58 protein-coding genes (2 of these 58 cut by a window edge) are annotated in these 57,671 nt (G+C 48.9%); 9 read left to right on the forward strand and 49 right to left on the reverse strand.

Annotated elements, in window-relative coordinates:
• The 5 genes from hisB to H1R82_RS00860 form a co-directional block, all read right to left on the reverse strand.
• Nucleotides 1–43, reverse strand: the 5' end (the start) of a protein-coding gene (gene hisB, locus H1R82_RS00840) for an imidazoleglycerol-phosphate dehydratase HisB (RefSeq protein ID WP_181731620.1). Its footprint begins 536 nt before the window's first position; only the first 43 of its 579 coding nucleotides appear in the window; the start codon lies at nucleotides 41–43; its stop codon lies beyond the left edge, outside the window.
• Nucleotides 36–1,346 (reverse strand): histidinol dehydrogenase, encoded by a 1,311-nt coding sequence (gene hisD / locus H1R82_RS00845; protein ID WP_181731619.1) that lies wholly within the window; start codon nucleotides 1,344–1,346, stop codon nucleotides 36–38. The genes hisB and hisD overlap by 8 nt, the downstream gene beginning before the upstream one ends.
• On the reverse strand, nucleotides 1,346–1,987 hold the full coding sequence (gene hisG / locus H1R82_RS00850; protein WP_181731407.1) for an ATP phosphoribosyltransferase: 642 nt from the start codon (nucleotides 1,985–1,987) through the stop codon (nucleotides 1,346–1,348). The genes hisD and hisG overlap by 1 nt, the downstream gene beginning before the upstream one ends.
• Nucleotides 1,972–3,144 carry an ATP phosphoribosyltransferase regulatory subunit gene (gene hisZ, locus H1R82_RS00855; protein WP_181731406.1) on the reverse strand — a complete coding sequence of 391 codons (1,173 nt, stop codon included), beginning with the start codon at nucleotides 3,142–3,144 and terminating at the stop codon, nucleotides 1,972–1,974. The genes hisG and hisZ overlap by 16 nt, the downstream gene beginning before the upstream one ends.
• An 84-nt stretch (nucleotides 3,145–3,228) precedes the next feature.
• Entirely contained in the window at nucleotides 3,229–3,807 is a 579-nt protein-coding gene (locus H1R82_RS00860) for a non-canonical purine NTP pyrophosphatase (RefSeq protein WP_181731405.1), read from the reverse strand.
• 181 nt (nucleotides 3,808–3,988) lie between these two features.
• Here H1R82_RS00860 and H1R82_RS00865 point away from each other — a divergent pair, with 181 nt between their 5' ends.
• The 3 genes from H1R82_RS00865 (at nucleotide 3,989) to H1R82_RS00875 (ending at nucleotide 6,024) form a co-directional block, all read left to right on the forward strand.
• A complete protein-coding gene (locus H1R82_RS00865; RefSeq protein WP_181731404.1) occupies nucleotides 3,989–4,135 on the forward strand; it encodes a hypothetical protein in 147 nt (48 codons plus the stop codon).
• Between the two features lie 276 nt (nucleotides 4,136–4,411).
• The gene (locus H1R82_RS00870; protein ID WP_181731403.1) at nucleotides 4,412–4,765 is read left to right on the forward strand and encodes an EthD family reductase; all 354 of its coding nucleotides are present in this window, start codon (nucleotides 4,412–4,414) and stop codon (nucleotides 4,763–4,765) included.
• A gap of 146 nt (nucleotides 4,766–4,911) precedes the next feature.
• Nucleotides 4,912–6,024: a quinone-dependent dihydroorotate dehydrogenase gene (locus tag H1R82_RS00875; RefSeq protein WP_181731402.1), complete on the forward strand. Its 1,113-nt coding sequence runs from the start codon at nucleotides 4,912–4,914 to the stop codon at nucleotides 6,022–6,024.
• An 18-nt stretch (nucleotides 6,025–6,042) separates the two neighbouring features.
• Here the strand turns inward: H1R82_RS00875 and H1R82_RS00880 are convergent, their stop codons facing one another.
• A complete protein-coding gene (locus H1R82_RS00880; RefSeq protein ID WP_181731401.1) occupies nucleotides 6,043–6,252 on the reverse strand; it encodes an RNA chaperone Hfq in 210 nt (69 codons plus the stop codon).
• A gap of 185 nt (nucleotides 6,253–6,437) precedes the next feature.
• Here H1R82_RS00880 and H1R82_RS00885 point away from each other — a divergent pair, with 185 nt between their 5' ends.
• On the forward strand, nucleotides 6,438–7,940 hold the full coding sequence (locus H1R82_RS00885; RefSeq protein WP_181731400.1) for a golvesin C-terminal-like domain-containing protein: 1,503 nt from the start codon (nucleotides 6,438–6,440) through the stop codon (nucleotides 7,938–7,940).
• A gap of 70 nt (nucleotides 7,941–8,010) precedes the next feature.
• A complete protein-coding gene (locus tag H1R82_RS00890; RefSeq protein ID WP_181731399.1) occupies nucleotides 8,011–8,319 on the forward strand; it encodes a YolD-like family protein in 309 nt (102 codons plus the stop codon).
• Nucleotides 8,320–8,354: 35 nt separating this feature from the next.
• Here the strand turns inward: H1R82_RS00890 and H1R82_RS00895 are convergent, their stop codons facing one another.
• The 4 genes from H1R82_RS00895 to lgt all read right to left on the reverse strand — a co-directional run bounded on the left by H1R82_RS00895 (nucleotide 8,355) and on the right by lgt (nucleotide 14,148).
• Nucleotides 8,355–11,921, reverse strand: coding sequence for an efflux RND transporter permease subunit (locus H1R82_RS00895; protein WP_181731398.1), 3,567 nt, complete (start codon nucleotides 11,919–11,921; stop codon nucleotides 8,355–8,357).
• Between the two features lie 167 nt (nucleotides 11,922–12,088).
• Nucleotides 12,089–12,574 (reverse strand): acyltransferase, encoded by a 486-nt coding sequence (locus tag H1R82_RS00900; RefSeq protein WP_181731397.1) that lies wholly within the window; start codon nucleotides 12,572–12,574, stop codon nucleotides 12,089–12,091.
• A gap of 9 nt (nucleotides 12,575–12,583) precedes the next feature.
• Nucleotides 12,584–13,228 (reverse strand): pyrophosphatase PpaX, encoded by a 645-nt coding sequence (gene ppaX, locus H1R82_RS00905; protein WP_181731396.1) that lies wholly within the window; start codon nucleotides 13,226–13,228, stop codon nucleotides 12,584–12,586.
• Nucleotides 13,229–13,251: 23 nt separating this feature from the next.
• Nucleotides 13,252–14,148, reverse strand: coding sequence for a prolipoprotein diacylglyceryl transferase (gene lgt, locus H1R82_RS00910; RefSeq protein ID WP_220214980.1), 897 nt, complete (start codon nucleotides 14,146–14,148; stop codon nucleotides 13,252–13,254).
• 286 nt (nucleotides 14,149–14,434) lie between these two features.
• On the opposite strand from lgt, the gene H1R82_RS00915 reads away from it, so the two are divergent.
• The gene (locus tag H1R82_RS00915; protein ID WP_131470896.1) at nucleotides 14,435–14,638 is read left to right on the forward strand and encodes a hypothetical protein; all 204 of its coding nucleotides are present in this window, start codon (nucleotides 14,435–14,437) and stop codon (nucleotides 14,636–14,638) included.
• 39 nt (nucleotides 14,639–14,677) lie between these two features.
• On the opposite strand, the gene H1R82_RS00920 is transcribed toward H1R82_RS00915, so the two are convergent.
• Nucleotides 14,678–16,006 carry a purine/pyrimidine permease gene (locus H1R82_RS00920; protein WP_181731394.1) on the reverse strand — a complete coding sequence of 443 codons (1,329 nt, stop codon included), beginning with the start codon at nucleotides 16,004–16,006 and terminating at the stop codon, nucleotides 14,678–14,680.
• A gap of 36 nt (nucleotides 16,007–16,042) precedes the next feature.
• Nucleotides 16,043–16,978 (reverse strand): HPr(Ser) kinase/phosphatase, encoded by a 936-nt coding sequence (gene hprK / locus H1R82_RS00925; protein WP_181731393.1) that lies wholly within the window; start codon nucleotides 16,976–16,978, stop codon nucleotides 16,043–16,045.
• A 248-nt stretch (nucleotides 16,979–17,226) separates the two neighbouring features.
• Here hprK and srtD point away from each other — a divergent pair, with 248 nt between their 5' ends.
• Complete coding sequence (gene srtD, locus H1R82_RS00930; RefSeq protein WP_181731392.1) at nucleotides 17,227–17,874, forward strand: class D sortase, LPxTATN-specific; 648 nt, start codon at nucleotides 17,227–17,229, stop codon at nucleotides 17,872–17,874.
• Nucleotides 17,840–18,361 carry a DUF84 family protein gene (locus H1R82_RS00935; RefSeq protein WP_181731391.1) on the forward strand — a complete coding sequence of 174 codons (522 nt, stop codon included), beginning with the start codon at nucleotides 17,840–17,842 and terminating at the stop codon, nucleotides 18,359–18,361. Before srtD ends, H1R82_RS00935 begins: the two co-directional genes overlap by 35 nt.
• Nucleotides 18,362–18,400: 39 nt before the next feature.
• Here H1R82_RS00935 and H1R82_RS00940 read toward each other — a convergent pair whose 3' ends face one another.
• On the reverse strand, nucleotides 18,401–18,736 hold the full coding sequence (locus tag H1R82_RS00940; protein WP_181731390.1) for a phage holin family protein: 336 nt from the start codon (nucleotides 18,734–18,736) through the stop codon (nucleotides 18,401–18,403).
• Nucleotides 18,737–18,946: 210 nt separating this feature from the next.
• Nucleotides 18,947–19,357: a DUF302 domain-containing protein gene (locus H1R82_RS00945; RefSeq protein ID WP_181731389.1), complete on the reverse strand. Its 411-nt coding sequence runs from the start codon at nucleotides 19,355–19,357 to the stop codon at nucleotides 18,947–18,949.
• Between the two features lie 290 nt (nucleotides 19,358–19,647).
• Here H1R82_RS00945 and H1R82_RS00950 point away from each other — a divergent pair, with 290 nt between their 5' ends.
• Nucleotides 19,648–19,878: a DUF2553 family protein gene (locus H1R82_RS00950; RefSeq protein WP_181731388.1), complete on the forward strand. Its 231-nt coding sequence runs from the start codon at nucleotides 19,648–19,650 to the stop codon at nucleotides 19,876–19,878.
• 19 nt (nucleotides 19,879–19,897) lie between these two features.
• On the opposite strand, the gene H1R82_RS00955 is transcribed toward H1R82_RS00950, so the two are convergent.
• The 35 genes from H1R82_RS00955 to H1R82_RS01125 all read right to left on the reverse strand — a co-directional run.
• Nucleotides 19,898–20,107 carry an alpha/beta-type small acid-soluble spore protein gene (locus tag H1R82_RS00955; protein WP_181731387.1) on the reverse strand — a complete coding sequence of 70 codons (210 nt, stop codon included), beginning with the start codon at nucleotides 20,105–20,107 and terminating at the stop codon, nucleotides 19,898–19,900.
• Nucleotides 20,108–20,191: 84 nt separating this feature from the next.
• Nucleotides 20,192–23,071: an excinuclease ABC subunit UvrA gene (gene uvrA / locus H1R82_RS00960; protein WP_181731386.1), complete on the reverse strand. Its 2,880-nt coding sequence runs from the start codon at nucleotides 23,069–23,071 to the stop codon at nucleotides 20,192–20,194.
• Nucleotides 23,072–23,074: 3 nt separating this feature from the next.
• Nucleotides 23,075–25,054 (reverse strand): excinuclease ABC subunit UvrB, encoded by a 1,980-nt coding sequence (gene uvrB / locus H1R82_RS00965; protein WP_181731385.1) that lies wholly within the window; start codon nucleotides 25,052–25,054, stop codon nucleotides 23,075–23,077.
• Between the two features lie 151 nt (nucleotides 25,055–25,205).
• The gene (locus tag H1R82_RS00970; protein WP_181731384.1) at nucleotides 25,206–26,324 is read right to left on the reverse strand and encodes a PDZ domain-containing protein; all 1,119 of its coding nucleotides are present in this window, start codon (nucleotides 26,322–26,324) and stop codon (nucleotides 25,206–25,208) included.
• A 78-nt stretch (nucleotides 26,325–26,402) separates the two neighbouring features.
• Nucleotides 26,403–27,854, reverse strand: coding sequence for a S41 family peptidase (locus tag H1R82_RS00975; protein WP_181731383.1), 1,452 nt, complete (start codon nucleotides 27,852–27,854; stop codon nucleotides 26,403–26,405).
• 125 nt (nucleotides 27,855–27,979) lie between these two features.
• Entirely contained in the window at nucleotides 27,980–29,062 is a 1,083-nt protein-coding gene (locus tag H1R82_RS00980) for a murein hydrolase activator EnvC family protein (protein ID WP_181731382.1), read from the reverse strand.
• A 230-nt stretch (nucleotides 29,063–29,292) separates the two neighbouring features.
• A complete protein-coding gene (locus tag H1R82_RS14795) occupies nucleotides 29,293–30,315 on the reverse strand; it encodes a murein hydrolase activator EnvC family protein (RefSeq protein WP_181731381.1) in 1,023 nt (340 codons plus the stop codon).
• Between the two features lie 31 nt (nucleotides 30,316–30,346).
• Complete coding sequence (locus H1R82_RS14800) at nucleotides 30,347–31,510, reverse strand: murein hydrolase activator EnvC family protein (protein WP_181731380.1); 1,164 nt, start codon at nucleotides 31,508–31,510, stop codon at nucleotides 30,347–30,349.
• A 31-nt stretch (nucleotides 31,511–31,541) separates the two neighbouring features.
• Entirely contained in the window at nucleotides 31,542–32,444 is a 903-nt protein-coding gene (gene ftsX, locus H1R82_RS00995; protein WP_181731379.1) for a permease-like cell division protein FtsX, read from the reverse strand.
• Complete coding sequence (ftsE, locus tag H1R82_RS01000; RefSeq protein WP_037997772.1) at nucleotides 32,434–33,120, reverse strand: cell division ATP-binding protein FtsE; 687 nt, start codon at nucleotides 33,118–33,120, stop codon at nucleotides 32,434–32,436. Before ftsE ends, ftsX begins: the two co-directional genes overlap by 11 nt.
• 293 nt (nucleotides 33,121–33,413) lie before the next feature.
• Nucleotides 33,414–34,814 (reverse strand): argininosuccinate lyase, encoded by a 1,401-nt coding sequence (gene argH, locus H1R82_RS01005; protein WP_181731378.1) that lies wholly within the window; start codon nucleotides 34,812–34,814, stop codon nucleotides 33,414–33,416.
• On the reverse strand, nucleotides 34,756–36,018 hold the full coding sequence (locus tag H1R82_RS01010) for an argininosuccinate synthase (protein ID WP_181731377.1): 1,263 nt from the start codon (nucleotides 36,016–36,018) through the stop codon (nucleotides 34,756–34,758). Before H1R82_RS01010 ends, argH begins: the two co-directional genes overlap by 59 nt.
• Nucleotides 36,019–36,174: 156 nt before the next feature.
• The gene (locus H1R82_RS01015) at nucleotides 36,175–37,422 is read right to left on the reverse strand and encodes a glutathionylspermidine synthase family protein (protein ID WP_181731376.1); all 1,248 of its coding nucleotides are present in this window, start codon (nucleotides 37,420–37,422) and stop codon (nucleotides 36,175–36,177) included.
• Nucleotides 37,423–37,425: 3 nt separating this feature from the next.
• Complete coding sequence (locus H1R82_RS01020) at nucleotides 37,426–37,707, reverse strand: hypothetical protein (RefSeq protein WP_181731375.1); 282 nt, start codon at nucleotides 37,705–37,707, stop codon at nucleotides 37,426–37,428.
• Nucleotides 37,704–38,174: a hypothetical protein gene (locus tag H1R82_RS01025; protein WP_181731374.1), complete on the reverse strand. Its 471-nt coding sequence runs from the start codon at nucleotides 38,172–38,174 to the stop codon at nucleotides 37,704–37,706. Before H1R82_RS01025 ends, H1R82_RS01020 begins: the two co-directional genes overlap by 4 nt.
• 124 nt (nucleotides 38,175–38,298) lie before the next feature.
• On the reverse strand, nucleotides 38,299–38,988 hold the full coding sequence (locus H1R82_RS01030; RefSeq protein WP_181731373.1) for a TerC family protein: 690 nt from the start codon (nucleotides 38,986–38,988) through the stop codon (nucleotides 38,299–38,301).
• 262 nt (nucleotides 38,989–39,250) lie between these two features.
• Complete coding sequence (locus tag H1R82_RS01035) at nucleotides 39,251–39,808, reverse strand: hypothetical protein (RefSeq protein ID WP_181731372.1); 558 nt, start codon at nucleotides 39,806–39,808, stop codon at nucleotides 39,251–39,253.
• Nucleotides 39,809–39,861: 53 nt separating this feature from the next.
• Nucleotides 39,862–40,476 (reverse strand): hypothetical protein, encoded by a 615-nt coding sequence (locus H1R82_RS01040; protein WP_181731371.1) that lies wholly within the window; start codon nucleotides 40,474–40,476, stop codon nucleotides 39,862–39,864.
• Nucleotides 40,473–41,471: a type IV pilus biogenesis protein PilM gene (gene pilM / locus H1R82_RS01045; RefSeq protein WP_181731370.1), complete on the reverse strand. Its 999-nt coding sequence runs from the start codon at nucleotides 41,469–41,471 to the stop codon at nucleotides 40,473–40,475. The genes H1R82_RS01040 and pilM overlap by 4 nt, the downstream gene beginning before the upstream one ends.
• Nucleotides 41,472–41,680: 209 nt before the next feature.
• Entirely contained in the window at nucleotides 41,681–42,634 is a 954-nt protein-coding gene (gene argF, locus H1R82_RS01050; protein ID WP_181731618.1) for an ornithine carbamoyltransferase, read from the reverse strand.
• A gap of 24 nt (nucleotides 42,635–42,658) precedes the next feature.
• On the reverse strand, nucleotides 42,659–43,828 hold the full coding sequence (gene argD, locus H1R82_RS01055) for an acetylornithine transaminase (protein ID WP_181731369.1): 1,170 nt from the start codon (nucleotides 43,826–43,828) through the stop codon (nucleotides 42,659–42,661).
• On the reverse strand, nucleotides 43,806–44,609 hold the full coding sequence (gene argB, locus H1R82_RS01060) for an acetylglutamate kinase (protein ID WP_181731368.1): 804 nt from the start codon (nucleotides 44,607–44,609) through the stop codon (nucleotides 43,806–43,808). Before argB ends, argD begins: the two co-directional genes overlap by 23 nt.
• Before the next feature lie 25 nt (nucleotides 44,610–44,634).
• Nucleotides 44,635–45,858, reverse strand: coding sequence for a bifunctional glutamate N-acetyltransferase/amino-acid acetyltransferase ArgJ (gene argJ, locus H1R82_RS01065; RefSeq protein ID WP_181731367.1), 1,224 nt, complete (start codon nucleotides 45,856–45,858; stop codon nucleotides 44,635–44,637).
• A 15-nt stretch (nucleotides 45,859–45,873) separates the two neighbouring features.
• The gene (gene argC, locus H1R82_RS01070; protein WP_181731366.1) at nucleotides 45,874–46,905 is read right to left on the reverse strand and encodes an N-acetyl-gamma-glutamyl-phosphate reductase; all 1,032 of its coding nucleotides are present in this window, start codon (nucleotides 46,903–46,905) and stop codon (nucleotides 45,874–45,876) included.
• 120 nt (nucleotides 46,906–47,025) lie between these two features.
• The gene (locus H1R82_RS01075) at nucleotides 47,026–47,349 is read right to left on the reverse strand and encodes a c-type cytochrome (RefSeq protein WP_181731365.1); all 324 of its coding nucleotides are present in this window, start codon (nucleotides 47,347–47,349) and stop codon (nucleotides 47,026–47,028) included.
• A gap of 10 nt (nucleotides 47,350–47,359) precedes the next feature.
• The gene (locus H1R82_RS01080; RefSeq protein ID WP_181731364.1) at nucleotides 47,360–48,202 is read right to left on the reverse strand and encodes a hypothetical protein; all 843 of its coding nucleotides are present in this window, start codon (nucleotides 48,200–48,202) and stop codon (nucleotides 47,360–47,362) included.
• Between the two features lie 81 nt (nucleotides 48,203–48,283).
• On the reverse strand, nucleotides 48,284–49,072 hold the full coding sequence (locus H1R82_RS01085) for an enoyl-CoA hydratase/isomerase family protein (RefSeq protein WP_181731363.1): 789 nt from the start codon (nucleotides 49,070–49,072) through the stop codon (nucleotides 48,284–48,286).
• 33 nt (nucleotides 49,073–49,105) lie between these two features.
• Nucleotides 49,106–50,219 (reverse strand): peptide chain release factor 2 gene (gene prfB, locus H1R82_RS01090; protein WP_181731362.1). Its coding sequence is split into 2 segments (ribosomal slippage): nucleotides 49,106–50,146 and nucleotides 50,148–50,219, totalling 1,113 coding nucleotides; the frame shifts between segments, so codons are not numbered across the junction.
• Nucleotides 50,220–50,295: 76 nt separating this feature from the next.
• A complete protein-coding gene (gene secA, locus H1R82_RS01095) occupies nucleotides 50,296–52,830 on the reverse strand; it encodes a preprotein translocase subunit SecA (protein ID WP_181731361.1) in 2,535 nt (844 codons plus the stop codon).
• 102 nt (nucleotides 52,831–52,932) lie between these two features.
• Nucleotides 52,933–54,150, reverse strand: a complete 1,218-nt coding sequence (locus tag H1R82_RS14805; RefSeq protein WP_181731360.1) for a glycosyltransferase family 4 protein — start codon at nucleotides 54,148–54,150, stop codon at nucleotides 52,933–52,935.
• Nucleotides 54,151–54,385: 235 nt separating this feature from the next.
• Nucleotides 54,386–55,453: a non-hydrolyzing UDP-N-acetylglucosamine 2-epimerase gene (gene wecB, locus H1R82_RS01105; RefSeq protein WP_181731359.1), complete on the reverse strand. Its 1,068-nt coding sequence runs from the start codon at nucleotides 55,451–55,453 to the stop codon at nucleotides 54,386–54,388.
• Nucleotides 55,454–55,613: 160 nt separating this feature from the next.
• Nucleotides 55,614–56,177, reverse strand: a complete 564-nt coding sequence (gene hpf, locus H1R82_RS01110) for a ribosome hibernation-promoting factor, HPF/YfiA family (protein ID WP_181731358.1) — start codon at nucleotides 56,175–56,177, stop codon at nucleotides 55,614–55,616.
• A gap of 194 nt (nucleotides 56,178–56,371) precedes the next feature.
• Nucleotides 56,372–56,572 carry a cold shock domain-containing protein gene (locus tag H1R82_RS01115; protein WP_037997728.1) on the reverse strand — a complete coding sequence of 67 codons (201 nt, stop codon included), beginning with the start codon at nucleotides 56,570–56,572 and terminating at the stop codon, nucleotides 56,372–56,374.
• A 104-nt stretch (nucleotides 56,573–56,676) separates the two neighbouring features.
• Nucleotides 56,677–57,399, reverse strand: coding sequence for an amino acid ABC transporter ATP-binding protein (locus tag H1R82_RS01120; RefSeq protein WP_181731357.1), 723 nt, complete (start codon nucleotides 57,397–57,399; stop codon nucleotides 56,677–56,679).
• A 113-nt stretch (nucleotides 57,400–57,512) separates the two neighbouring features.
• A protein-coding gene (locus H1R82_RS01125; protein WP_181731356.1) for an amino acid ABC transporter permease crosses the window boundary here: on the reverse strand, nucleotides 57,513–57,671 show its 3' portion. It continues 522 nt past the right edge of the window; only the last 159 of its 681 coding nucleotides appear in the window; its start codon lies off the right edge, out of view — the gene reads right to left on this strand; its stop codon occupies nucleotides 57,513–57,515.

The raw sequence follows: 57,671 nt of genomic DNA on the forward strand, positions 1-57,671 counted from the left end.
AAGAAATCTCGGTTTCCCTGGTTTGACGGGAGATGTTACTCATCCGTTTCCCTGTTTTCACCAATTCCCTCACCTTCCCTTTTCTTTGTCAGTCTCACCCGGACCGATTCGGCATGCGCCGTCAGGCCCTCTGCTTCCGCGAGGTACATCACTTTGTCCCCGTCACGGTAAAGCGCCTCCGGACTGTAGGAAATGACACTGGTCTTTTTCACAAATTGATCCACGCTCAGCGGAGAAAAAAAGCGGGCCGTTCCGCTGGTCGGCAAAACATGATTGGGCCCTGCCCAATAATCCCCCACCGGTTCCGGACTGTGTTCGCCCAAGAAGACGGCACCTGCGTGTTTAATCTTGGCCAGCCAATGCCATGGATCGCGAACCATCAGTTCCAGATGCTCGGGCGCCAGCTGATTTGCGGTTGACACCGCTTCTTCCATATCTTTCACCAGACAAACGGCGCCAAAACTTTTGATCGATGCTTCCGCAATTTCGCGGCGCGGCAACCGGCGGCATTGCCTTTCCACTTCTTCCGCGACGCGTTCAGCCAAATCGCGGGAAGGAGTGATACACACAGCAGAAGCCATCCGGTCATGTTCCGCCTGGGAAAGCAGATCAGCTGCCACATAAACCGGATCCGCCGATTCATCCGCAAGAACCACAATCTCGCTCGGGCCGGCGATGCTGTCAATATCCACTTGGCCGAACACTGCCCGTTTCGCCAACGCCACATAAACATTGCCGGGCCCCACAATTTTGTCCACACGGGGAATGCTTTCCGTTCCATAAGCCAAAGCGGCAACCGCCTGAGCCCCTCCGACCCGGAAGATCCGGTCCGCTCCGGCAATTTTTGCCGCCACCAGCGTCGTTTCATACACCTTCCCGTTTTCCAGCGGGGGCGTCACCATGATCACCTCGTCGACACCGGCGGTTTTGGCCGGAATCACATTCATTAACACGGATGAGGGATAAGCGGCTTTCCCTCCCGGCACATAAACTCCGACCTTTTCCAAAGGGACGACTTTTTGTCCCAGAACGGTTCCGTCTTCCTCCGTAAAAAACCACGACTGTTGCCGCTGGTGTTCATGAAACTTCCGAATGCGACGGGCCGCTTCGGTCAATCCCCGGACCAACGCCGGATCCGCCTGCTCCATGGCTTCTTCCATTTCTTCCGGCCCCACTTCCCATTTTTGAACGTCGGCACCGTCGAACTGAAGCGTGAAGGTACGCAGGGCTTCATCGCCTTTTTTCCGGACCAGGTCAATGATCTCTTGCACCGCTGACAATGGTTCTTCCGTTTCGGCTCCGGCCCGTTTAAGACGTTTTAAATCCTCCCGCGAGACAATTTTGATCACAGGTTCCCCTCCTTTTCAATCACGCGTTCCAAATCCCCCAGGATCTTTTGGATCCGTTTATTTTTTAAACGGTAACTTCCTTTATTGGCAATCAACCGCGAAGTAATGTCGGCAATACAACACCACTCCACCAACCCGTTTTCCTTCAGTGTCCGGCCTGTGGAGACAATATCGACAATCCGTTCCGCCAATCCGATGATCGGAGCCAGTTCGACCGATCCGTGCAGGCTGATAATTTCCACCTGCTGTCCCTGTTCTTTGAAATATTGTTCTGCAATCCGCGGATATTTGGTTGCCACCTTCGGATGAGGGGAAAGAGTGGAATCCGGCTTCCCGGCCACGGACATCCGGCAGGGGCTGATTTTCAAATCCAGTAATTCATAAACATCGCGGGACTGCTCCATCAGTACATCTTTCCCGACCACACCGAGGTCCGCCACTCCATATTCCACATAGGTCGGGACATCCATCGGCTTGGCCAAAAAAAAGGTCAACTCGTTTTCCGGCACCGACACCACCAGTTTTCGCGAATCCAGATCATCCGCTTTCGGAACCGGCAAGCCGGCTTGTTGAAACAGGTCAAAAGCTTCTTCCATCACCCGCCCTTTGGCCATGGCGATCGTTAACACGTGGACCACTCTCCTTCACCGGCGATCGTCAACACTTCATCCACATCCGGTGTCCGGTCTGCCCGGCTTTCCACCGGCTGCATGATCACCGCACAACCTTCCTCCCGCAAGGAACGTACTTTCCGGTAAGCCTCCTGCTGCAAATGAGGTTCATAAAAGACCGCGATCCGTTTCGGCGATACCGGTTTTAACGGACTGGCCTCCAGCAGGCGGTCGGTATTTAAAGCAAAACCGGTTGCCGGAAGATCGGTGTGGAACGATTGATACAACTGGTCATACCGTCCTCCGCTGACGAGGGGAAATCCCATCCCTTCCGCATAGCCTTCAAAATAAACGCCGGTATAATAACCGAGACTTCCCACCAAGCTCAAATCCACTTTCACTTGCGACATGCAGCCAAAGATCTGCAACTGGTCCCAAACCCGTTTCAGATAACAAAATTTATCCCGCACTTCTTCCGTTTTGGCCGACGCGGACAGTTTTTGCCAATCTTTCCCTTCCAGGCCGGGTTTGGTCAGCTCCATGATTTCTTTCCGTTCTTCAAGGGAAAGATCCAACTCCTCCAGAATGCGGCGAAATGCAACCAAATCCCTGACTTCCAATGTTTCTTTCAACTTTTCAATCGCTTCATCCCGATGAATCCGTTCCCTTAAAAATCCTTCCAAAAGTCCGACATGGCTGAGTACGATGGTCGGAGCGCCGATGCCGCAAGCTTGGAGCGATTCCACGGCCAACGCGATCACTTCCCCGTCGGCTTCCGGCCCGGCCTGTCCGACCAGTTCCACCCCCGACTGAAATTTTTCGCTGTTTCGACCTGCTTCCTTTTCTTGGGCGCGGAAAACCGTCCCGTGATAAAACAGGCGCAACGGCAAAGGCTCCCTTTTTAAAACTGAAGTCACCAGCCGCGCGATCGGAGCGGTCTGGTCGGGACGCAAAACCAACAAATTCCCGTCCCGGTCCATGCATTTAAACATCCGCGAAACGGGAATCTGGCTGGATTGTCCCACTGTATCAAAAAATTCCAAGGCCGGTGTGCAGACTTCCTGATAGCCCCATTTGACAAATTGCTCCCGGACCCGGTCTTCCAACAAACGTTTCTTTTCCGCAATAAGCGGCGGAAAGTCCCGAAAACCCATTGGTTTTTCAAATGTCTGCGGTTTGGTCATCGTACTCCCCTTCGCTTTACTTTATCTTATTAAATCGATAATGAATTAAAGGATCGTTTCAAGTAGTATAACATGAAGCACTTCTTATTGACTAGTGTTTTGTTTTTTCTCTTTCAACCATTCGGCCAAACCAACCAATGCTTTGCGGCGGTAAGAATAAGTCTGCCATTCTTCTTCGGACAGCTCACTCAGCACCCGCGACTCCCCTTCCGGAATAAAAATCGGGTCATAGGGAAAGTCGGTGACGGGACTTTCCGGTTGGTCGATTTGCTCAATGATGTGCCCTCTGGTTTCTCCGCTGAAGATCTTCATTTCCCCGTTGAAGCAGATGCCGACCGCTCCCCGGAACCAGGCTTCCCTCCTTTCCCCGTGCAACAGTTTGCGGATTCCTTTGTAGCCAATCCGCTCATAAATCCGTTTGGACAAAATCCCGGGGAAATCTTTGTAAGCAGCAAAATAGATCCCGGCATCATCCACCATGAATTGGTCCAGCCCTTGTTTGCGGACTTGTTTCAATTTGGCCCGGGCCGTTTCTTCCACCGTTCCCTTATCCGGTTCCACAAAGGAAACCGTCTTCTGCTCCACGTCAATTCCGTAAGGCGCCAGGATTCCTTTCGCTTCTGCCACTTTTGCTTTGTTTTGAGTCACGAAAAAAAGTTTCATGTTTTCCCCTCCGATGGTTCGATCTGACTTTGATTTTTTCTCATTTTAACGCGAATTCTCTTGCACCAGTAATATAAATAATACACTGCCATCCACATTATTTTTTTCAAAAAAGACATAAACGATCGGTTCAATGCGAATAAATACAATAGAGACTTGAACAAGGAAGAGGCGAAAGCGAATGGGCTACTTGGGACTCTCTTTCCTGGCAACCGGAATCGTTCTGGAACTGATCGGAATCTTTCTGGTCTATCGGGGAAAAAACCGATCATTGGAACCCATTATGATGGGCCTCGTTTTCCTGTTGGTTGGAATGATTTCCATATAAAACCGTCATTTAAAAAACAAAGCTTTTTTGCGATTTTTTGAAAGCGCTTACAAATAACGTCGGATTTTAACGATCTCTTCTTTTTGCTGTAACAAATTTGTGATAAAAACCATGAAATCATCTTGAAAAGATTCGATTAATTCTACACAATGATTAATAAAGGTATTAAAATTGAATTATTGGGTTTAAGTAATGAACTTATCTGTTAATTATCATTTACTTATTTCCGATCAAATATATTTCCAGAAAGATATAAGGAAAGAGGGGTTTTTATTTATGTATAAGATCATTGGTTACTACAAAAGAAAAGATGGAATTGAAGAGTTTGCAGAGGAATTAAAAAATACATTGATCCCGAGAATCTTAAAAATCCACGGTGTAATTAAAGTGGAAGTGACAGACTTGATGGTTTCCAACAGCAGCCCGACCGATGTGACACCGGATAACGATTTTGCTTTAATGTGCGAAATTTACTTCGCAAGCCCCGATGCCCTGCAAAAAATCCTGGCCAGCGAAGAAGGACAAGCTGTTGCCCAAAGCTGGATCAACGATGCAGCCGATTATCTGGTAGCCTATGTAGGGAAAGAAGAAGTTTACAGAGCGAACCTTTTCACCAATTTAAATTATTGATTACATATGACGGACGATCCCCTCTGTTTTGAAAACTCTTGATACACATTCTGCTGACTGGCCGGTATAAGCCAGTCAGCTTTTTTTTGTCCACCCCTTGTGGTATGCTACCTTCAGATATTTGCGGTAAAGGAGAAGTCACACCCATGAACTACCAGTTATTTCGCAAAGTATTGTTTCGGATGGATCCGGAAACCGCCCACAACTGGACCGTCCGGGGATTGAAATGGATGCAGTCTGCTTCCCTGGTTCAAAAGACCGTCTCCAAACCATTTTCCGTCCAAGATCCGCGCCTTGCCTCCGAATTATGGGGAATTTCTTTTCCAAACCCGGTGGGGATGGCGGCCGGATTTGATAAAAATGCCCATGTTTATCCGGCCCTTGCCGCCTTGGGATTCGGGTTCGTGGAAGTGGGCACCCTGACTCCCCGTCCGCAAAGCGGGAATCCCCGACCCCGGCTGTTTCGCCTTCCGGAAGATGAAGCCGTGATCAACCGGATGGGGTTTAACAACCACGGGGTTGCCGCGGCGAAGGAATCCTTTGAGCGGTTGGGGCATCCCGCCATTCCGGTCGGCATCAATTTGGGCAAAAACAAAGACACCCCCAATGAAAAAGCAGTGGAGGATTACACCCTGGGGCTCAAAGAACTGTATCCGTACGGGGACTATTTTGTGATCAATGTCAGCTCCCCCAACACCAAAGGGCTTCGCGACCTCCAGCACATCGAGGCATTGCAGTCGTTATTGACGGCAATGATGAACCAACGAACGGAATCGGAAGAAATCCATCAAAAAAGAAAGCCCGTGCTGTTGAAGATCGCTCCGGACCTTGAAATCGAAGCATTAAAAGAAATTGTCTCCACGGCGGTTTCCTTGCGGATTGACGGCATCATCGCTACCAACACCACATTGTCCCGCCAAGGATTGACCGCCCCGGCCCAAAATGAAAACGGGGGTTTGAGCGGAAAGCCTCTGCGGGAAAAATCCAACGAAATGATCCGCCACATTTATTCCGTGACACAAGGCAGCATTCCCATCATCGGTTCGGGAGGCATTTTTACGGGACAACATGTGATCGAAAAACTGAAAGCGGGGGCCAATCTGGTTCAAATCTATACCGGCATGATTTATGAGGGACCCGGGATCGTCAAGAAAATCAACCAGGAACTGCTTGCTCAGATGGAAAAAGAACAAATCAGCCATTTTACCGAATGGATCGGCCAAGACTTGCACGAAACAAAAAGACGGGTTCCCTTGTAAAAGCCCGTCTTTTTCCTGTCAAACCATTTCAGGTGGCTTTGGCATTTCAATGGTGCTGACCATCTTCTTGGAGATGACAAACATTTCGCCTTCCACCTCGATGGAAATGGTGTATTTGTCAAAATCGTTAACCTTCCCTTGATATTGGTATCCGTTGACCAAATATATTTTGACGGTATCCCCCTTTTCCTTTAATTGGCTCAATATTTGGTCTTGTTCTCGGTTCATCCCCTGTCACTCCCCTTTCTCTCTTTCCTTGTTTCTTTTTCTTACATTTAAATCCTTCCTCCGGCCGCTGCTTTTTTATATAGAATATTATTCATTTTTAAAATGAAAAGATTGTTATGAAAAATAAAATAGCTATATAATTAAAGATAGAGAATCACTCCAGACATAAAAAGGGGGAATCCGGTGTGAGGAGAATTTTGGGGATCTCGCTTCTTCTTTTCAGCATGGTCTTTTTCAGTTTCAGTCCGCCGGTCAGCTTTGCAGCCGACGACCACTTTCAGCCGGGAACTTTATATGAAACGTTCCGGCAGGCGGCCAAGGAATTTCAAGTTCCCGATGAAATTTTGCTGGCTGTCAGTTATGCCGAAACCCGCTGGCAAGACCATCACGGACAACCCAGCCAGCTCAACGGCTACGGGTTGATGCACCTGGCCGACAACCCGTCCAACCAATCATTGAAAGAAGCCAGCCGCTTATTGAATCTCCCCGAATCCACACTGAAAACGGATATCAAACAAAACATCCGGGGTGGCGCGGCCGTTTTGGCCGAACTGGCCAAGGAAAACAATCAGGGACAAATCCCGCAAAATTTGGCTGACTGGTATACCACCGTGGCCGATTACAGCGGGTCGTCCTCCGAAGTGGCTGCCAAATGGTATGCCGATGAAGTTTTCAAAATCATCAATGAAGGCGCACAACGGGTGATTGACGGGGAAGATGTTTTCATTCTGCCGACCCCGGTGACACCTCATACAGGAAAGTATGAACAAGTGGAAAAGCAATTGGAAAAACAGGCAACGCCCGATTACCCCGGTGCCAAATGGGTGGCTGCATCCAGTTCCAACTATACGGCGGCCAATCGCGAAAGCGACGGCAATTCCATCGACTATGTCATCATTCATACGACTCAGGGTTCTTACAGCGGCACGATCAGCTGGTTCCAAAATCCGGCAGCCAGCGTCAGCGCCCACTATGTGATCCGCTCCAGTGACGGAGAGATTACCCAAATGGTCCAAAACAAGGACATTGCATGGCATGCGGGAAACTGGAACTACAACGTTCACAGCATCGGGATCGAACATGAAGGATATGTCAGCGATCCGGCTTGGTACACAGATGCCATGTACCGCGCTTCAGCCAACCTGACCCGCTGGTTATGTGACCGGTACGGCATTCCCAAAGACCGCAGCCATATCATCGGACACAGTGAAGTGCCGGGCGCAACCCATACCGATCCGGGTTCCAACTGGGATTGGAATTACTATATGTCTTTGATCAACCAGTCTCAGGAACTCGTTTATGACAACACCGGCGCAAAAATGGCCAGCGACGCATGGGGGACCAGCACTTGGAATTCCCAAAAATACGGAAGCAACTATCATTTTGCCGAACCGGTGCTTGCCAGCGACCCTTTCTGGTACCAAATCAATATCCCTTCCTCCGGAAACTATGATATTTACGGCTGGTGGCCGGCCAACAGCGGCTATAACTCCAACACGCCTGTGATCATCAAAACATCTTCCGGCAACCAGACGGTTTATGTCAACCAGCAGCAAAACGGAGGCAAATGGAACTATCTGGGCCGTTTTCACATGTCACAAGGCACCGATTATAAAATTGCCGTATCCAGATGGTCATCCGGTTCCGGTTATGTGGTGGCCGATGCCTTCAAGTTGATTAAACAATAAATTTTTCTCTGTTCCTCCTTGAATACGAACTTGTGTTCGTGTATGATCATAAACAAGGAGGCGGAGAAAGATGCTGGCAGCTTCTTTTCACAAATGGTATGAAACCCAGCGGCATAACATGGTCACCCACAGGCCGGCCGCAACCTACCATCCCCCCGCAATGGACGAAGACGAGCGTCAATACATGACCTTTTTGCTGGAAGAAGCTTATGAATTGCAAAAACCCGTCATCGTGATCTATGCGGGGAAATATTCACCCCTTCAGTTTTACGGACGCATTGAAAAAATCCATCCGTATGAAGAATGGTTCATCATGGCCAATGGCGAATGGAAGAAAAAAATCACCTTTGATCAATTGATCGAGGTGGACCCGTTATAAAAAATCCCCCGGGACATCATGCCCGGGGGATTTGGTTATGCTTCCGCCTGCTGACTTCTTTTGGACTGCCTTCTTTCTTGCAATTGGGAGAGGAAAAGATAAACGATCGGAACAATAAACAACGTCAAAAACGTGGACGAGGCAAGCCCTCCGATCACCACAATCGCCAACCCTTGCGACATGGCGGCACCTTCTCCATACCCGAGAGCCAGCGGCAACAAGGCGAAAATCGTGGCAAAAGCCGTCATCAAAATCGGACGCAGACGGGTTTCCCCCGCTTCCAACAACGCATCCACGGTATTGTGCCCGCGTTTTTTCATCTGTTGCACACGATCCACAAAGACGATCGCATTGGTGACCACGATCCCGATCAACATCAATGCCCCGATCAAAGCCGGCGCACTGATCGGCTGACCGGCAATCCACAGACCGAGCAAACCGCCGATGACGGCATACGGAAGAGAGAACAAAATGGTAAAGGGTGCCGTGGCTTCCCCAAATGCAATCAACATGACCACATAAACGGAAAAGACCGCGACAATCATGGCTTTCCCCAGATCGGCAAAGCTTTCATTCATTTGTTCGATATCCCCGCCCAGTTTGACCGAAACGCCTTTCGGGATCGGGGTGCCGTCAATTTGCGCTTGAATGTCTTTGGAAACGGCTCCGGTGTCCTTCACAGTGACATCCCCGGAAATAGTGGCAGCCAACTGCCCGTTCTCTCTTTTGACGGTCACCGGTCCTTCTTCCACTTTGACGGTGGCAATGTCTTTGAGTGGAACCAGTTCACCGGCGGAAGATAAAATCCGGATTTCTTTCACCTTATCCACCGAGTTGACTTCATCTTGTTCCAATCCCAATTTCACTTCTTGCGATTCGTTTCCTTTCTCTATTTCAAAGATTGTATCCGCCTGCAACAAGCCGCGGACACTGGCGGCGACTTGTTGGGCCACCAAGCCTTTTTTGGCGGCTTTGGCATCATCCACTTCAATGGTGACGATTTTCTTCTGTTCACTCAAATTGTTTTCCACATTGGCAAGGCCGTTCACTTTTTGAATTTTTGCCGTCAATTGGTTGGTCAATGTCCGGATCTTGTCCATCGAATCCCCGGTAATCACCACTTCAATGGAGTTGGTAGCGGGATTGATGCTGTTGACTTCACTGACATTCACGACAGCATTCTGATCCACCGCATTCAATTCCTTGCGGACGTTTTCCAAAAAGGTGTCCAGCTCGGTGTCATCCGCCAAGGTGACGAACATGGAAGCGCGGTTGCTGCTGCCCGCCGATCCGTCATTGGCCATCATCTGGCCGCTCATGTTCCCGACCGAACTGCTGATCGTTTTCACTTCCGGGTGCTGTTTCAACTTTTGCTCCATTTGTTCGGCGACTTGATTCGTTTTTTCCAAATTCGTGCCGGAAGGCATCTTCAATTCGATGCTCATCGCTTTTTCTTTATCGGAAGGAAGGAAAATGGTTCCGATCAAAGGAACGAGCGCAAAACTTCCCAGCAACAATAAAGTCGACCCGACCAAAACGATTTTTTTATGATTCAAGGACCAGCGCAACGCTTTTTTGTATTGTTCCGCCAATCGGCTTCTTGTCCGGTCTCTCTTCAACGGCTTTCCGTTTAAGGCCAGCAATTTCGCCAAGACCGGAACAATGGTGACAGCCACCACCAGCGAGCACAAAAGCGATATGGTCACCGTCAGCGCAAAGGGATAAAAGACTTCCCCGATAATCCCTTCAATCATCCCGAGCGGAACAAACACCGCAACCGTCGTCAACGTGGAGGAAGTAATGGCTGAAGCAACCTCTTTGGTCGCCAACCGGATCAATTCAGATGTGCGCTCCACTCCCTTCATCAGGTGGCGGTAAATGTTTTCGATCACGACAATGCTGTCATCGACCACGCGTCCGATGGCCACTGTCATTCCGCCAAGGGTCATGATATTGAGGCTCACATCCGCTTGTTTCAACAAGATCAAGGTTGCAAAAACAGACACCGGAATCGAAACAATCGAAATCAATGTCATGCGCACATTCCGTAAGAACAGAAGAATCACAACCGAAGCAAACAGAGCCCCGAGCAATCCTTCCCGCATCATGGAATGGATGGACATTTTGACACTGTCCGACTGGTCGAACAACTTCATGAATTGAACGTCTTTATTGGTTTTTGCCAGCTGATCCAGTTGCGCATTCACTGCATCCGCCGTTTCCACCACGTTATCATCCGGATTTTTGATGACCTCCACATTGATGGAGGGTTTCCCATTGGTCCGGGTGATCATGGATTGACCTTCTGCTGATTCCGTAATGGTGGCGATGTCCTGAAGTTTGACGGTTTTGATTTCCGGTTCTTTCATTTCCGGTTTTCCGGTACCGGCAGAAGTTTTTCCTTGTGCAGCCGGCATTTTGACCGATTGGCCGTTTCCTTTCGGCACGGCTCCGGAGGATTTGGGCATCTTCGCCAGCATTGCTTGCAATTGTTTGCTCAGCGCCACCAGTTCGGCTTGTTTGGCCTTCAACTGTCCCTGCAACATGGCGATTTGTTGTTGCAGCTCCGGATTTTCAGGATCTTTTTGCAGTTGCTCCATCGCTTTATTTAACTCAATCTGAATCCCGATCATTTCGGCTTGGACTTTTTGGGTATGGGCCTGTACTTTCGCCAACTGCTGGGTTCCTTGGCTGACTTGGCCCAATCCTTGGCTCACCTGTCCCAATCCCTTGCTCATTTGTCCGAGCCCTTCGCTCAATCCTCCGACAGCTTGTCCCAAGCCGCCTACGGCTTGACCCAAGCTCTCCATGGATTGACCGATTTGGTTGAAGGCATCCTGCATGCCTTCCGTCGGATTGGTCGGAACGGTCAACTCAAAATTTTTCAAGTCTTCCACCGAAGTGATCTCTTGGTGAATGCGTACAGGCATATCCACATTACCGGTGTTTAAATCCCCCAGCGGCAAAGACATTTGGGCACTGGCCAAAGCTTGTTGCACTTGTTGCAAAGTGAGGTTATGTTTCTTTAATGCTTCCGGATTCAAACGGATGTATACCGCTTTGGGTCCTTCTCCTTTTACCTGTAATTCACCGACCCCTTCGATCGACTCCAGCTTGGGTTTCACCACATCTTTGACCCATTGCTCCAGTTCAGTGGCATTTTTCTTGTCACTGGTTACCGTGAAGTTAATCATGGGGAAGGTGTTGAATCCAAACCGGTTAAAGGTTGTATCCATCACATCGTCCGGCAAATCCAAACGATCCAGGGCGTCTCTCATTTGTTGCTGCGCCTTGTCCAGATCCGCGTCAAAATCAAATTGGGCAACCACCACGGAAGTGCTGTCTGCCGAGATGGATGTAACCTTGTCCACCCCTTTGACTCCCATGATTTCTCTTTCTATCGGCTTGGTCACCTCTTCGGCGATATCCTCAGGCGATGCCCCCGGATACGGGGTGACTGCGACAATCACCGGAAAGTTGATATCCGGCATGGCTTCCATCTTTAATTGGGTTGCTGTATAAACACCGCCACCGGTTACCAAAATGATCAATATCAACACTGCGGCAACGTTTCGCAGTGAAAAACGGGTCAACCAATTCACCTTGACTCCCCTTTCATATCACCCATGAATAATTAATCTGATTAAATAATAACTTCCCAGCGAATTTAAATATAGTGTATCTCACCGTTGTTCATATAAATTCCAATCTTTCATCCCATGAATGCCAAAAACCGGAATCGGATTCCGGTTTTTGGATCAATGCCTTATTAGTTTGTACTTTTAATCACTCTGGCCGGATTTCCTGCCACAAAAGTGCCGGGGGGCACATCTTTGGTGACCACGGAACCGGCTCCGACCACCGCACGGTCTCCAATCGTCACTCCCGGAAGGATGGTGGAATTGGCGCCAATCATCACATGATCGCCGATATACACATCCCCCAGCCGGTACTCATCAATCAAATACTCATGCGTCAAAATGGTGGTGTTATATCCGATAATCGTATTTTTCCCGATATGGATTTTATCCGGATACAAAATATCCATCATCACCATGAAAGCAACCGCCGTGCATTCCCCGATTTCGATGCCGGTCAGCTTGCGGTAAACCCGCCTTTTCAGCCCCATCCACGGCAAATATCGGGCCATCACGATCACGAGGGTGTTTTTAAACACTTTCCAAAAGGGAACCGTCCGGTATACCTGCCATAATGAATTGGGCCCGCTCACTTTGAATCGTTCCGTCTTGCGCATTTTGTCCGCTTACCCCTTCTCTGTATCCAAAATGCGAAGCAAATCACGCATATCGTGCAAGAAATACGCCGGTTCATACTTCTTCAGCTCTTCCGCATGAAGGCTCCAACCCACCGCTGCCGCATCGACCCCGGCTCGCCGGGCAGCCATCAAATCATAGCGGCTGTCTCCGACCATCAAGGCTTCTTCCGGAACCGCCTTCAACTGTTCCAAAGCCAGAAAAATCATATCCGGAGCCGGTTTTGCCTCGGGAGTGTCCCCGATGCACACGATCGTTTTCATAAACGGGGTCAGCTGAAACAGATCCAATCCTCTTTCCACCACGACCCGGCGTTTATTGGAAACCACCCCCATCACCACACCGGCTTGATCCAACGCTTGCAAAACCTCCCGGACATGGGGAAACGCTTCGGCATATTCATCATGATGCTTGATATTGTAAGCATGGTAGGTTTTCACCATTGCTTCGGCCTGGCCGGGATCAAAACGGCGCATCTGGTCGAGCAAAGGCTCCCCCATGATCTTCAGCACATCGTCCCGGGTGTACTTTCCGGGGCAATGCTGATTGAGCGTATGCATAAAAGAAGCAAGAATCAACGAATTGGTATTGATCAGCGTTCCATCCAGATCAAAAAGGACGACGGAATATTTCACGCTTGTTCCACTCCTTCGGGGATTTAAGCTTTTTTACTTTCATCGGCCTGCTTGGGGACGGCTTTGCTCATGCGCCGCCAAATGATGAGCCCCAGCCCCGACAAGACGCCGATCAGGCTCACCAACTGCGCGATGCGGATGTTCCCCCCGGTTAACATTCCCGGTTCGAACAACAGATGCATCGGGGACCAAAGCACGGCCAGCAGTTGTTCCAAAAAAGCGGGGCCGGAAAACGCAAGGCTGTCCGTCCGGAGGCCTTCAATGAAAAAGCGGCCCAGTGAATACCAGATCAAGTAGGAAAAGAAAATCTCGCCTTGCCGGATGCGAATCTTCCGTAAACCGATCAGTAAAAGGAATCCGGCCAAATTCCAGACCGATTCATACAGAAACGTCGGATGATAATACACACCGTAAATATTCATCTGCTCAATCAACCATCGGGGCAAATGCAAGCTTTCCAAAAAAGCCCGCGACACTTCCCCGCCATGGGCTTCCTGATTGATGAAATTTCCCCAACGCCCGATCGCCTGGCCCAATATGATACTCGGAGCCACAATATCCGCCATTTGCAAAAATGACAATCCATGCTTGCGCACAAATATGTATCCCGCTGTAAAAGCGCCGATCAATCCGCCGTGAATCGCCAGTCCGCCTTTCCAAACGGCAATGATGTCTCCCGGATGCATGGCATAATACTCCCACTCAAAAAGCACATAATAAAGCCGGGCGCCCACGATCGCTGAAGGCAGCACCCAGATCATCATGTCCAACAAAATATCCGGATCCAGCCCTTGGCGCTTTGCTTCCATTGTCGCCAACCACAAACCCAACATGGCTGCCGTCGCCATGATGATCCCGTACCAATGCACTTGGACCGGGCCGATGGAAAAGGCCACGGGATCAATCACCATAAACGTCATTCCCTTCATCCCCCTTCTTTCCCAAGCAGGAATCTCAACGGATCCATCCTTCCATTTTGGACAAATTTGGTCTTCATTGTAACCTAAAAATTTTTGCAAGGGAAATCCCGGCCGGATCAAGCGGTTTCCATCCGAAGCAGGATGGCCTGTCCAAAGCAACGTCATGAAAATTCCGGCGGACTTTCCGTGCAGTATTTTTCAATTTTTTATCGAATTATTTATTATGGACATAAAAAGTCTGATTCATTAAAATAGTATACACAAATCATTGGAGGGATTTATTTTGTTGGCGTTCGATTTACACCGAGAAGAAGCAGAACGTTATGATTGTATGGAATGCGGAAACAGCCAAAGTGTGTATATCATGGGAGATCGCGGATTTTGCTCCACTCCCGGATGTTTGTCCAATGATCCCATCCAGTTTGTGTACCTTCCTCATTGGCGCAAGCCGAAAACTTGTCATGCCGATCGCGAAATCACGCTTGAGTAATAGATCACCACCGGCTGCTCCTGACCGAAGAAGCAGCCTTTATGCGTGGTTTGACACCTTTTTGAATGATTCCTCCCCACGCGGCCTCCAACATTGTTCCAGCACCAGACAGATCAGCATCCCCACCAGCAATCCGTTGCTCATCAGGGACTGAATCACCGGGGGAAAGTTTTGGAACACTTCGGAAGGAAGAAACATCATTCCCACCCCGGCCGACATGGTGATGCCCAAAATCTGAAATCTCCGCGAATCAAGCGCTTCTTTCAACACGCCTTTCAAACCGATGCCGAACATTTGCCCGAACGAAGCCAACAAGACCGCATAAGCCACTGGACCCGGCAATTGTGCAAAAAACGAGATAACGGGCGGAATGCAGGAAATGGCGATAACCCCGAGACAGGCTGCCAGGTAAGGACGTCTTCTCTTCTCGCCGGTCATGCTGACAAATCCGGCGGAAACCGTCAAAGGAACCATCCCGACCGTCGAAAAAAGGGAAGAAGCAAGCGTCGCCACCCCATTGACCGTTCCGGAACGGGACAACAACCCGGATTCCAAACGGTTCTTCCCGGACAACACTTGTTCCATGGCGGACACACTTGCAATCAAATTGGACAAAAGCAACAACACAATCACCAATACGGTTAAAATCATGTTCGGATCAAAAACCGGTGTTCCCCAGGCAAAGACGGACGGAAGGGTGACAAAAGAAGAAAAAGAAACCGGCGCCGCCGCATCATAACCCAGTCCTGCGAAACCGGCCCAACCTGCCGCAATGCCGATTAAGACCGCGTAATTTTTCATCCAGCCTTTTCCCCAAACGGAAAGAACCCACACCAAGACAAAAACCGTCACCGACACGAGCAACAATTTGCCCTCCAACGCGTCACGGCCTTGCCCGATCCCGAACATTCCCTGAAAGAACACACCGCTTAATTGGAGCGACAGCAGCATTAAAAAGGAACCGGTCACCAACGGGGTGAATAAAAACAGGATTTTCGGAAGCAAGCGGAAGGCGGAAATCACGATGATGATGACCCCGGCCATGATCATCGCCCCTTCCAACACGCGTAAGGTCTCCGAAAGACCGGCTTCACCGGCCCCGGCCATGGTTCCCATCACCGTGAACATGCCGAGCCAGATTCCCGCCGGGCCGTCTGCCAAAGGATAACGGTGTCCCAACCATCCCTGCAAAAAAGAAGTCAATCCGATCACAAAAAAAGTCCGCTGCATCAATCCGGCAACTTCTGCAGCAGAGAGATGGTAAAGCTGGCCGATGACAACGGGAAGCGAAAGCGCATTGGCCAACAAGAAGACCACCCATTGTAAAAAGGAAAAACCCTCTTTCATCCATGCATTTATATTTTTCATCAAATTTTTCTTCTCCTCCTCCCGGATTCAACCCGATCAATCAAATTCCTCACTGTCATCAATCGCCGAACCCAATTGCTGGACAAATTGTTGCGCGGCATGATAACCCATTTGCTTCAACCGGTAGTTCATGGCCGCCACTTCAATGATCACCGCCAGGTTTCTCCCCGGGCGCACCGGAATGGTCAACTTGGGAATTTCTGTGTCGATAATGCGGATTTTCTCTTCATCCAAGCCCAATCGGTCATATTGGCGTTCTTCTTTCCATGCTTCCAAGTGAATCGCCAGCGAAATTTTCTTTTTATCGCGCACGGCTCCGGCTCCAAACAGGGTCATGACATTAATGATCCCGAGTCCCCGGATCTCCAGGAGGTAACGGATCAATTCCGGGGCATGTCCGACCAGTGTCCCCTCTTCGGACTGGGTGATTTCCACCGCATCATCGGCAACCAACCGATGGCCGCGCTTCACCAGTTCCAATGCCGTTTCACTTTTGCCGATTCCGCTTGAACCCGTAATCAACACACCGATTCCATACACATCCACCAACACCCCGTGCATCGTGGTGGCCGGGGCCAAGTATTTTTCCAGGTAATTCGTCAATTTGCTGGCAAATTTGGTGGTGGCCAGTGAAGTGCGCAAAATCGGCACCTTTTTCTTCTTGGAAGCCTGGATCAATTCGACCGGCACTTCCAACTGCCGCGTCACGATAAAACAAGGGATTTCCGAATGGCACAACCGCTCCAAACGTTCCTCTCTTTTTTGCCTGGTCAATCCCTCGATAAAGGACAATTCTGTTTTGCCAAGCAACTGCAAACGTTCGACCGGATGATAAGTGAAAAAACCTGCCAACTCCAATCCCGGCCGGTACAAATCCGCGACGGTCACGGCACGGTCCAATTGATCCCAACCATAAATCACTTCCAGGCGAAACTCTTGAATCAGCTTTTCCAATGTAACCTTTTTACTCATCGTCCGTATCTCCTAACATCCAACCGGTCTTTGATTGCCGCTTTGACGGCGGACAGTTTTTATGCTCACGCATGCCATTCCTCTTGCGGCTTGACTTGTTTCATATCCTAAAATACCTTTTTTTCTGTTTCTTTGTCAAAACACAAGGAGAGATTTTCTCTCCCCGGCGTGATACAGGGAATATTTGTCTTCTTGTCGAATAAAAACCATAAACACGGAAATGGAAGCCGGCGAGGAGGAAACGCGTGATGCGCACAGTGGCCTGGCTCCTGATTCTGGCAGGCGGTATTTTCTTTTGTTACAATATGTATCATTGGCAGAAAGAAACATCGGTCGTGGAACAAAATGAACAACTGGCGGCATCCGTTGCCCCCGATTGGCATGTCCAAACCACGATGCCCTCTTTGAAACAGGGAATCCCCGTCCCGCCCCCTCCCGTCCGCCAAGGTGAAAAACTGGGCGAACTGGTGATTCCGAAACTGGGACGGATTCTCCCGATCGTCAAAGGAACAGACCCGGATTCCTTAAAAAAAGGGGTCGGATTGTATCAGGGACATGGCACGGTTTATCCCGGGGACACCGGGCACGTCGTCCTGTCCGGCCACCGGGACACCGTTTTTCGGGATTTGGGCAAACTGAAAATAGGAGACCGGTTATACATAAAATATGGGAACCATCTTTTCACTTATCAAATCCGCAAATCCTGGATCACCCACGCCGATGACCGGACCGTGATCGTTCCCATTTCCCATCCGGTTCTGACCCTGTCAACTTGTTATCCGTTTGATTTCGTGGGAGATGCCCCGGATCGGTACATCATCCGGGCGGAATTGATTCAAATTCAAGAAGGTGAAAACGAAGATGATCATCGCAGTCGGATCGACCAATCCCGCTAAAGTCGGGGCCGTTGAAGAAGCGTGGCAGGAATTTAACCGGACCGGAACGGTTTTATCCGCATCCGTTCCTTCCGGGGTTTCAGACCAGCCTTTTTCCGATGAGGAAACCATCGAAGGGGCCATACACCGTGCCCGCCGCGCCAAAAAAGCCTTGGACGCAGCCATTGGAATTGGCTTGGAAGGCGGAGTAACCGAAACGCCCAATGGTTTGTTTTTATGCAACTGGGGAGCCCTTGTGGATGAAAACAACCGCTTGCGGCTGGCCGGAGGAGCCCGCATTCCGCTTCCGGATTCATTCAGGGCTCCGCTGAATGAGGGAAAGGAATTGGGATGGATCATGGAAGAATATTCCAAACAAAAAGGGGTTCGCCGTGATCAAGGAGCCGTCGGCATTTTCACCAACAACCAGGTAAAACGAAAAGAAATGTTTATCCATGTTTGCAAACTGCTTTTCGGACAATACCAATTTTACAAACATCATTCATAAAAAGGCTTGTGCAAAACACAAGCCTTTTTATGTTGCCGGTTAATCCGTAAACCAACCCAAAATCCAGTTGGCCACGGTCATGATCAACGCCCCCAAAAATGCGGCGACAAATCCTTCCACTTCAAACCCGTCCACAAAGAAGCTGGCCATCCAAAACATGAACGTATTAATCACAAATGAAAACAAGCCCAATGTCAAAATAGTGATGGGCAAAGTCAACACCTTGATGACCGGCCGGACAATCAGATTGATGATACTCAGTGCAATCGACGCGAAAAGCGCGGCTTTCCAGCTTTCCACTTCAATTCCCGTGACCAATTGGGAAGCAAGAAAGACAGCAATGGCGCCCACGATGATTTTTAACAGGATTCTCATAAACATTCCCCTCCTTATTCCATTCATACCCGATTGTACAAAGATATAAAATGCTTTGTGAACAATCAACCCTTTTCTTGAATCTCCCTCTGTCCCGGATGAAGGAGCAGAACTTTACGGAATCCCCTCCACCGCCATGGCTGTCTTTTTTAAAATCGGACCAGGGCTGTCCGGAAAAGCCGGCGTCCCGCTTCCCGCATCACACAAGCCTCAAGATGCCATTTCTTCTCCCGTGCATTGGTTCACCATTTCGACCAGTCTTTTCTCCAGTTGCCCGGCAATCCTTTTCACCCGTTCACTTTCCACTTCTTTGGCCAATTCGCTCGGGCGGAGAACACCGACTCGTACGGTATTTTTTTCTTGATCCCAGTAAACCATGCATTTGGCCGGAAGCAAAAATCCACAGTCGGGATGTTCGGTTAACAGCTGTTTGGTCAAATCGGCGTGGGACAATTCAAGAATGTAATAAGGCTGATTGAACCGGATTCCTTGTTCAAACAATTTGGTGGAAATATCATACTTCCACAATAATCGGAATTTATGCTCGGCGATTTTTTCCTCCAAACGTTTTAGCACCTGCTCCGTCGTAGCCCCTTTCACATCCACGACATATGAATACATCTCTCTCCTCCTCTTTTCAAACCGATCTTCTCTTTTATTGTATCATGATTTCTTTCCCATCTTTAATACACTGTATTCACGATGAATAAAATCATGAAACCAAACGCATTTTTGATCCCCGCATTTGACTAATAATTAATCTCATTTTATAATTATTATAAATTGATATTGACTTTAATATATGGCCGTGCTATTGTAAGAATACAATGAATCAGCCCTTTCCTGCATTCAGGGGTCATGCCACGGGTATACTTATCTTTGGGTTTTTCAGCAAGGAGGGGATGGACGAAATGGATCGCCATCAAAAAATCACATCCGAGGTTGTTGGAAAAATTAAAAATGGCAAAGTGGTCTTATATCATCATGGAAAAACCATCGGCCATATTCCGTTGGACGAAAAGCTTCCTCATTTGGAAGAGGGCTATCAGTTCAAAAACGGAGACATCCATTCTTCACTCATCCCACCATCCCAACCTTCGCCTGACTCGTATGTGAGCGATTGCGATTTGGGATGGTGTTGACATAAAAAAGCAGGGGAAATCATTCCCCTGCTTTTCCTTTTCGCTGTTGCTCCATGACTTGGGAGCCCAGCGCCACAAGACGTTTTGTCATCTCTCCACCTACTGCCCCATTGGCACGGGCTGTGGTGTCAGCCCCCAACTCGACTCCGAATTCTTGAGCGATTTCGTTCTTCATCTGCTCCAATGATTCTCTGGCACCCGGAACGACAAGCCTGTTTCTTCTTGCCATTCGAATCACTCCTTTGTCGTAAGGTGGTGGATGAACGTCTTGCATTATTCAGTTTGTCCGCAATTCCTTGCAATTATTGATTCCTTACTTCGGGGTTGCGGTTTCTTCCCGTTTTGCCAGCAGATTTTCCATGCGTTTTTTGTCTCTTTCCAAAACCGGCGCCAAGAATTGTCCGGTATAAGATCCTTTGCTCTTGGCGACTTCTTCCGGTGTTCCTTTGGCGACGACCGTTCCCCCGCCGCTTCCGCCTTCCGGCCCCAGGTCAATCAGATAGTCGGCCGTTTTAATCACATCCAGATTATGCTCAATGACGACCACCGTATCCCCGTTTTCCACCAGCCGCTCCAACACTTTGAGCAACCGGGCGATATCATCGATGTGAAGACCGGTGGTGGGTTCATCCAGCACATATAACGTCCGCCCTTGACTCCGTTTATACAACTCCGAAGCCAGTTTCACCCGTTGGGCTTCCCCGCCGGACAATTGCGTGGCCGGCTGTCCCAGTTTGATATATCCCAGCCCCACATCATAAAGGGTTTGCAATTTCCGTTGAATCCGGGGAATGTTTTTAAAGAAGTCCAAGGATTCCTCCACCGTCATTTCCAAGACGTCTGAAATGCTTTTTCCTTTATATTTCACTTCCAAGGTTTCCCGGTTATACCGTTTCCCTTTGCATTGCTCACACGGTACGTAGACATCCGGCAGGAAGTGCATTTCAATCTTAATGATTCCGTCCCCGCGGCAGGCTTCGCACCGTCCGCCTTTGACGTTGAAACTGAAACGCCCTTTCTTGTACCCTCTCACCTTGGCTTCCGGCGTGGATGCAAACACTTCGCGGATATCATCAAACACCCCGGTGTACGTTGCGGGATTGGAACGCGGCGTTCTCCCGATCGGAGATTGATCGATGTTAATGATTTTATTCAAATGTTCGGCGCCTTCAATTTTTTTGTGCTTGCCGGGCACCGTTTTGGCTTTGCCCAGACGGCGCGCCAACCCTTTCAACAAAATTTCATTGACCAGTGTACTTTTTCCCGAACCGGAAACACCCGTCACACAGGTGAAAACGCCGAGAGGAAAGGCAACATCGATGTTTTTCAGGTTATTTTCCCGCGCTCCCGACACTTTGATCCATTTGCCGTTCGGCTCTCTCCGCTTCTGCGGCACGGGAATGAAACGGCGGCCGCTCAAGTATTCCCCTGTCAACGATTTCTCATTTTGCATCAATTCCTGCGGCGTGCCGGCAGCAACCACTTTCCCCCCGTGGGCCCCGGCACCGGGACCAATGTCGATGATATAATCGCACGCCAACATCGTATCTTCGTCATGTTCCACCACAATCAAGGTATTCCCCAAATCCCTCATCTCTTTGAGGGTGGCAATCAAACGATTGTTGTCTCTCTGATGGAGCCCGATGCTCGGCTCATCCAGAATATACAAAACCCCCATCAATTTGGACCCGATCTGGGTCGCCAGGCGAATCCGTTGCGCTTCTCCCCCCGACAATGTCCCGGCCGCACGGGACAAACTCAGATAACCGAGTCCCACATTGACCAAAAAACCGAGCCGGCTTTTAATTTCTTTTAACACTTGATAAGCGATTTGGTTTTCCTTGTCCGACAAAGACAGGTTTTGGAAAAATTCCAGCGCCTCTTTGATCGAGAGACGGGTGACCTCATCGATGTTTTTTCCGCCGACGTAGATATGAAGAATCTCCTTTCTCAGGCGGGCCCCCTTGCAAGAAGGGCAAGACTTGGTTGTCATATAGGTTTCCAAATACTCACGCACCATGTCGGAACCGGTTTCTTTGTAACGGCGGTTCAAATGTCCCACCACCCCGTCAAACCGGGCCATGGCTTCCCGTTCAAAACCGCTGTTTCTCACATATCTGAAAGGAAACCGTTCGTCGGAACCGTAAAGGAGAATTTCCTTTTCCTTTTGGCTCAAATCCTGAAACGGCTTATCCATGTCGATTTGGAAATGGTCGCAAGCGGCTTTCAACAGTTGTTCGTAATAATGATTGCCGTTGGAAGAAGACCAAGGCTCGATTGCTCCTTCGTTCAGGGAAAGGGACGGATCGGGAATCACCAGCTGCGGATCGATCACCAACCGGTTTCCCAGTCCGTCACAAGCCGGACACGCGCCGTACGGGCTGTTAAAAGAGAACATGCGCGGAGACAATTCCTCGATGCTGAACCCGCATTCCGGACAAGCCAGCTTGGAGCTGAATAACAGTTCTTCTCCGCCGATCACATCCACCAGCACCTCACCATCACTGATCGCCAGAGCGGTCTCGACAGAATCCGTTAGCCGGGTGTTCACGCCCTGTTTGACAATGATCCGGTCCACCACCACTTCGATGGTATGCTTTTTGTTTTTCTCCAGTTTGATCTCTTCAGACAAATCCCGGAGTTCCCCGTCAATTCGGACACGCACATACCCTTGGCGGCTGATGTCTTTTAAAAGCTTGATATGCTCCCCTTTTCGCCCTTTGACGACCGGTGCCAAAATCTGTATCCGGGAACGCTCCGGCAATTCCATGATCCGATCCACCATTTGCTGAACGGTTTGCGATTGAATCTCGATTCCATGCACCGGACAATACGCATGTCCCACCCGCGCATAAAGCAAGCGCAGGTAATCATAAATTTCGGTCACGGTCCCGACCGTGGAACGGGGATTGCGGCTCGTCGTTTTCTGGTCGATGGAGATCGCCGGGGACAACCCGTCAATTCCATCGACATCCGGCTTGTCCATTTGCCCCAAAAACTGGCGGGCATAAGCCGAAAGCGATTCGACATAACGACGTTGCCCTTCGGCATAAATGGTGTCAAACGCAAGTGAGGACTTTCCGGAACCGCTCAACCCCGTGATGACGACAAACTGATCACGCGGAATCGTCACATCAATGTTTTTCAGATTATGCACCCGTGCACCGCGAACGACAATCTTTTCTTGCGACATGTCTTAAACCTCCGCTTTCAATTCGATAATCAAATCTCGCAATTCGGCAGCACGTTCAAAATTCAACTCTTTGGCGGCTTGTTTCATTTCTTTTTCCAAGTCGCGGATCAACTTGTTCCGTTCAGACTTGCTCATTTTCTTCGTTTGTTTCCCTGTCACATATTCAGCGGTTTGTTCCGCCACTTTGGTCGCTTCAATCACTTCACGCACATCTTTTTTAATCGTTTGGGGGACAATTCCGTGTTTTTTATTGTAGGCCGCTTGAATTTGCCGACGACGCTCCGTTTCATCAATCGCTTTTTTCATGGAGTCGGTGATCTTATCCGCATACATCACCACTTCGCCGCGGGCATTTCGCGCAGCCCGGCCGATGGTTTGGATCAAAGAACGCTCCGAACGCAAAAAGCCTTCCTTGTCGGCATCCAAAATCGCCACCAAGGAAACTTCCGGTAAATCCAATCCTTCCCTTAACAGGTTAATCCCAATCAACACATCAAATTCACCCAAGCGCAGATCACGTAAGATTTTCATCCGTTCAATGGTTTTGATATCCGAATGCAAATAGCGGACTTTGATCCCCATTTCTTTCAGGTAATCCGTCAAATCCTCCGCCATTTTTTTCGTCAGGGTCGTCACCAGCACACGCTCATCCCGTTCGATGCGGTCATGAATCATCCCGATCAGATGGTCAATTTGCCCCTTGATCGGATGGATGTGGATTTTCGGATCCAACAACCCGGTCGGGCGGATGATCTGTTCCACCACTTCCGGCGATTTTTCCAATTCATACGGCCCCGGTGTCGCGGAAACAAACAAGATTTGATTGATTTTCTCTTCAAACTCACTGAACTTCAGCGGCCGGTTGTCTTTGGCCGACGGGAGCCGGAAACCGTGTTCCACCAACATCTCTTTTCGCGCCTGATCCCCGTTGTACATCCCGTGAATTTGCGGAATGGTGACATGGGATTCATCCACAATGATCAAAAAGTCTTTCGGGAAAAAGTCCAACAACGTGTAAGGCGGTTCCCCCGGCTTTTTGCCGACCAAGTGGCGGGAATAGTTCTCGATCCCGGAACAAAATCCGACTTCCCTCATCATTTCCAAGTCATATCGTGTCCTCTGCTCCAAACGTTGCGCTTCCAGCAGTTTTCCTTGCCCCCTCAGTTCCTTGAGGCGTTCTTCCAGCTCCTGTTCAATCCCTTTCAAAGCCCTTTCCATCACATCGGAACGGGTGACATAGTGAGAAGCCGGAAAAATGGCAACATGTTCCCTTTCCCCGATAATTTCTCCCGTCACGACATCAATTTCGCGAATCCGGTCAATCTCATCCCCGAAAAATTCCACCCGGACCGCTTGTTCACTCCGGGAAGCAGGGAAAATCTCCACCACATCGCCCCGCACCCGGAATGTTCCGCGCACAAAATTGATATCGTTTCGTTCATATTGAATATCAACCAACTTTCGCAACACTTCGTTCCGGTCCCTTTCCATTCCCACTCGCAAGGAAAGGACCAGATCCCGGTATTCTGTCGGTGAACCCAAGCCGTAAATACAAGAAACACTTGAGACGATAATCACATCTTCCCGCTCAAACAGAGCGCTGGTTGCCGAGTGGCGTAATTTGTCAATTTCATCGTTGATGGATGCATCTTTTTCTATATAAGTATCCGTTGCCGGAATATAAGCTTCAGGTTGATAATAATCATAATAACTGACAAAATATTCGACGGCATTATGGGGGAAAAATTCCTTCAACTCCCCGCACAACTGCGCCGCCAATGTCTTGTTGTGCGCAATTACCAGCGTGGGTTTGTTGACGCGGGCGATCGTTTGAGCCATGGTAAAAGTTTTCCCTGTCCCCGTGGCTCCCAAAAGGGTTTGGTACTTGTTTCCCCCCTGAATTTGGCGGACCAGTTTCTCAATCGCCTGCGGTTGATCCCCACGCGGTTCAAAATTTGACACCAGTTGGAATTGTTTTGCCATCCGACTCACCTCATTTCCACATGAAAGTATTATAACATACGGACATGCCTGATAAGAACATTCGTTCCGAATCCAAAAAAAGCCTTTCCGGTCTGGAAAGGCTTTTGATATGTTCCCGGTTTGTGCCTGAATCCCGGAGGTACCGGGAAAGTCAGGACGTGGACCGGATGCGGGTTTTTTCGTCCGCCGGAAGGGCCGGAATCACTCCCAGATCAGCCGGGTCATCCTCAAACAATGTTTTCTGGGTGATGTGCAGGTTTTGGTGTTCATCCAACACCGCCAGCTTGCAATGGGTCGCCGTTTCCGCCACCCGGGTCAGCTCTTCCATGCTCCGGACGGGCCGGCCGTTACAGCGCTGGATCACATCGCCGGTTCTTAGTCCCATCGCTTCTGCCGGAGAATCCGGAATCACCGCCAGAACCTTCACCCCTTGATGGTTGGAAACAAAATACGGCGTCGAACGTTTTTCCATCCACTTGGTTCCGAGATAAATCCCTTCATGCCCGAGTACCGCCAAGACCGCCATGATCCACTCCCCTGACTCCCGTCCTTCTGAAAAGGCCAGCCCCAAACTTAAAATCACGGCATACAACAAAATAAAGGTGGAGGTCTGCCTTTTTTGTTTTTTTAACATTCCCGACAGATTCATCCGCGCAAAACTCAAAAAAACCGGAAGCGGAATCCAACCATTTGGACCGCTCAACAGCAAAGGAACCGGCCAGCCTTTTTTCAGCATGAATCCACTCACCTGATTGACTTGAACCGGATAAGCTCCGTTCTCCCCATCCAAGCGTATCAAAACCCATTCCAACCAGTGACTGGAGGCAATCAGCCATAACCAGTCCCGGGCAGGAAAAGCATACACCATTTCGGGAACCGGGAAAGAGCCCAGCCACGTGGTCTCCGTCACCCCATAGTGAACCAGGCACAACATGCCGGCAGAATAAGCAAGACAAGCAAAGCGCAGGCCAAAGGCGGAAAAAAGGAGCGTCAGGCTCCAAACCATGAGCCAGTCCCCGGGTTGAATCTCCCACCGGATCCCGGACAAACACAGGGAACCGGCCAAACCGGCCACCGACGACCAAAAAATTGTCCGAAGCAACAAAGCCAACTTGGGTTCCAACACACTGTGAAACTTTTTGATTTCATACCGCCTGCGTACCCAAACATATACCATGATCATCCCTGTTCCCAGCCAAAAGGCCGGATGAATGAAAATTGAAAACCACTTGGTCAAAAAAGAAAGCGGATCTTCCCAAACGGACCACAATTTGCCTTCCTCCATATCATAAAAAAATACCCCAATGGAAATTATTGGGGTATTTTCTATATTTCCCGGACAAATCCTTTATTTTTTCTTCAAGAGCTCCACTGCGACCTGCAATGTCACATCATTTTTCGGGTCGCGCAAAAAGTTGATAAATGCTTGGCGCAATTTCTCGGAGGAGACCTCATCAAGTTGCCCCGTCTCCGGAATTCCTTCTTTCTTTTGGAAGGACTTGACAGCCTGTTCGGTCGAACCGTCAAAGTATCCGTCTGTGCGACCCGGATGGTAACCCAGCGCATCCAAAATCAACTGCATATTTTTGACTTCGGTTGAATTATCATCTTTTTTCAGCGGCGCATCCGGCTGGGGAGGAAGCACATTGGCATACGCGGGTTTCTTCACGGGAACATCCGGTTTGATGCCTTTGGTTCCGCCATGCTGATCAATCCAGTTGCCTTCCGGCGTCAACCATTTGGCAATGGTCAGTTTCAAGTTGCTGCCGTCATCAAAGGACTTGGTGGTCTGAACCGTTCCTTTGCCGAAAGTGGTTTCCCCGACCAACGGATATCCACCGGATTCTTTTAAAGCGGCCGCGAGGATTTCAGACGCACTCGCACTCCCTTTGTCAATCAAAACCGTGATGGGATAAGGTTTTTTGGTTTCCAGTTTGGAATGGTATTCCGTGCGGTTTCCCGACTTATCCTCCGTCATCAAGACACGTTTTTTACCGGGCACCAATTGGTCACAAATTTCCAATACAGACTGCAAAAGGCCGCCCGGGTTCCCGCGCACGTCAATGATCAGCCCGTTGATCCCCTGCTCCTCCAGTTTTTTCAGCTCTTTGGCAAAATCTTCAGCTGTATTTTCCGAAAACTGCGTCAAAGTGATCCGTCCGATTTTGTCAGGCAACATCGTTGCTTCTACGGTTTGAAGCGAAATTTCATCACGCACCACCGTAATGTTCAGCGGTTCACTGACGCCAGGACGGGAAATGAGCAATTGGGCTTTGGTCCCCTTCGGACCGCGGATTTTGCTGACTGCCTCCTGAAGGTCCATTCCTTCCAGGCTTTGCCCGTTGACTTTTAACACCTGGTCGCCGGCACGCAATCCGGCTTTTTCCGCAGGCGAATCCTTGATTGGCGCAATAATGGTCACTTGGCCGTTGGTCAATGTCACTTCGGCGCCGATTCCCGTAAAGGAAGACTGCAAATCTTCCTCAAATTGCGCGGCTTCTTTCGGACTCATATAGGCGGAATAAGGATCCCCCAGGGATTCGATCATTCCTTTGATGGCGCCGTCAATCAATTGTTCTTCATTTACTTTATGTAAATAAGAAGAAGTAATCGTTTGATATGCTTGCTTTAATTTCTCCTCGTGTGTTTCAAATGATTGAGACCGGTCAAAAGAAAACAGGGTTCCGGATTCCAGTTGATCAATCAACCCCCCGTCACCCACAACCAGCACAGTCAGCAAACTGCTGAAAATCATGGTCACAACCGTAATGATCGCGACGGTCCTGCCTTTAAAATTCATTATCAGTAAACACCCACCTTTGGATCCCCTTGCAGGCGATCCGGATCAGCCCTTTATACTCTTTAATGTATGACAACCCCGGACAAAATAGTCGTCCGGGATATTATTTTAACTATATCACATTTTTACCTCATATACCGTTCCGGGTCATAAGATGGCGGTTGGGCCCCTTCTCCGATCCGTACTTCAAAGTGCAAGTGCGGTCCTGTGGAGTTTCCGTTATTTCCAATCGCTGAAATGACCTGCCCGGCTTTGACTTCTTCCCCGGGTTGCACTTTGACCTGGCTGGGGTAACTGTGAGCATACCGGGTAAAGAAAGGCATGCCTTTATAATGTCCGTGATAAATGGTGATCAACCAACCATATCCGGAAGACGCACGGCTGGATACCACGACACCGTCAGCAGCAGCCTTGATCGGAGTTCCGATCGGCCCGCCATAATCCACTCCTGCGTGCAGTTTTTTCGTTCCAAAGATGGGATGCACACGGTATCCGTAATTAGAAGTCTTGGTGACAGTGGTCGGTTTGATAAGCGGACCGGTGTATGCAAAACGAAGCTTACCTGAACGCCATTCCGCCAGGTTGATTTGAATCAATTCTTCTTTATGTTCCTCCAGAATGCTCTCCAGCTTCTCCAAGCTGGCATCGGACGCTTCAAGTTCTTTCATCAACTTTTGATATTCTTTGTTAATTTGATCAATCAGCTTTTGTTGTTCCTCGATTTTCACCTGTTTTTCGTCAATGGCTTTCTGGCGTTCATCGACCGCTTTTTGGTATTCAGCCACGATTTTATAATCTCCTTTGACGAGAAGGCGGATAACTTCAAAGCGGTTCAAAAACTCATTGAAATCCTCCGCAGACAGCAATTGGGCCAAATAGTTATTTTCTCCGTGCAAATACATCCGGCTGATGCGCCCGTCGAAGTCTTTCCGGATCTCTTGCAAATCTTTTTCCGCTTCCTGCCGCTTTTGCTCAATGGGCTCGATTTCCTTCTGGATGGACTCAATCTTTTGATCCGCTTCGTCCATCTTGCTTTTAAACTCTTCCATCTTTTGTTTCAAACTTTGCTGTTGCTCCAGGATCCCTTGTTTGTCCTCACGGACGCTGTCGATTTTTTCCCGGAGCGACTCGGCTGACACCGTTTGTGGAGGAGTCATCATTGCCGTCAGTGAAGCAATCAAAGCCATGGTTAACCATTTCTTACTCATTGATATAAGCGCCTCCCAGTCTTTCTCCTAGTTCCCCATCGCCTTCCTGTTCTCTGTTCTTTTTTATATCACTCAAAACATATCAATATGGTTTAATTCTATTTTATATGGAAACATACTTAGAAATTTTGACGATTTTGTCCTTTTTATCCAATTTATCGGATGGGGCCAATGAAAATGGGAAGTCGATCTAATCAACAGGATTAGATCGACTTTGTCCATGATTTTTCCTAGTAATATTGCAAGGGATCCACCGGCTTCCCGTTTTCATGTATTTCAAAATGCAGGTAGGGCACCAACTGGGGATAATTCCCGACCGATGCGATTTGTTGCCCTTTTTCCACGCGATCCCCGACCTCGACTTGCACTGTGCTTGGATACATATGGGCATAAAGGGTCTTCAATCCGTTCCCATGATCAATCACAACATAGTAGCCGTATCCGTCCGGGTCCGATTTTGTCAATACAACGATGCCTGAAGCTGCCGCCACAATCGGTGAGCCCATCGAATTTTTGATGTCGATTCCTTCGTGATTTCCGTTTCGTTCCCCGAATTCAGAAGAGACTTTTCCGCCCGGTTGCGGCCAGGCCAGAGCATCATTCTCCTGCCGGTCCGGTGAAGAATTCGCCGGCGGACGGGAATTGCGAACCTGCCTGTTTTTATCCTCCTGACGAACGGGTTGCATTGTTTCGGGCTCCGGCTCCCGTACCGGATCGAGTGTCCGGCTTTGTTGCTGATACAACGCTGTATAACGTGTCAAATGTTGCCGGGCTTCTTTCAGCAAAGCCTCTTTTTCTTTTTTGCTTTTCTCGATCATGGCCACTTCATTTTCCAAGGATTTTTTCTCTTTCAAATACTGCTTGATCACGGCACTTTCGTTTTCCACGAACATGGAGAGAATATCCAGGCGCATCAAAAACTCCGAAACGGAATCAGCGCTCAACAAATAATAGAGATATTGATTTTTGTGACTTCTTTTATATATATGTACCAGCACCGCCTCAAACCGCGCTTCCAGCATGCTCAACTTTTTTTGTTTCTCCACCAGGTTCATTTTCTTTTGCGCGATTTCTTCGTTTAATGCCGCAACTTGCCGCTCCCTGGCCATGACCTGTTTTCTGGCTTCTTCCAGTCCGGTCCATGCCGGGTTCTTCTGGTGTTCACTGTTTGCTTTGACCGAAAGCGGGCTTGCGAGGCTGAATAAGATCGCCTGAACAAGCATCATTGTAGTGACAAACCATTTTCGAACCACTTTGGTCGTACTCCTCCCGTTTCAATTCAACTTACTTGCCCTGTTCCGGAGGCAAATAAGAGGCGGGATCGACAGGTGTACTTCCTTTATGTACTTCAAAATGCAAGTGAGGTCCGGTTGAAAATCCATTGCTTCCCACAGCTGCGATGACATCTCCCGCCGATACCTTTTGGCCGACTTCCACTTTTACCGTTTGGGCATACATGTGGGCATAAAGCGTGGAAAGTCCGTTCCCATGGTAAATGACAATGACATAACCGTATCCTTTTGAAGGACGGGCTTCAATCACTTCACCGGACGACGCGGCGCGGATCGGAGTCCCCATTTTCGCCGCGATATCCATCCCTTCATGCATCCGGTATTCCCGGTGAACCGGGTGATATCGCATGCCGAACGGGGAAGTCACCGTCCCGTTTACCGGCCACAGAAAGCCGTCGCTTGACGGGACATTGCCATCCGGATGGTTTTGTTGCTCTTTTTTGCGGGCTTCTTCTTCCAGTTTGGCAACCCGGTTGCGCAATTCTTTCCGGGCCTGAATGTTTTGGTCCTCCAATTCCGCCAAGTTCGTCTCCAGCGCCGCCAACTTTCCTTCATGTTGCCGGTATTTTTTTTGGAGTTGAGCAAAGACGCCCTGGGCTTCTTTTTGCGCTGTTTGTAAGTTAGCCAAATCCTCCCGTAATTCCTGCTCAACTCCGGCCAATTCTTTTTGTTTGCCGGTATATTTTTGGATCACGCGCTGATCGGCCCGGGCCAAAATGCTGATATAATCGTACCGTTTCAGGAAATCCCCGATGGAGTTGGATTGCAACAAAAGCTCAAAGTAAAAATTGTTCCCTTTTAAATAAATATCCTGCATGCGATGCTTGTAAGTTTGACGCAAAAGATCCAATTCCCTCTCAACGTTTTTGCGCTCTTCCTGTTTTTCCTTTATCTGGTTTTCCAGTGCATAAACACGCATGTCCAACCGGTTGAGTTCCTTCTTTTTCGCTTCAATCTGACCCAAAAGCTGTTTCATGTCCTTTTGTGCTAGTTCTTTCTTTTTTTCCAGTTGCATGATTTCTTGATCCCGTTGTCGGATTTCCTCTTTTTTCTCATCAATGGAAGAGGAATCTGTGATCGCAAAGCTGTCTTTGACGGGGATCAAAGAAAAAACCAGCAAAAAAGAAAATATCCCTGCAAATTCTTTCCTAATCACTTTGCTCCTCCTCGAACTAGATTCCTCCTCATTACACTTTCAAGAAACGGCGCACGGAAATAATGCTTCCCAGTGTCCCGATCGCAGTTCCCAGAGCGAAAATGCACAGGGTCACATACGTACCCAGTGAGAGGATCGGCATCATTTTCAGAATGGACTGGGCTTCACCGGCCCCCAAAATGGTGTAAGCCACCTGATAGAGAACCAGAACCAGGATGGTCGGAACGAGGGCACCAACCCATCCGATAAACGCCCCTTCAATAAAGAACGGCCACCGGATGAACCAGTTGCTGGCTCCCACCAGCCGTTGGATTTCAATCTCTTTCCGACGGGCAATAATGGTCAGCTTAATGGTGTTGGAAATCAAGAAAGCAGCAAGGGTCGCCAGCCCCAATCCGAAAATCAAAATGATGTTGCGAATCCAGCTGGACAATGTCAGCAATTGCTCGGTCACATACTCACCGTCATCCGCTTCGTCAATCCCGGTCACTGATTTCACCTTGTCGGTCAGGCTTTTGATTTGATGCGGATCTTTGGGTACAACCGTAATGACGTCGGGCAAGGGGTTTTTCCCTTCCCCTTCATAGCTGCGGAAGATTTCCGTTCCTTCCTCTCCCCATTGGGCCTTCAGCTGACGCAACCCTTCTTCCTTCGGCACCAGCTCCGCGCTTTTCACTTCGGGCATCGATTCGATTTGTTTCAAAACCTGGAGCTGCTGGTCATCCGTCAACTGCTCGGCAAGTGCTGCACGAATCGCCACCTGTTTATCCAGCTCCACCGCCATGTAGCGGACGTTGAATGCAAAAATGAGGAAAATACCGAAGATAAACAGCGTAACGGCTACAGCACTGATCGCGGCAAAACTCATCCAGGCATTGCGACGCACGCCACGATAAGCTTCCCGAAAATGTCGCGATAATGTCTCAATCCTCATAGCCGTATTCTCCTCCCATTTCGTCCCGGACAATCACACCTTGTTCAATGGCAATAACGCGTTGTCTGAGTGTGTTTACAATTTCTTTGTTGTGTGTCGCCATTACGATGGTGGTTCCGCGCCGGTTAATCTCTTCCAACAGATACATGATGTCCCAAGAATTTTCCGGATCGAGGTTTCCGGTGGGCTCGTCCGCTATCACAAAAGTTGGATTATTGACAATTGCGCGAGCGATTGCCACACGTTGTTGCTCCCCTCCGGAAAGTTGCGACGGCAAGGCATGCATCCGGTCCGCCAAACCAACCAGCTCCAAGACTTCGGTGACTCTCGGTTTGATTTTGCGTTTGGGAGCCTCGATTGCTTCCATCGCAAAAGCAACATTTTCAAAAGCCGTCATATGCGGCAGCAATTTGAAATCCTGGAACACGACACCGATTTTGCGGCGAACATGCGGGATTTTCCAATCGCGTACCCGTTTGACGTTGACTCCGTTAATCAGAACAACGCCGTGCGTGGGTTTTTCTTCTCTGTACATCAGCTTGATAAATGAACTTTTCCCCGCTCCACTCGGTCCGACCACGTACACGAATTCTCCCTGGTCGATCCGTACGTCCACACCGCGGAGAGCTTCAACCCCATTTGGATAAACCTTCCACACATCATGCATTTCAATCACAGAAACTCACCCCAGGAAACATGATTTTCAATATAGTTTATCTCTCACCATTTTTTCTCCTGCTTACTGATGGTAACAAAAATAGTCCGCCACTTCATCCCATTATCATCCTAAATTTGAAGAAAAATATCAAATAAAGAAATGGCTTACTTTCCTTCAAAAACTACTTCAATATTATAACACCATTCACCAATTTCCCGGGTTAATATTTTGCAAAATCATTTTTTATTCAAAAATACAAAAAACCCCAAATGATGGTGATTTGGGGTATTATCTTACCACAGAATTCCTTCCTAGTAAATATTGGATATGGTTTCCCGGTGTTTTTCAAGTGTGGCCATTTTGTTTGAAAGTGTCTTCAATACTTGTTCTTTTGCGGTTCCTCCCTCGCTTTTGCGTGCATCCACCACATTTTCCAGTTCCAAACAGGAATAAACATCTTCCCCGATTTCCGGGGAGAAACGGTGAAACTCTTCCAACGTGCAGTCGTTCAAGGTTTTTTCTTTGTGAATGGCATACAACACCAGCTTCCCGACAATTTCATGCGCTTTGCGGAAAGGAATGCCTTTGCCCACCAAATAATCAGCCAAATCTGTTGCATTGGCAAACCCTTGCCCGGCATGCCGTTTCATTTTCGAGTGGTTGACTTCCATTGTTTCAATGAGGGCCGCCATCAAACGAAGGGAACCTTTTAATGTGCGGACCGTGTCAAAAACCCCTTCTTTGTCTTCCTGCAAGTCTTTGTTGTAAGTGAGGGGTAAAGCTTTCAGCGTGGTCAACAAAGCCATCAGGTGACCGAACACCCGGCCGGTTTTCCCGCGGATCAACTCGGGGATATCCGGATTTTTTTTCTGCGGCATCATGCTGCTTCCGGTGCAAAACGCATCATCCAGGATGACATATTGAAACTCTTCACTCGACCACAGAATCAGTTCTTCCGACAGCCGGGACAAATGAACCATCACCAAGGAACAGACAGAAAGAAACTCCACCAAATAATCGCGGTCGCTCACCGCATCCATGCTGTTATCGTAAAGCGAAGAAAATCCCAACGCTTCCGCAACCATTTGCCGGTCGACGGGAAATGTCGTCCCCGCAATGGCGCCGGCCCCCAGTGGACAGCAGTTGACGCGTTTGAAGCTGTCGATGAACCTTTCCACATCCCGTTCAAACATCGAGACATAAGCCAGTAAATGATGGGCAAACCGGACGGGTTGCGCGCGCTGCAAGTGCGTGTATCCCGGCAATATGGTGTCCACGTGTTTTTCGGCCTGTTTGAGCAAAGCTTCCTGCAATTCCAGGATCTTGACGGCCAGTTCGACCGTCTCCTTGCGCACGTAAAGGTGCATATCCAGGGCCACCTGGTCATTCCGGCTCCGCCCGGTGTGCAATTTCCCGCCGACTTCCCCGATTTCGTCGATCAGCATCTTCTCGATGTTCATGTGGATGTCTTCATGTTCGATGGTGAATTCGGCTTTCCCTTCCCGGACTTTTTGCCGGATGTTTGCCAAACCTTCCAGGATCCGGTTTGTTTCTTCCTCTGTGATAATCCCGCATGCCCCCAGCATTTTCACATGGGCCATGCTCCCTTCGATGTCTTCTTCTGCCAATTCTTTGTCAAATCCGATGGATGCATTAAAGGCTTCCACCCACTGGTGTGTGGTCTTGGTGAAACGCCCGCCCCACAGTTTCATGGTCTTCCTCCTTTTTATGCACGCTTGCATAAATATTCGTCGGCAATCCCCACAATTTAATAAACCCGACGGCCGCCTGATGATCAAAACTGTCTTCATTGGAGTAGGTGGCCAATTTTTCGTTGTATAACGAATACGGGGAGATTCTTCCTGTGACCGTCGCATGGCCTTTGAACAAGTTTACGCGGACTTTTCCGGTCACCACTTGTTGCGTTTCTTCAATGAACGCATCCAGCGCTTTTTTCAGCGGCGAATACCAAAGCCCGTCATAAACCATTTCCGACCATTTTTTTTCAATGGTGGCCTTGAATTGCAAAACATCTTTCGGCTGCGTCAGAAATTCCAGTTCCCGGTGTGCGGTGATCAATGTGACGGCTCCCGGACATTCATATACTTCACGCGATTTAATTCCCACCAGCCGGTCCTCCACATGATCGATCCGTCCGACGCCGTGTTTTCCGGCCAACTTGTTCAATTGTTCCAAAATCTGCGGGAAAGAAAGCCGGGTTCCATTCAGGAACACAGGCACGCCTTTTTCAAAACCGATCTCGATTTCATCCGGCTGATCCGGGGTGCCGGCCAAAGGACACGTCCATTCATAAGCGGCTTCCGGAGGAGCTTGCCACGGATTCTCCAATTCACCGCATTCACAACTTCTTCCCCACATGTTTTGGTCAATGCTGAACGGATTGTCCAAATCTACCGGAATCGGGATTCCATGCTTTTTTGCATAAGCAATTTCCTCATCCCGGGTCATCCCCCATTCCCGTACCGGGGCCACCACTTTCAACTCCGGATTCAAGGCCGCAACCGAAACATCAAACCGTACTTGGTCATTTCCTTTTCCCGTGCAACCGTGGGCAACGGCAACGGCCCCTTCTTCTTTTGCGATTTCGACCAGCACTTTGGAAATCAACGGACGGGACAAAGCCGAATGCATCGGATACTTTCCTTCATACAAAGCATTGGCTTTCAAAGCCGGGAGCAGGTATTCTTCTGCAAACCATTCCTTGGCATCGACCACAATGGATTTGATGGCTCCCACTTTTAACGCCTTGTTTTTGACAAAATCCATGTCTTTGCCTTCACCGACGTCCAATCCGACCGCAATCACGTCATAGCCGTATTTTTCTTTCAACCACGGAATCGCAACCGATGTATCTAAACCACCTGAATAAGCCAAGACCACTTTCTCCTTACTCATGGGTATCCCTCGCTTTTAATAAAAATTCATTTATATGTATGATTATACATTTTGTGAATAAAAAATCCACCCCCAATTTTTTGCATCGGCCAAAAAAAGCAGAAACCAGAAAAAGGTTTCTGCTCTGAAACAATGATCCGACTTGGAGGGAACGGCTCACTCTTTCCATCCCACCGGAACAAAAAAGGAGAGGTTTCCGGTGATTTTTTGATCCACCCGTGCCATCACGGCCGAAGGTTTTCCGCCAATCAAAAAAGAGCCCCACAACAAATCCCCCTGATAAGCTCCCTTGAGGGTTTCCACTTCCACTTTTTGCAAGGACACCAATTGTTGATAGATCATGGGTTGATCCCAATAGAGGTCCTGATCGTCCCGGGTAATCAAATTTCCTTTTGAATCATACAAAGAAACGGCGCCGCCCTCCCGCCCGAGGAATGGCTTTTTCACATAAGCCGTATGGCCTTTGAAATTGTTTTCCAAGTAAGTGGGCAACATGTACGTTTTGATCACATCACGTTCTTCTTCATTGAAAAAAGTATTTGTTTCATATAAATTCCAAATCAGTGCCTGTAAAGCTTTGGTTTGCGATAATAAAGCAGACGGGGGATTAATGGAAACCAGCTTTTGGCCGGCCATGAGGGAAAGAAGATGCGCCCCGGTCGGATAACCATCCTCATCTTTGTCTTCGGCCAGGATTTCAATGGCATGCAAACGATATAAAACATCCACCGGCTCATAGCCGTCATAATCCTGTCTGGCATACAACCGGTCCCCCCGGACGGCCAAGGCCGACAACGGAACAAAACGGGCGCAAAGGCCTGATTTCTTCATTAAATACCGGGTCGTCCCGGCATCTTCTTCATGCCAGCCCAACGCGCTGAAGCAGATGTGATCGGTTCGAAAGCCCCGTTTCCGGTATGCTTCCACCACATTTTGAAAGGCATCGGTCAAATGTTGCTCCATGCCTTCATTGGGATCTTGACAGCCCATCGCTTCCGTGACCCGTCCGTTGACATGAAAAGCCTCCACTATGCCTGTGGGGGTGTCACTGTTAAATTCCAGCATTTTCAATCCTTGCGGGGTACAGGCAAAGTCAAAACGCCCGATCACCGTCGGCCAGTCAAACACAAAAGGTTGCCGGACAGCTCTTCGGGCCGCTCCGGGAATTCCCAACTCCTCCAACAACCGGTCATCGGCCTGTTGCAAAACCTTGACCGTGCGCTCAAAAATGCTCCCCAAACACGCAGTCGCTTGTTGAATTTCATGATGAAGTGCCGGATCTAAAGGATAAACCGAAGCGAGGGCATATTCCTGACCGTACATGACATCCCAGGTAAACACCTTTTCTTCTCTCAGCGGGCGGTAAATCTGTTCCCTGCGCTTGGCATAATTTAAATCTTTCAAAATTTATCCTCCTGAGCCACGGATTTTGCCAATTCCTGATTTGTAACTGCTGCCCGATTTTTTGTAACCGGATGAAACCAGCGATTCTTCTTTGATATAATACATTTTTTTCCCGTTGACCACCACGTAACTGTTCGGATCCACCCGGCTTTGGCCATCATCGCATAACAAATCTTGATTCTGGTCCCGGCAAAATTCCCAGTCACTCTTGTCATTGCAACCTGACAGCGGGAAGGACAGCATGGCCAGCGTGAACAACCCCACCAGATGGCGGCTCTTTTTCATCCCTTTCCTCCTCCTTCCTTTAAAACGGGGACCGCATAGATCACATAAACATACCGGTTTTCATCCACTTCCGTTGACGTCGTTTTCCACCATTGCCCGTCGATGAAGTGCAGGCTGCTGAGCAAACGGAGCAAAGCATCTTGTGCATGGTGAAATTGGTAACGATGAACCACGGGATAACGGGACCACCGTTCATCAAAATGGCGCACTTCCACGCGGATTCCCTGCCAGGACGGGCTGAAACGGAGGCGGTCGTCAAGCACCTTTTCTTCTTCACTGCGTTTTACATAAATCTTGTGCATGGGCGGGTCCGCTTGGACATGGACACATTCAAACACGTCTTTTCCCCTGACAAAATAGTCACATGCAAAACGCATCAACACTTCTTCCTTGGAAACAGACGGATAAGCATACAAGACGGAAATCCGGTCTCCGTCTTCCATCAAATGATATTCCAGCTTCTCCATATTTACCCTCAATTCCAAATAATAATCAACATAACAAAAATATTGTTCTACAATATGAAATCGTTTCCCTTTCTTTGCCATAAAAAAGAAGCAGATGGATCACATCTGCTTCTTTTCCCGGTTATCAGGAGGCGTTGGGAACCTCTTTTTTCGCTTTTTTCAATTTCAACCAGCGGCCGCATAACAGAATGGACGCGATCATGACGAGATAGAAAACATATTGCAACCATTCCGCTCCTTGGAAAAAGGGACGGATGAACTTGTCATCTGCAATCATTTTGGCTGATGTAAACGCCAAAACTCCCGATCCGATGTAAATAATCGACGGATACTTTTCCAACAGCTTGAGGAACAAGGTGCTGCCCCAAACGATGATGGGAACACTGATCAAAAGGCCGATAATCACCAGCAAGAAGCTTGTGTGCGCGGCGCCGGCCACGGCGAGAACGTTATCCAGGCCCATCAGGGTGTCGGCGATCACAATCGTGCGGATCGCGGACATCACGCTGCTGGCCGCTTCGACATCTTCATCGCCTTTCTCTTCAATCAGCAATTTCAAGGCAATCCAGATCAAAAGCAACCCGCCGATCAACAAAAGCCCCGGAACCTTTAGCAGCCAGACCACCGCCAGCGTGCAAAGGATCCGCATCACGACGGCCCCGGCAGTCCCCCAAAAAATCACAAGTTTTTGCTTGTTTTTCGGCAAATTGCGGGCGGAAAGACCGATGACAATGGCATTATCTCCTGCCAAAACCAAATCGATGATCACAATGGAAAACAAAGCGGTGAAAAACTCAACTGACAAAAAATCCAAAATCTTTCCCTCCATTTTGTTATTGAATTCAGGGGATTACAAAAAATGGCAAGACCCTTGCACAACAAATCACGCAAAGGTCTTGCCAACAACATTAAAAATGTTGCAACAAAGCCGGGGATCAACCCGTAATGACGACTTTGTTGTATACAGCTACTCCCCTTCATCAAAGAACAAAAAATAATTCAATTTTCAGTTCATACAAACATTATATAAAAAATCATTCCTTCGTCAAGAATTTTTCTGCCAGTTCATAAATATTTTACTGCGGCTCCTTATTCACCTCTTGATCATGATAAGAATAAACCGCCAGATAAATCACACCCGTATCCGCCGTTTGCTCGTCCGTCCATTGGTAATCCCAGCCTATCACGCTGACCAAGCGATCACTCTTTTGCAACTGGTCCAACAATGAAGCAAACTCCTTTTGATTGGCCTTGACTTCCAGCTGAACCCAGGAAGGAACCAATTCCGGGCGCACCACCATCCCCAATTGTTGCATGAGCTCTTCTTCACTGACCGGTTGGGCCTCACTTTGCTCCGCAGTGTCCTGACGGGCAATTTGACGGAGATCTTCCAGGCTTTCGAGCTTCAAAAAATCGGCACCGGATGATTTGACGGCCCGCTCAATATCGACAACATAGCCCGGATCCCGCCGGTTCAGCGGAATTCTCTCCTCCAGCCGGTTCAACTCCATATGGGTTAACGCAGACGGGGGTTGGTAATCGGGCGCCAGGTATTTTTGATGCCTCTTAATGTTTTGGGTCAGCGATTCCCTCTCCCTTTCCAGCCATTTTTGTTTTAAAACCAGGGGATGCACAAGGTAAAAATAGAGGGTCAGGATGAGCAGGAATCCAGCCGCCAGGGTCGTGATTAAGAACTTTCCGGACTTCCACCGACGGATCTTGACTGGTTTTCGGATGGTTCTTCCGCTCCTTTCTCTCTTTTTAAATCCAGCCGGAAATGCACCAATACCTGATTGGCGTTTTTTTTATGAACTTCATTCATGCAACGGTCGCCGACACACTCAATCCATGCTTCCTGATACAAATCCGGCTTTTTTTCGACCAGTTCCTGAAGAAATTTCGTCGCCTCCGAAATTGAAGAAAAATAGGCCCAACCATCCAATTGATTTCCTATCCCTTGCAGGCGAAACAGATCCGTGCCGCGGGGAACCATTTGGTGCACTTGATCGGCCGCTTCTTTCCAACGCCGTTGATTTGCCTCCACTTCCTGGATCGTCTTTTCATAATCCATGGCCGGTTGCTGACTCTCATAAATTTTCTCTTCGTTCTTTTTAAGCCGGATGGCCTGATTCAACTGTTTCCGCTTTTGGGCCACTTCCGCTTCCAAATCGGTCACGCGTTCACCGGCAACCTTTTTGGCATATAAAATGCCCACCCCCAAGCCTGAAAGCAAAAGCAAAATCCCGGACAAAAAACTGTAAAAAAACCGTTTGTATATCGGCTGTGGCGGTAAAAAGTTCATGGTCCCATTCCTTCCTTCTCATCCACCGTCAGACCGATCGGAATCGACAAAGCATTTCCAAGCCATTTCGATGCGCGGTCACGCAACGGTTCAGGCATGATGATCTCTGCCGGAGGGGCAAGTTTGACAGACGCCTCCAAATGTTGCTGAAGCCAGTTTTCCAACAAATAAAAATCCAATCCTTCCCCGGACAAAAACCATTCCGCTCTGGAGCTTTTCAACCATTTTCTTTCCTTTCCTGACACTTTTTCCAAGATTTGTTCCATCAAACGTTTCCCATATCTCTCCACTTCTTGTTTCTCTTTCAACAAAGGATGGAGCGGATCGGGATGCGGACGGTCCTCATGATCCGCAAACGAAGTCATCGGCAGATGCAGATGATAAACCCGTTCCAGTTTTCGATCGATGAAATGGCTGACTTCCACATCCTGTTTGGAGATTTGAATCATCAGGGTATGGGGCGTCTGAAAGCTCCTGTGATAATGGATCCACCGGTACAAACCGAAAGGAGCCAGGTCAATATGAACCGGATCCAATCCGCAATATTGAAAACACCGGACAAATGAGTCAATGTATGACTGAGAGATCAGCGCCAGAAAAACCTCTTGCTGGTCCCCGTCTTCCCAGACATGATCCAGCAAACGGAAATCAAACACCGGATCGGAAAAAGGAAGATCCAACACAGGAATCAAATATTTTTCAATCCATCTCCGGTATTTTCTTTTGCGCATTTCCGGCAACATCACCCGTTTAAACAAAACATGGCGACAATGGATGCTGACATGCACCCGTCTCGTATTGAGTCTTCTCCCCAACAAGGCCTCCTGGATGGTTTGGATCAATTCCTCCCGATCCAAAAACGTGCCCGATTCCGCCCACACACTGGGCAGCGGATGGACCACGTATTGGAGAAGCTCCATGTTCTTCCTCTTTTTCTTCACCTCGACTAACTTGAAAAAAGAAGAAGATAATTCAACACCAACATGTATAGCCATAACCGGTTCTCCTTTGCAAGATCATCCTGACGACACCACACGGATTAACGGCTGGTACTCACTTTTTACCAACATCATAACATTTATTATTTTAATTTTTAATTCGCATAATCCTTTTACTTTGACGTAAAATCAAATCCCTGTCAAAATTCGCTCCACACAAAAAACCCCGGTTTCTGATCGAAAGAAACCGGGGGTTTTCCTCCGGGTCAACCATCAGCCAGGATGGCAACCAAAAGTGCTTTTTGTGCATGAAGACGATTTTCCGCCTGGTCAAAAACCACAGATTGCGGCCCCTCCAAAACTTCTGCGGTCACTTCCAGCCCGCGGTAAGCAGGCAGGCAATGCATAAAGATGGCATCGGGTTTCGCTTTTTCCATCAGCGAAGCATTCACTTGATAAGAAGCAAACGTTTGGTTTCGCTCTTCTTTTTCTTCTTCCTGTCCCATGCTTGCCCAGACATCTGTGTATACCACATCGGCTTCTTGCACGGAAACGGCCGGATCATAATGGAATGAGAGAGAGGATCCCGTTTTTTCGGCAATTTGCTCCGAGTACTTCCAGACGGCGGGATCGGGTTCATAACCTGGCGGCGTTGCCACATGCAAATCAATGCCGGTGAGTGCCGATGCCTGAATCAGAGAGTGAAGGACATTGTTTCCGTCCCCGACATAAGTCAATTTCACTCCTTTTAACGATCCCTTTTTTTCCAATATGGTCAACAAATCGGCCAGCGCCTGGCAGGGATGGGCCTGATCGGAAAGCCCGTTAATGACCGGAATGGCGGCGGCATCGGCCAGGCGCTCAATCCGTGCATGTTCATGGGTGCGGATCAAAATCGCATCCACAAACCGCGAAAGAACGCCTGCTGTGTCCTCTATGCTTTCCCCCCTGCCCAACTGCATCTCATCGTTCCGGAGCAAGACCGTGAATCCCCCCAACTCCTTCATCCCGACTTCAAAAGAGACCCGGGTCCGGGTGGACGGCTTTTCAAACAGCATCGCCAGGCTTTTTCCTTTCAGCGGCTGACCGTGTTCCCCCTTGTTCCGCAATGATTTGAGTTTGAGGGCTGATTGAAGCAAAGCTTCGATTTCATGCGGCTCCCAGTCGATCAATGTCAAGAAGCTTTTCCCTTTTTTCCCCGCCAACAGCGGCGTTTCCATCGTCTCTTTCACGCTCGCCCCTCCTCACACGCCGATTTTTGTTTGTGACAATGTTTGATGCAAAACGGAGACTGCCTGGCCGATTTCTTCTTCACTTACAATCAAAGGCGGCAACAGGCGCAAAACCTTTTCACCGGCAGGCAGCACAACCAGTCCGTTTTCCAACAGCTGACGGATGAACGGGGCCGCCGGTTCATCCAGCTCAATGCCGACCATCAATCCTTTTTGGCGGATTTCCCGGACAGCGGGAAGGGAGCGGACCAAATCGTCCAGCTTCTTCTTTAAATATTCCGCTTTTTCCCTTACCTGCTCCAACAATCCGGTTTGTCCGATTTCGGTCAAAACCGCATCACAAACGGCCATGGCCAACGGATTGCCGCCAAATGTCGTCCCGTGTGTGCCGGGGCCCAACACCGGTTTCAGGCGGGAATCCGCCACAACGGCCCCGACCGGATACCCGTTTCCCAACCCTTTGGCGACGGAGATGGCATCCGGCTTGATGCCATACACCTGATAGGCAAACCATTCACCCGTTCTTCCGATTCCGGTCTGCACTTCATCGATCATCAGCAAAATCTCTTTTTCCTTACACCAATCCGCCAATTCCCGGACAAACGCCGGATCGGCCGGCCGGACCCCGCCTTCCCCTTGCACCAGTTCCAGAAATACAGCCGCGGTGGTTGTCCGGGTGGCTTTTTTCACCGCCTCCATGTCGCCATAGGGAACGGTGCGGAATCCGGGCGGCAAAGGGTCAAATCCCGTTTTTACTTTCTCTTGCCCCGTGGCCGTCAAAGTGGCCAGTGTACGGCCGTGAAAAGAGCCGGTGAAGGTGATGATTTCAGGCTCATGGATGATCTTTGCGTCTTTCGCCCATTTCCGGGCCAATTTGATTAATGCTTCATTCGCTTCCGCCCCGCTGTTACAAAAAAAGACGGCATCCAATCCGGTGATTTGACACAACTTTTCCGCCACTTTTACCTGCAGCGGCTGTTCAAACAGGTTGGATACATGCCAAACCGCCCGGGCTTGCTCCATGAGCGCTTCCAACACGCGGGGGTGTTTATGGCCCAAATTGGTCACCCCGATGCCGGAACCAAAATCCAGATACCGTTTTCCCTGTGCATCGGTCAACACCGCCTTTTCGCCGTCCACAAAATGAACGGGGTGGCGTTTATAAGTTGGAAACAGAGACACGTTCGCTCACCTCTTTCTTCACCAGGCAGGTACCCGGGGAATCCGTTCCTTTCTCATCCGTGTCGCGGCCTTTTTCCCCGTTGATAATCCAAACTTCCTCCACCCCGCCGTCCAAGCAACGAACCGCGGACCGGACTTTCGGGATCATGCCGCCGGTGATCTGCCCTTCTGAAATCAATTGCTCCACCATTTCCGGCGTTGCATGGCGCAACAGCTTTTTATCATTTCCTTCCTTTATGAAAATTCCGTCCACATCGCTGACCATGACCAATTGCCTGGCTCCCAACCCTTGTGCAACCGAGGCGGCTGCTTCATCGGCATTGACATTAAACACTTGCCCTTTTTCTCCGATTCCGAGGGATGAAAGGACAGGCACCCAGCCGGACTCCAACAGCTGATGAAGCACTTCCCGGTTCAGTCCGGTCACTTCCCCGACAAAACCCAGTTTTTCGTCTTTGGGTTTCACCGTGATCAAATTCAGATCGATTCCGCTGATGCCAAGCGCCGGAATCCCTTCTTGGAGCAAACGCGAAACGAGCTGTTTGTTCACTTGACCGGCCAGCACCATTTGCACGATATCCAGCGTTCCTTCATCCGTGACCCGTCTCCCCTTGATAAACACCGGTTTTTGCCCCAGTTTGTTCATCCAGTTTGAAACAAAAGGACCGCCGCCATGCACGATCACATACGGAATGTTTTCTTTTGCCAATTCCCTCAACTTCCGAAAAAAATCCGGGTGAAGCCGTTTCAGCACGCTTCCCCCCAATTTGAACACAATCATTGGAGACTTTTTGTTCCTCCTTTGTTTATGTCCGGTAGCTTGCATTGATGCGGACATATTCATAGGTCAAATCACATCCCCAGGCAACGGCTTCCTCCATCCCGGCGCCCAAATCCAACCGGATCTCCACCACATCCTGTTTTAACACTTGCTCTGCCAACTCCTCACGGAAGTCGGTAGCCATCCCTTTTTTCACCACCTGAACCGGCCCCAACCAGATGTCCATGTTTTCCGGATTTAACGAAGGATCGGCATAGCCGGCTGCGCAGATAACCCGTCCCCAATTGGCATCCTCTCCGAAAACGGCGGTTTTCACCAGGTTGGATCCCACCACGGATTTGGCCACCTTCCGGGCCGCTTCCTTCGACGGGGCTCCTTCGACCCGGACCTGAATCAAACGGGTGGCTCCTTCCCCGTCGCGGGCAATCATTTTGGACAATGCCTCGCAAACATATTGGAATGCGGCTTGAAACCGTGCCCAATCCGGATGTTGACCGGTGAGTGGCCGGTGTCCGGCATATCCGCTTGCCATCACCAACACCATGTCATTGGTACTGGTGTCGCCGTCCACCGTGATCATATTGAACGTTTCATCAGTGGTTTGCCAAAGCAATCTCTGCAAATGATCCGGCCCGATTTTGGCATCGGTGGTAATAAAAGAAAGCATGGTCGCCATATTGGGATGAATCATGCCGGAACCTTTGGCCACTCCCGCAATGGTTACCGGCTTCCCGTCGATTTCCAAGGTGACGGCAATTTCTTTGGTGCATGTATCCGTCGTCAGGATCGCTTCGGCAAATGCCGCAGGTTGGTTGTCCGTCTCCGTCACCAATCGTTGCAGGCCGGTCGTCACCCGGTCCATGGGCAGATACTCGCCAATCACGCCCGTGGATGCCACGGCGACCAAATGCGAAGGAATATTTAACAAGTCAGCGGCTTGATCCCGCATTTGTCTCGCATCTTCCAATCCCCGTTCCCCCGTGCATGCATTGGCAATGGCACTGTTGACCACAACGGCTTGCAACTTGTTTTCCACGCCCATGCTTTCCTGCGTCACTTTGATCGGCGGGGCCTGAAAGGCATTCACGGTATAAACCGCTGCCGCCGAAGCTGGCACTTCACACTGAATTATCCCCAAATCCTTCCGCTTTCTTTTCAACCCGGCATGGACTCCCTTGGCTGAAAACCCTGCAGGCAATGCAATGGAAGGATTTTCAAGAATTTGAAACCAATCCGTTCCGGTGATCATGTCGTCTCCCCCCGTTTAAGGATAAAGCGGATCCATATCGAGTCCGGCAGTGACCGGACACCCCATGCGAATGTTGGCATTTTGCACGGCTTGTCCCGCTGCTCCTTTCATTAAGTTATCAATCGCCGCCAGGATGACGAACCTCCCAGTCCGTTCATCCACTTGAACCCCGATGTCACAAAAATTGCTTCCTTGCACCGCTTTGGTTTCGGGCCATTTGTCTTTTAATACACGAACAAACGGCTCCGAAGCATACGTTTCCTCATACAGTTGCAAAAGGTCCGCTTTTGTATATTTATTCAGTGGCTGTGCATAGATCGTGACCAATATCCCCCGGTTCATCGGAACCAGATGGGGAACAAATTGAACCCTTACATCCGTCCCGGCCAGGCCGCTTGCCACCTGCTCGATTTCGGGAATGTGTTGATGATGACTGATTTTATAAGGACGAAGATTTTCGTTGATTTCGCTGAACAAGTTTGGCTGCCTGGCAGCCCGTCCGGCACCGGTGACCCCTGATTTGGCATCAATAATGACCGAAGCCGGATCCAGACACTTTTCCTTTAAAAGCGGCAAAAGCGCAAGCAACGCGGCCGTCGGATAACACCCCGGATTACTGATGAGTTGCGCCGTTTTCAACTCTCCGGCAAACCATTCACTCAACCCGTAAACCGCCATGTCCAGATATTTGCGGTCCGCTGCCGGTTTTTGGTACCACGTTTCATACTGACCGGGATCATTCAGCCTGAAATCCCCGGACAAATCAATCACAACCTTTTCTTCTTCCATAAACAAAGGCGCGTACTCCTTACTGACGCCCGCCGGGGTGGCAAAAAAAATAAGATCCGCCGAGTCACAAATTTGTTTCACATCCAGATCCCAAAACGTTTCCGTCAATTGGGGCATGTGCGGAAAAGAACGGTTTAACGGCCGCCCGGCTTGGGAAGAGGAAACATAAGAAGCAATTTGAAATTCCGGATGACGCTTAAGAATTCGCAATAACTCCATGCCGCCATAACCCGTGGAACCGATCACTGAAACTCTCAAAGAATCACACACCTTCATTCTGGATATGTATTATTATACATTTAATATAATATTTATTCAACCGTATTTCAGGAGAAACAAAAAAAGCCAAGCGATTTGCTTGGCTTTTGAACGTGCGGATTATGGCTGCCCAATCAACCAATCAGCCAATTTTTCCCGCTGATCTTGGGGAATGTGCGATTGAGCAGGCATGCTTCCTTTTCCATTCTCCAAAACCTGAAGAATTTCATCTTTATTCATTTTCTCGCCGATCTTTTGCAAACTCGGCCCCATGGCCCCTTGCCGGTCTCCGCCATGGCAGGAAGAACAGTTATTCATATAGACCGTTTGGGGATCCGAAGCCGTTGTCGTCCCGTTTTGATTTTGCGAAGTGTTCGAATTTCCGCATCCTGCCAAGAGCAACAGCCCACAAAGCGCTCCGAAAAACCAACCTGCTTTTTTCATGGTATCACCCCTACTTGTTCTTTTTGGAAAACAGACTTTTCCCCGCATAATGCTTGGCCCGGGAGGGCGTTTTCTTTTGGTCTTGTTCCTCTTCCTCTTGATTATGGCCGGGTGCTTGCGAGCCGAGTAAGCTGGCTTTCGGGTGTTCCCCCGGATCTTTCGTTGATTCCCCGCTTTTTTCCGGCTTTAACAAACTTCTTTTGTACAAACGGCGGTTTGCCTTTTTATCCATTGCTTCCTGTTGCTTTTCGTCCGCCGCCTTCTCTTCGTCTTCCCGGTTTTTTTTCGGTTTTTGCGTTTTTTTATTTAATGTCAGGGTTTGGCCGGACACTTCTTCCGACTTGGATTTCAACAAACTTTGTTTGCCTTTGACACCCGGTTGTTCGGATTTCTTCTCTGACGTTTTGGAAGCGGTGCCATCGTCTTTGGATGGAATCTTTTCTTCGGAAGCAACCGGATTGGCCTTTGCGTTGACACGCTTCTTCCCGTCGGGACGGCTGGTGTTGGATTGGGTACCGGGTTTGGCGTCGGGCTTGGTGTTGGCTCTTCTTTTTTGGAGCTCCTCAGGATTCCGCACAACGATTTCCTTGTCTTCATCCGGATGTGCTTCCGTCGGCCGTTCACGATGGATGCGGGGCTTTTGTTTTCTTTTTTGCCTTTCGCGCTTAAACCGTTCCATGGAAATCTGCACATCTTCGCTGGACATGTTTCCATCCGGAAACATTCTTTCGATCTCTTCCACTTCTTTTTTTCTTTTCTTCGAGACGATAATGCTGATGACCGATATGATGACAATCAGCGCAACAACAAACACGGTTCCCCACAAGACGGGATTTTCCATGATCATATCCATAAGACGACCTCCTCTTTTCTCTGCTCCCCCAACATGACTATGTAATGAGAAGGCCGGCTTTGTTTGCCGGCCCGCCAATGTTTATTTTCCTTTAAACAGGGGCTCTCTTTTTTCAAGAAAAGCATCCATGCCTTCCACACGATCTTCGGTGGCGAAGGACAAACCGAAGTACGCGGCTTCCATTTGCAAGCCGGACCGGAGATCCGCTTCTGCTCCCTGATTGATTGCTTTTTTCACAAAACGGACGGCCAGCGGGGCCTTTTTGGCCAATAATTGAGCCAACTCTTTTGCTTTGGGCAACAACTGGTCGGAAGGGAACACCTGATAAACAATTCCCAACCGCCGGGCTTCCTCAGCGGAAATCATTTCCCCGGTCATGCAAAGGTATTTGGCAGCTTGTTTGCCGATCAAGCGGGCCAAACGCTGCGTTCCCCCGTAACCGGGGATGACTCCCAGGTTGACTTCGGGTTGCCCGAATTTTGCATTGTCCGACGCAAGAATAATATCCCCGCTGAGTGCCAATTCCAAACCTCCGCCCAAGGCAAATCCGTTGACGGCCATGATCACCGGGATGTTCAATTCTTCAATCCGGTTGAACAAGGCCTGTCCTCTTTTGGCTTTGGCTTCAGCCTGATCCGGCCGGGAGATTTCGCGCAACTCTTTGATGTCGGCCCCAGCAACAAAAGCTTTTTCCCCTGCTCCCGTAATCACCAATGCCCGGACGTCTTCCGATTGTTCAACGGACGCAATCGCTTCTTCCAATTCGTTTAACAGATCCTGATTCAGCGCATTTAAAACCTTTTCCCGTGAAATCGTCAGAACCGCCGTATTCCCCTCAAACTCCACGTTTAAATATTTCCAGTCGGACATTTTCCCGCCCTCCCTAGTTGTTGATTTTTTTCTCTAGGATTTCTGATTTAATTGCTGACGCAAATACGCTTCGATAAACGAATCGATTTCCCCGTCCATCACGGCTTGCACGTTGCCCACTTCCACTTGCGTCCGGTGGTCTTTCACCATGCTGTAAGGATGGAAAACATAAGAACGGATCTGATTTCCCCATCCAATCTCACTCTGTTCCCCTTTCAGCGATTGCAATTCTTTTTGTTGCTCTTCCAACTGCCGCTCGTACAAACGGGCTTTTAAAATTTTCATCGCCCGGTCGCGGTTTTTGATCTGAGAGCGTTCCGACTGGCAAGTGACCACAATGCCGGTTGGAATATGGGTGATCCGGACCGCTGAATCCGTCGTATTCACATGCTGGCCCCCGGCACCGCTGGAACGGTAGGTGTCAATTTTCAGGTCTTCCTGCCGGATTTCAATTTCGATATCATTGTCAATCTCCGGCATCACTTCAACCGACACAAACGAAGTGTGGCGGCGGCCGGAGGAATCAAAAGGCGAAATACGCACCAAACGGTGAATGCCTTTTTCCGCTTTCAAATACCCGTAAGCATAATTTCCTTTGATCAGCAACGTCACACTTTTTATCCCGGCTTCATCCCCTGCGAGATAATCCAATGTTTCCACTTTGTATCCATGGTCTTCCGCCCAACGGGTGTACATACGGAGCAGCATGTCCGCCCAATCCTGCGATTCGGTTCCGCCTGCCCCCGGGTGCAGTTGTAAAATCGCCGAGTTGCGGTCATACGGTTCACTGAGCATGACTGTCAGCTCGAAATTGTCGATCTCTTTTTGCAAGGAACGGATTCCGCTTTCCAATTCTTTCTCCATGGAAGGGTCTTCCCCTTCTTCCTGCAACAATTCGAGCATCAATTGCTGTTCCTCAAAGGCTTCATCCAGCTCTTCCATTTTCTCGATCTGTTCTTTCAATTGTTTCATTTCGCCGATCACTTTTTGGGCTGATTCCTGATCATCCCAAAAGTCGGGAAGAGACATTTGGTTTTCCAGTTCTTTCAAACGCGCTTTCTTCTGATCGAAGTCAAAGAGACCTCCTGATGTCCGCCAGTTTCCCGGCTGTATTTTCAAGTGCTTGTTTCATTTCATGGATTTCCATACCTATCACCTCATGACATATCTTATTCCAAAAAAACGGATTGGAAAAGGGAAGGCTCAGGGTTCCCTGAGCTCTTTCATTGAACCGAAACAGATTTTTCATTTTTTAAGCAGCAGTTTTTGTATTTCTTTCCGCTGCCGCAAGGGCAGGGATCATTCCGCCCCACTTTTTCGCTCCGGCGAACCGGTTGCTTCTTCGATACCGTCCCGCTCTGTTCCTGGCCGGAAACCGCCTTGGTGTTGACAGCGACTTCCTCCCGTTCAATTTCTTCTTTTTCATCGATGACCGATTTCATCACATAACGAACAACTTCCTCCTGAATTTCGCTCACCATTTCCTCAAACATGGCAAAACCTTCAAATTGGTAAGCCCGGAGGGGATTGTCCTGTCCGTACGCCCGCAAATGAATGCCTTGCCGCAATTGTTCCATCGCATCAATGTGATCCATCCATTTCCGGTCAACCGTCCGCAAGGTCACCACTTTCGCAAATTCATTGAGCCGTTCTTCGCCCATTTCCTTTTTGCGTTCTTCATAATATCTTACGACTTCGTCATAAATATATTCGATCATTTCTTCCGGATCCAATTTTTCCAACTCATCGATGGAGATCCTGCCTTCCGGGAGCAGATTGGATTCGACGAAATCAAGGATGGCATCGAAATCCCATTCTTCCTCCAGGTCATCGGCCGTATGGGCCTTGACCACTCTTTCGATGGTGGATTTGGCCATGCCGAGGACAACATCTTTTAAATCCCGGCTGGTTAACACTTCACGGCGTTGTTTATAAATGATTTCCCGTTGCTGGTTCAACACATCGTCATATTGCAAAACCCACCGGCGCGCATCGAAGTTGTTCGCTTCCACTTTCCGCTGGGCATTGGCCACCGCTTTGGTGAACAATTTCCCCCGGATCGGTTCGTCATCGGGCAGTTTATTCAACATTCCTTCCAGATTTTCCGCCCCGAACCGGCGCATCAAATCATCATTCAGGGAAAGGAAGAACCGGGAAGAACCGGGATCGCCCTGACGTCCAGAACGTCCCCTGAGCTGGTTGTCAATCCGCCGGCTTTCATGGCGTTCCGTTCCGATCACATGCAAACCGCCCAGCTCGGCGACTCCTTCTCCCAAAACAATGTCGGTTCCGCGCCCGGCCATGTTAGTGGCAATGGTGACGGCTCCTTTTTGCCCGGCCTGTGCAATGATTTCCGCTTCCCGTTCATGGTTTTTCGCATTCAGCACCTGATGGGGAATCCCTTTTCGCTTCAGCATCCGGGACAAACGCTCTGATTTTTCGATGGACACCGTTCCCACCAACACCGGCTGGCCTTTTTGGTGGCATTTTTCAATTTCCTCCACCACGGCCTTCATTTTCGCTTCTTCCGTTTTGTACAGCACATCGGAGTAATCTTCCCGGATCATCGGGCGGTTGGTCGGAATTTGCAAAACATCCATGTTGTAAATTTTGCGGAACTCTTCTTCTTCGGTTTTGGCCGTTCCGGTCATTCCGGACAATTTTTCATACATCCGGAAATAGTTTTGCAAGGTGATGGTGGCCAGGGTCATGCTCTCCCGTTGAACCTGCAAGCCTTCTTTGGCCTCAATCGCCTGGTGCAGGCCGTCGCTGTAACGCCTTCCGTACATCAAGCGGCCGGTAAATTCATCCACGATGACCACGCCGTCTTCATTCACCACGTAATCTTCGTCCCGTTTCATGAGAACATGGGCTTTCAACGCTTGCTGGATGTGGTGGTTCAACATGATGTGCTTCATGTCATAAAGGTTGTCGATTCCGAGGAAGTTCTCCACTTTCTTCACGCCGTCTTCGGTTAACGTCACTTGCTTCGTTTTGATATCCACCGTAAAGTCTTCTTCCGGTTTCAGGCGGCGCACCACTTTGTCTGCCGTGTAATACAAATCGGTGGCCTTATTGGCTTGCCCGCTGATAATCAAAGGCGTTCTCGCTTCGTCGATCAAAATGCTGTCGACCTCGTCGATAATGGCATAATGCAGTTCGCGTTGCGTCAACTGCTCCGGATACATCACCATATTGTCCCGCAAATAATCAAATCCGAATTCATTGTTCGTTCCAAAAGTAATATCCGCCTGATAGGCGGCTCTTTTCTCTTCCGGCGACATGTGGGGCAGATTCAGCCCGACGGTGAGGCCCAAAAATTCAAACACCTGCCCCATCCATTCACGGTCCCGTTTGGCCAGGTAATCATTCACGGTGACAATATGAACGCCTTTTTCCGTCAAAGCATTCAAATAAGCAGGAAGTGTGGAGACGAGCGTTTTTCCTTCCCCGGTCTTCATCTCGGCAATATCGCCCTGATGAAGCACCATTCCACCGACCAGCTGCACACGGAAATGACGCATGTTCAAGACACGGCGCGCGGCTTCACGAACCACGGCAAACGCCTCCGGCAGGAGATCGTCCAATGTTTCTCCTTCCTTGAGACGCCGTTTAAATTCATCCGTTTTCTCTCTCAATTGGGCGTCGGTCAGTTTTTGCATATCCGGTTCCAAAGCATCAATCTGATCGGCAATCTGAAAAAACTTTTTCAGTTGCCTTTCCTGATTGTCAAACAGTTTGCGAAGGGTTTTTAACAACCTTCATCATCTCCTACCTTGAGCTGGATTATATATTCGCCGAAATCCAAACAAATCCATATTGTATAGTTTAACAAATTTTTTCCCCTTTTTCATTGCGCTTTACTTCACCAGCTCTTTTAAGAATCCGTAGAAACGACGAGCCAATTTTTTGCGGTCCCCTTCCCGGTCAATATATTCCCGACCCCGCTTCCGGATGGCTTCCCGCTCTTCAGAAGACAGGGAACGCACTTTTTCAATGGCTTCAGCCAATCCTTCCGGGTTTTCCGCTCCCGCAAAGAAACCGACTTGATTCTTTTCCACAATTTCCCGGACTTCCCCGTCGACAGTGGTGACGATCGGCAGGCCGATGAAGGTGTAGTCAAACAATTTGTTGGGCCGGGCACCGCGGAAAACTTCGTTGTCCGCCAAAGAAATGATTCCGCAGTCAGCCGCTTGGGTATAGTCAAAAATCTCCGACTTGGGCACCGGATCCAACAAATGAACGTTATCCAAGCCTTCTTCTTCTTTCAATCGAAGCAATTTTTCCTTTTCAGGCCCGTCTCCGATCAAAACAATGGAAACACCCGGTTTTAAATGGCGGCCGGCTTTCACCACATGTTGCAATGCGTTGGCCGGACCGTGTGCCCCGGTATAAATGGCAACAAACTCATCTTCCTTCACACCCATCCGTTTGCGGAATTCCGCCCGTTTGGACGGATCGGGTTTCCAGGAACCGACCACAATGCCGTTGGGGATCAACCGGATTTTATCGGGATCAAACCCTTTGTCTGCGATAAATTTGCGCTGATGTTCCGTCAACACGATAATCTGGTCGGCTTTTTCATACAAAAACGATTCCATCCAAGTCAAAATCCTGACCACCCATTGATTGTTCAAACCGCCCATTTTGATCAGCGAATCCGGCCACAAATCACGCACTTCCAAAACAAACGAGCAACGCTTTACTTTTGAAAGCATCCATCCAGCAAACGCCGTGAACAAATGGGGGGAAGATGCAATCAACACATCCGGCTTCTTTTTGAACAAACCGGCCAGAAAAAAGATGGCGGCAAAACTTCCCATGTTGAGAATCCGTTTGAAATCGTTGGTTTTATGCGGGAAGGACCACAGCCATTTCAGCTTCAGCCCTTTGACCGGTTCAATGTTTCGTTTTTCTTCCTCCGTGATAAATGTCCGGCGGGGGTGCACAAACTTGGACAAAAACAGCGTCACTTCCGCCCCTTCGCCTTCCGCCCACTCTCTTGCCAGCTCATAGTGGCGGGTGATGCCTGCAATATTCGGTGGAACTGCATAATGATTCGCTAACCATATCCGCACGATCTTCACTTCCTTGTATCTCACTTTTTTAATTTATGAAAAAAGGAAATCAATTCCTTTTGTAATATAAACGTCATTGTATTACAAAGTCTGAAATAAACTATCGTCAATGTAACATAATCGCACTGCGTTGGGTATCCTTTCGATTCCTTTTCGCAAAATAGTCAAGATTAAAACCGTTGATAAAAAAGCCAGTTCCTTTTTCAGAACTGGCTTCATTTCGCTTCATTTCTTCTTATCCTATATCTTTGCCCAACTGTTCCAAAATTTTCTCCGCCGCGTGTCCGTCTCCGAAAACCGGTTCCACCTTGTCAAAATCCACTTCGAATTGTTCAACGGCTTCCAAAATCTTGCGGGAGTCCGCTCCAACCAATACATTGGCTCCCAGTTCAACGGTCTCGGTCCATTCCGTCTCATCACGCATGGTAATGCAGGGAACCCGGGCAAACAAGGCTTCTTTTTGGACGCCTCCCGAATCGGTTAAAATTTTCTTCGCATTGACTTCCAGCTGCAACATATCCAGATAGCCGACGGGTTCAATGCATTGGACACAGTCGTTTTGAATGGCAAAGCCATACTCTTTCAGTTTTCCGCGCGTTCTCGGGTGAAGCGGGAGAACAGCCGGCACCGGCAATTCATTGATCGCTTTTACAATTTCATGCAGCCTTTCGGGATCATCCGTGTTTTCCGCCCGGTGCAAAGTGATCAAAATATAGCTTCCGGGCTCCAATCCGAGTTTTTCGAGCGCACCGGCTTTTTCTTCCGCCAAACGCCGGTTGTAAAGCACGGCATCCAACATCACATCGCCGATTAAATGGACGCCTTCGGTGATTCCTTCCGTTTGCAAATGGTTGACTGCTGTTTTCGTGGGACAAAACAACCATTTGGAAACATGGTCGGTCAACACCCGGTTGATCTCTTCCGGCATCCGTTTGTTAAAACTTCTCAGCCCTGCTTCCACATGGGCCACCGGAATATGAAGCTTGGCAGCCGCCAACGCCCCGGCCAAGGTGGAATTGGTATCTCCGTAAACCAAAACGCAATCCGGTTTTTCAGACAAAAGGACTTCCTCGATCTTGCCCAACATTTCACCGGTCTGCCGGCCATGCGATTTGGAGCCGACATGCAAATGGTATTCGGGCACGGGAATATGTAATTCATCAAAAAACACATCCGACATGGACTGATCATAATGCTGACCGGTATGTACAAGAATTTCTTCAGCATGACGACGAATCACACGGGAAACCGGTGCTGCCTTGATAAATTGCGGTCTTGCTCCAACCACTGTTAAGACTTTCATTGGATAAACCCCCTGCGTGCTCTGAAATTAAAACTGGGAGATCCCATGGAATATGAAGTTATCATATCACAGCATGGTCCAAGTTCAATCTCTTTATAAAAACATCATAAAAGCAACAATCCCCCCAAGCAAGGGGGGGATGATTTCGCAGTTTGAATTTTTATTCGGGTTCAATCAGGCCGACCTTTCCATCTTTTCGGCGATAGATCACATTTATTTCATCCGTGACGGCATTGGTGTAGACGAAGAAATTGTGCCCCAACAGTTCCATTTGCAAAATCGCTTCTTCGGTGTCCATCGGTTTCAGTTGAAACCTTTTCACCCGGACAATTTCATCGTCCCCTTCTTCTTCATCGGTCAATGCGGTCATGGTGGTTCCCTTTTCGGAAGCGTTTTCTTTCAACATGTTGCGAAAGCCGGCCTCGCGGCGGGAACGCCGGTTAACTTTGGTTTTGTATTTCCGGATCTGTCTTTCCAGTTTTTCCATGACCAGATCCACGGAGGCATACATATCTTCGCTCAGTTCCTCGGCCCGGACCAAAAGTCCCGGAAACGGGATCGTCACTTCGACTTTGTGCATATCTTTTAAAACATTCAGGGAAACTTGTGCCTCAACTTCAGCGGAATGATCAAAGTATCTTTCCAACTTGCTCAACTTACGTTCGATAAAGTCTCTCAAAGCGTCTGTAACTTGTAAGTTGTGACCGCGAACGATACATTTCATGGGGAAATCCTCCTTCCGCTTTGTACTTTATCTATTCCCTGATTTTTAAAAAATTCCTCCGGTATTTGTTACAATTAATATAAGGGAAATGTTGGATGTTTTTAATTTTCGAAAAATATCCGGCCGCATGCCACAGAAAACACAAAAGCTCCCCGGAGGAAACCCCGAGGGAGCTTTATTTTCAATTTTGAACGTTAACCTAATTTAACAACATTCGCAGCCTGTGGTCCACGCGAACCCTCCACGATTTCAAATTCAACCAATTGACCTTCTTCCAATGTTTTAAATCCTTCCATTTCAATCGCGGAATAATGGACAAACACATCGTCCCCGCCTTCACGCTCGATGAAGCCGTAACCTTTCTCCGCGTTGAACCACTTGACTTTGCCTTGCATGAAAAATACATTCCCTTCTTCAATCAGATTGCACAAGACATACATCTCACGCCATTTAACTATATCATTTGTCTAAAAATACTGTCAAGAAGACCCTTTTTGAATCACAAAACCTTGCTGAGAAAATTTTTTAATCTTTCGTGCCGGGGATGAAAAAAGATCTCTTCCGGACTGCCCGTCTCCAGGATTCTCCCTTCGTCCATAAAGACGATGCGATCGCTGACTTCACGGGCAAATCCCATCTCATGGGTGACGACGACCATCGTCATCCCTTCCCGGGCCAAGGCCTTCATCACTTCCAACACTTCTTTCACCATTTCCGGATCCAAGGCGGAAGTGGGTTCGTCAAACAACATGACTTTGGGCTCCATGGCCAGTGCCCGGGCAATGGCCACCCGTTGTTTTTGTCCTCCTGACAGTTCACCGGGATAACTTTCCGCTTTTTCCTTTAATCCCACTTTATCCAATAACGCATAAGCTTTCGGCTCGATTTCCTCTTTTTTCATCTTCCGGACACGAATCGGAGCCAAAGTGATGTTTTCCAACACACTCAGGTGAGGAAACAGCTCAAAATGCTGAAACACCATTCCCACTTCAGCCCGCACCCGGTTCACATCGGTACCGGGGTGCGTCAAATCTTGTCCGTTTACGATCAACTTGCCTGAAGTAATGGTTTCAAGCCGGTTCAAACAGCGCAACAACGTGCTTTTGCCTGATCCGCTCGGACCAATGACACAAACAAGTTCTTTTTCATTTATCTCCAAATCAATCTCTTTTAATACGTGATACTGACCATAAAATTTATCCAGTTTTTCTGCCCGAATCATCCTGTCATCATCCCTTATCTGTTTAAGTCCGTCAGGCATCCCGTGCATGCCATGCTGCGGGGCCGGTACAAACAAGCCACTGCTAACACCGGACCGTCATTTCTTTCGCCACGCTAACGTTTGCTTGTCTGAAACCGTTTTTCCAAATAAGAAACCCATTGCGTCAGAAGCGTTGTCAACACGAGATACACCAATCCGGCCGTGATATAAGGGGTCCAGCGGACAAACGTGTTTTTGGCCGTCACGAATGCCGCATACGTAATATCATTGAC

Source organism: Thermoactinomyces intermedius, from assembly GCF_013912365.1.
In the GTDB taxonomy this organism is placed as follows: domain Bacteria; phylum Bacillota; class Bacilli; order Thermoactinomycetales; family Thermoactinomycetaceae; genus Thermoactinomyces; species Thermoactinomyces intermedius.

Bases quoted from the DNA above. Each gene is read 5' to 3' on its own strand.
- H1R82_RS01075 (WP_181731365.1), bottom strand. From the start codon at position 47,349: ATGAAAAAAGCAGGTTGGTTTTTCGGAGCGCTTTGTGGGCTGTTGCTC.
- argJ (WP_181731367.1), bottom strand. From the start codon at position 45,858: ATGATCACCGGAACGGATTGGTTTCAAATTCTTGAAAATCCTTCCATT.
- H1R82_RS01040 (WP_181731371.1), bottom strand. From the start codon at position 40,476: ATGAACTTTTTACCGCCACAGCCGATATACAAACGGTTTTTTTACAGT.
- H1R82_RS00945 (WP_181731389.1), bottom strand. From the start codon at position 19,357: ATGTATTCATATGTCGTGGATGTGAAAGGGGCTACGACGGAGCAGGTG.
- wecB (WP_181731359.1), bottom strand. From the start codon at position 55,453: ATGAAAGTCTTAACAGTGGTTGGAGCAAGACCGCAATTTATCAAGGCA.
- H1R82_RS00870 (WP_181731403.1), top strand. From the start codon at position 4,412: ATGTATAAGATCATTGGTTACTACAAAAGAAAAGATGGAATTGAAGAG.
- H1R82_RS01025 (WP_181731374.1), bottom strand. From the start codon at position 38,174: ATGGAGAAGCTGGAATATCATTTGATGGAAGACGGAGACCGGATTTCC.
- ftsX (WP_181731379.1), bottom strand. From the start codon at position 32,444: ATGAGGATTGAGACATTATCGCGACATTTTCGGGAAGCTTATCGTGGC.
- H1R82_RS01115 (WP_037997728.1), bottom strand. From the start codon at position 56,572: ATGCAAGGCAAAGTCAAGTGGTTCAACGCGGAGAAAGGTTACGGCTTC.
- H1R82_RS01080 (WP_181731364.1), bottom strand. From the start codon at position 48,202: ATGGATATGATCATGGAAAATCCCGTCTTGTGGGGAACCGTGTTTGTT.
- H1R82_RS00920 (WP_181731394.1), bottom strand. From the start codon at position 16,006: ATGAAAAATATAAATGCATGGATGAAAGAGGGTTTTTCCTTTTTACAA.
- H1R82_RS00900 (WP_181731397.1), bottom strand. From the start codon at position 12,574: ATGCGCAAGACGGAACGATTCAAAGTGAGCGGGCCCAATTCATTATGG.
- argF (WP_181731618.1), bottom strand. From the start codon at position 42,634: ATGGAAACGCCGCTGTTGGCGGGGAAAAAAGGGAAAAGCTTCTTGACA.
- uvrB (WP_181731385.1), bottom strand. From the start codon at position 25,054: ATGGCAAAACAATTCCAACTGGTGTCAAATTTTGAACCGCGTGGGGAT.
- H1R82_RS00955 (WP_181731387.1), bottom strand. From the start codon at position 20,107: ATGGCAAGAAGAAACAGGCTTGTCGTTCCGGGTGCCAGAGAATCATTG.
- H1R82_RS01120 (WP_181731357.1), bottom strand. From the start codon at position 57,399: ATGATTCGGGCAGAAAAACTGGATAAATTTTATGGTCAGTATCACGTA.
- H1R82_RS00860 (WP_181731405.1), bottom strand. From the start codon at position 3,807: ATGAAACTTTTTTTCGTGACTCAAAACAAAGCAAAAGTGGCAGAAGCG.
- H1R82_RS00880 (WP_181731401.1), bottom strand. From the start codon at position 6,252: ATGAACCGAGAACAAGACCAAATATTGAGCCAATTAAAGGAAAAGGGG.
- pilM (WP_181731370.1), bottom strand. From the start codon at position 41,471: ATGGCTATACATGTTGGTGTTGAATTATCTTCTTCTTTTTTCAAGTTA.
- uvrA (WP_181731386.1), bottom strand. From the start codon at position 23,071: ATGTCGCAAGAAAAGATTGTCGTTCGCGGTGCACGGGTGCATAATCTG.
- H1R82_RS00890 (WP_181731399.1), top strand. From the start codon at position 8,011: ATGCTGGCAGCTTCTTTTCACAAATGGTATGAAACCCAGCGGCATAAC.
- argH (WP_181731378.1), bottom strand. From the start codon at position 34,814: ATGAAACTGTGGGGCGGGCGTTTCACCAAGACCACACACCAGTGGGTG.
- H1R82_RS01085 (WP_181731363.1), bottom strand. From the start codon at position 49,072: ATGTCCGACTGGAAATATTTAAACGTGGAGTTTGAGGGGAATACGGCG.
- hprK (WP_181731393.1), bottom strand. From the start codon at position 16,978: ATGAGTAAAAAGGTTACATTGGAAAAGCTGATTCAAGAGTTTCGCCTG.
- H1R82_RS01010 (WP_181731377.1), bottom strand. From the start codon at position 36,018: ATGAGTAAGGAGAAAGTGGTCTTGGCTTATTCAGGTGGTTTAGATACA.
- hpf (WP_181731358.1), bottom strand. From the start codon at position 56,177: ATGAAATGTATCGTTCGCGGTCACAACTTACAAGTTACAGACGCTTTG.
- H1R82_RS00935 (WP_181731391.1), top strand. From the start codon at position 17,840: ATGATCATCGCAGTCGGATCGACCAATCCCGCTAAAGTCGGGGCCGTT.
- H1R82_RS00940 (WP_181731390.1), bottom strand. From the start codon at position 18,736: ATGAGAATCCTGTTAAAAATCATCGTGGGCGCCATTGCTGTCTTTCTT.
- H1R82_RS00865 (WP_181731404.1), top strand. From the start codon at position 3,989: ATGGGCTACTTGGGACTCTCTTTCCTGGCAACCGGAATCGTTCTGGAA.
- argB (WP_181731368.1), bottom strand. From the start codon at position 44,609: ATGATTGTGTTCAAATTGGGGGGAAGCGTGCTGAAACGGCTTCACCCG.
- H1R82_RS01020 (WP_181731375.1), bottom strand. From the start codon at position 37,707: ATGAAAAAGAGCCGCCATCTGGTGGGGTTGTTCACGCTGGCCATGCTG.
- H1R82_RS00980 (WP_181731382.1), bottom strand. From the start codon at position 29,062: ATGAGTAAGAAATGGTTAACCATGGCTTTGATTGCTTCACTGACGGCA.
- hisZ (WP_181731406.1), bottom strand. From the start codon at position 3,144: ATGACCAAACCGCAGACATTTGAAAAACCAATGGGTTTTCGGGACTTT.
- H1R82_RS00950 (WP_181731388.1), top strand. From the start codon at position 19,648: ATGGATCGCCATCAAAAAATCACATCCGAGGTTGTTGGAAAAATTAAA.
- H1R82_RS00975 (WP_181731383.1), bottom strand. From the start codon at position 27,854: ATGAATTTTAAAGGCAGGACCGTCGCGATCATTACGGTTGTGACCATG.
- lgt (WP_220214980.1), bottom strand. From the start codon at position 14,148: ATGACGTTTATGGTGATTGATCCCGTGGCCTTTTCCATCGGCCCGGTC.
- H1R82_RS00875 (WP_181731402.1), top strand. From the start codon at position 4,912: ATGAACTACCAGTTATTTCGCAAAGTATTGTTTCGGATGGATCCGGAA.
- srtD (WP_181731392.1), top strand. From the start codon at position 17,227: ATGCGCACAGTGGCCTGGCTCCTGATTCTGGCAGGCGGTATTTTCTTT.